The sequence below is a fragment of the Streptomyces albidoflavus genome (assembly GCF_000719955.1).
Taxonomy (GTDB): Bacteria; Actinomycetota; Actinomycetes; order Streptomycetales; family Streptomycetaceae; genus Streptomyces; species Streptomyces albidoflavus.
Window position 1 is genome coordinate 112,625 of sequence record NZ_JOII01000005.1, and the last position, 57,671, is coordinate 170,295.

Annotated in this window: 45 protein-coding genes and 1 tRNA gene (2 of these 46 running past the window's edge); 27 read left to right on the top strand and 19 right to left on the bottom strand. The window is 72.2% G+C overall.

From position 1 onward, the window contains the following. Positions 1-959, top strand: partial view of an endopeptidase La gene (lon, locus tag IF45_RS0107125; RefSeq protein ID WP_008416008.1) — the end only. It extends 1,453 nt beyond the left edge of the window; 959 of the gene's 2,412 nt are visible here — the last part of the coding sequence; its start codon lies beyond the left edge, outside the window; the stop codon is at positions 957-959. Positions 960-1,047: 88 nt separating this feature from the next. On the opposite strand, the gene IF45_RS0107130 is transcribed toward lon, so the two are convergent. Beyond that, positions 1,048-1,866, bottom strand: coding sequence for a polysaccharide deacetylase family protein (locus IF45_RS0107130; protein ID WP_030306291.1), 819 nt, complete (start codon positions 1,864-1,866; stop codon positions 1,048-1,050). Positions 1,867-2,013: 147 nt separating this feature from the next. Next, positions 2,014-2,838, bottom strand: a complete 825-nt coding sequence (locus IF45_RS0107135) for a lysozyme (protein WP_003950832.1) — start codon at positions 2,836-2,838, stop codon at positions 2,014-2,016. A gap of 196 nt (positions 2,839-3,034) precedes the next feature. Between IF45_RS0107135 and IF45_RS0107140 the strand changes: the two genes are divergently transcribed. Beyond that, positions 3,035-3,490 (top strand): MarR family winged helix-turn-helix transcriptional regulator, encoded by a 456-nt coding sequence (locus tag IF45_RS0107140; RefSeq protein ID WP_003950833.1) that lies wholly within the window; start codon positions 3,035-3,037, stop codon positions 3,488-3,490. 399 nt (positions 3,491-3,889) lie between these two features. Here IF45_RS0107140 and IF45_RS0107145 read toward each other — a convergent pair whose 3' ends face one another. Continuing rightward, positions 3,890-4,741: a protein phosphatase 2C domain-containing protein gene (locus IF45_RS0107145; RefSeq protein WP_078842846.1), complete on the bottom strand. Its 852-nt coding sequence runs from the start codon at positions 4,739-4,741 to the stop codon at positions 3,890-3,892. A 332-nt stretch (positions 4,742-5,073) separates the two neighbouring features. Between IF45_RS0107145 and IF45_RS0107150 the strand changes: the two genes are divergently transcribed. The 6 genes from IF45_RS0107150 (at position 5,074) to IF45_RS0107175 (ending at position 11,252) form a co-directional block, all read left to right on the top strand. Further along, positions 5,074-8,046, top strand: a complete 2,973-nt coding sequence (locus IF45_RS0107150) for a sensor histidine kinase (protein WP_030306295.1) — start codon at positions 5,074-5,076, stop codon at positions 8,044-8,046. Next, positions 8,043-8,543: a roadblock/LC7 domain-containing protein gene (locus tag IF45_RS0107155; protein ID WP_015507103.1), complete on the top strand. Its 501-nt coding sequence runs from the start codon at positions 8,043-8,045 to the stop codon at positions 8,541-8,543. Before IF45_RS0107150 ends, IF45_RS0107155 begins: the two co-directional genes overlap by 4 nt. Next, the gene (locus IF45_RS0107160) at positions 8,540-8,941 is read left to right on the top strand and encodes a DUF742 domain-containing protein (protein WP_003950837.1); all 402 of its coding nucleotides are present in this window, start codon (positions 8,540-8,542) and stop codon (positions 8,939-8,941) included. The genes IF45_RS0107155 and IF45_RS0107160 overlap by 4 nt, the downstream gene beginning before the upstream one ends. After that, the gene (locus IF45_RS0107165) at positions 8,922-9,548 is read left to right on the top strand and encodes a GTP-binding protein (protein WP_003950838.1); all 627 of its coding nucleotides are present in this window, start codon (positions 8,922-8,924) and stop codon (positions 9,546-9,548) included. The genes IF45_RS0107160 and IF45_RS0107165 overlap by 20 nt, the downstream gene beginning before the upstream one ends. Positions 9,549-9,605: 57 nt before the next feature. Next, positions 9,606-10,850 (top strand): styrene monooxygenase/indole monooxygenase family protein, encoded by a 1,245-nt coding sequence (locus IF45_RS0107170; protein ID WP_008415269.1) that lies wholly within the window; start codon positions 9,606-9,608, stop codon positions 10,848-10,850. A 186-nt stretch (positions 10,851-11,036) separates the two neighbouring features. Then, entirely contained in the window at positions 11,037-11,252 is a 216-nt protein-coding gene (locus IF45_RS0107175) for a hypothetical protein (RefSeq protein ID WP_030306297.1), read from the top strand. A gap of 160 nt (positions 11,253-11,412) precedes the next feature. Here IF45_RS0107175 and IF45_RS0107180 read toward each other — a convergent pair whose 3' ends face one another. Then, positions 11,413-12,543: a C40 family peptidase gene (locus IF45_RS0107180; protein ID WP_030306299.1), complete on the bottom strand. Its 1,131-nt coding sequence runs from the start codon at positions 12,541-12,543 to the stop codon at positions 11,413-11,415. A 302-nt stretch (positions 12,544-12,845) separates the two neighbouring features. Then, positions 12,846-13,109 (bottom strand): DUF8847 domain-containing protein, encoded by a 264-nt coding sequence (locus tag IF45_RS0107185; protein ID WP_030306301.1) that lies wholly within the window; start codon positions 13,107-13,109, stop codon positions 12,846-12,848. 159 nt (positions 13,110-13,268) lie between these two features. Between IF45_RS0107185 and IF45_RS0107190 the strand changes: the two genes are divergently transcribed. Together IF45_RS0107190 and IF45_RS0107195 are read left to right on the top strand one after the other, a co-directional pair. Further along, complete coding sequence (locus IF45_RS0107190) at positions 13,269-14,423, top strand: baeRF3 domain-containing protein (RefSeq protein ID WP_030306303.1); 1,155 nt, start codon at positions 13,269-13,271, stop codon at positions 14,421-14,423. A 431-nt stretch (positions 14,424-14,854) separates the two neighbouring features. Beyond that, positions 14,855-15,961 carry a ferritin-like domain-containing protein gene (locus IF45_RS0107195; RefSeq protein ID WP_003950845.1) on the top strand — a complete coding sequence of 369 codons (1,107 nt, stop codon included), beginning with the start codon at positions 14,855-14,857 and terminating at the stop codon, positions 15,959-15,961. A 52-nt stretch (positions 15,962-16,013) separates the two neighbouring features. Here the strand turns inward: IF45_RS0107195 and IF45_RS0107200 are convergent, their stop codons facing one another. The 4 genes from IF45_RS0107200 to ligD all read right to left on the bottom strand — a co-directional run bounded on the left by IF45_RS0107200 (position 16,014) and on the right by ligD (position 20,469). Beyond that, on the bottom strand, positions 16,014-17,471 hold the full coding sequence (locus IF45_RS0107200; protein WP_003950846.1) for a penicillin-binding transpeptidase domain-containing protein: 1,458 nt from the start codon (positions 17,469-17,471) through the stop codon (positions 16,014-16,016). After that, on the bottom strand, positions 17,468-18,865 hold the full coding sequence (locus IF45_RS0107205; protein ID WP_030306304.1) for an FtsW/RodA/SpoVE family cell cycle protein: 1,398 nt from the start codon (positions 18,863-18,865) through the stop codon (positions 17,468-17,470). Before IF45_RS0107205 ends, IF45_RS0107200 begins: the two co-directional genes overlap by 4 nt. A gap of 156 nt (positions 18,866-19,021) precedes the next feature. Then, on the bottom strand, positions 19,022-19,399 hold the full coding sequence (locus IF45_RS0107210) for an SH3 domain-containing protein (RefSeq protein WP_003950848.1): 378 nt from the start codon (positions 19,397-19,399) through the stop codon (positions 19,022-19,024). Between the two features lie 164 nt (positions 19,400-19,563). Then, positions 19,564-20,469: a non-homologous end-joining DNA ligase gene (gene ligD / locus IF45_RS0107215; protein WP_003950849.1), complete on the bottom strand. Its 906-nt coding sequence runs from the start codon at positions 20,467-20,469 to the stop codon at positions 19,564-19,566. A 73-nt stretch (positions 20,470-20,542) separates the two neighbouring features. Here ligD and ku point away from each other — a divergent pair, with 73 nt between their 5' ends. Further along, entirely contained in the window at positions 20,543-21,679 is a 1,137-nt protein-coding gene (ku, locus tag IF45_RS0107220; RefSeq protein ID WP_030306306.1) for a non-homologous end joining protein Ku, read from the top strand. A gap of 20 nt (positions 21,680-21,699) precedes the next feature. On the opposite strand, the gene IF45_RS0107225 is transcribed toward ku, so the two are convergent. From IF45_RS0107225 to IF45_RS0107235, 3 genes are all read right to left on the bottom strand, one after another. Then, positions 21,700-22,494 carry a class I SAM-dependent methyltransferase family protein gene (locus tag IF45_RS0107225; protein WP_030306308.1) on the bottom strand — a complete coding sequence of 265 codons (795 nt, stop codon included), beginning with the start codon at positions 22,492-22,494 and terminating at the stop codon, positions 21,700-21,702. Between the two features lie 69 nt (positions 22,495-22,563). After that, positions 22,564-23,451 carry a cytochrome c biogenesis CcdA family protein gene (locus tag IF45_RS0107230; protein WP_030306310.1) on the bottom strand — a complete coding sequence of 296 codons (888 nt, stop codon included), beginning with the start codon at positions 23,449-23,451 and terminating at the stop codon, positions 22,564-22,566. After that, positions 23,448-24,251 (bottom strand): DsbA family protein, encoded by an 804-nt coding sequence (locus tag IF45_RS0107235; protein WP_030306311.1) that lies wholly within the window; start codon positions 24,249-24,251, stop codon positions 23,448-23,450. Before IF45_RS0107235 ends, IF45_RS0107230 begins: the two co-directional genes overlap by 4 nt. A 507-nt stretch (positions 24,252-24,758) precedes the next feature. Between IF45_RS0107235 and IF45_RS0107240 the strand changes: the two genes are divergently transcribed. From IF45_RS0107240 to IF45_RS0107250, 3 genes are all read left to right on the top strand, one after another. After that, a complete protein-coding gene (locus IF45_RS0107240) occupies positions 24,759-25,664 on the top strand; it encodes an RNA polymerase sigma factor SigF (protein ID WP_008415243.1) in 906 nt (301 codons plus the stop codon). A gap of 75 nt (positions 25,665-25,739) precedes the next feature. Then, on the top strand, positions 25,740-26,225 hold the full coding sequence (locus IF45_RS32145) for a hypothetical protein (RefSeq protein WP_015507096.1): 486 nt from the start codon (positions 25,740-25,742) through the stop codon (positions 26,223-26,225). A 282-nt stretch (positions 26,226-26,507) separates the two neighbouring features. Continuing rightward, a complete protein-coding gene (locus tag IF45_RS0107250) occupies positions 26,508-27,923 on the top strand; it encodes an NAD-dependent succinate-semialdehyde dehydrogenase (RefSeq protein WP_030306315.1) in 1,416 nt (471 codons plus the stop codon). Positions 27,924-28,027: 104 nt separating this feature from the next. Here IF45_RS0107250 and IF45_RS0107255 read toward each other — a convergent pair whose 3' ends face one another. From IF45_RS0107255 to IF45_RS0107265, 3 genes are all read right to left on the bottom strand, one after another. Then, positions 28,028-28,537: a peptidoglycan-binding domain-containing protein gene (locus IF45_RS0107255; protein WP_129805465.1), complete on the bottom strand. Its 510-nt coding sequence runs from the start codon at positions 28,535-28,537 to the stop codon at positions 28,028-28,030. Between the two features lie 41 nt (positions 28,538-28,578). Continuing rightward, positions 28,579-28,974 (bottom strand): peptidoglycan-binding domain-containing protein, encoded by a 396-nt coding sequence (locus tag IF45_RS0107260; RefSeq protein ID WP_030306318.1) that lies wholly within the window; start codon positions 28,972-28,974, stop codon positions 28,579-28,581. 75 nt (positions 28,975-29,049) lie between these two features. Further along, positions 29,050-29,448, bottom strand: coding sequence for a peptidoglycan-binding domain-containing protein (locus IF45_RS0107265; protein ID WP_030306320.1), 399 nt, complete (start codon positions 29,446-29,448; stop codon positions 29,050-29,052). 203 nt (positions 29,449-29,651) lie between these two features. On the opposite strand from IF45_RS0107265, the gene IF45_RS0107270 reads away from it, so the two are divergent. The 6 genes from IF45_RS0107270 to IF45_RS0107290 all read left to right on the top strand — a co-directional run bounded on the left by IF45_RS0107270 (position 29,652) and on the right by IF45_RS0107290 (position 41,545). Then, entirely contained in the window at positions 29,652-30,464 is an 813-nt protein-coding gene (locus tag IF45_RS0107270) for an SAM-dependent methyltransferase (RefSeq protein WP_037637739.1), read from the top strand. Between the two features lie 235 nt (positions 30,465-30,699). After that, positions 30,700-31,098 carry a hypothetical protein gene (locus IF45_RS0107275; protein WP_030306324.1) on the top strand — a complete coding sequence of 133 codons (399 nt, stop codon included), beginning with the start codon at positions 30,700-30,702 and terminating at the stop codon, positions 31,096-31,098. Between the two features lie 11 nt (positions 31,099-31,109). Then, entirely contained in the window at positions 31,110-31,496 is a 387-nt protein-coding gene (locus IF45_RS33105; RefSeq protein ID WP_129805464.1) for a hypothetical protein, read from the top strand. 235 nt (positions 31,497-31,731) lie between these two features. Further along, entirely contained in the window at positions 31,732-32,874 is a 1,143-nt protein-coding gene (locus IF45_RS0107280; RefSeq protein WP_008409438.1) for a serine/threonine-protein kinase, read from the top strand. A 96-nt stretch (positions 32,875-32,970) separates the two neighbouring features. Next, positions 32,971-35,946 (top strand): SNF2-related protein, encoded by a 2,976-nt coding sequence (locus IF45_RS0107285; RefSeq protein WP_037637742.1) that lies wholly within the window; start codon positions 32,971-32,973, stop codon positions 35,944-35,946. A gap of 1 nt (position 35,947) precedes the next feature. Continuing rightward, positions 35,948-41,545, top strand: a complete 5,598-nt coding sequence (locus tag IF45_RS0107290; protein WP_030306328.1) for a DNA methyltransferase family protein — start codon at positions 35,948-35,950, stop codon at positions 41,543-41,545. 78 nt (positions 41,546-41,623) lie between these two features. On the opposite strand, the gene IF45_RS0107295 is transcribed toward IF45_RS0107290, so the two are convergent. Both IF45_RS0107295 and IF45_RS0107300 read right to left on the bottom strand, forming a co-directional pair. After that, positions 41,624-41,809 carry a DUF397 domain-containing protein gene (locus tag IF45_RS0107295; RefSeq protein ID WP_030306330.1) on the bottom strand — a complete coding sequence of 62 codons (186 nt, stop codon included), beginning with the start codon at positions 41,807-41,809 and terminating at the stop codon, positions 41,624-41,626. Then, on the bottom strand, positions 41,806-42,675 hold the full coding sequence (locus tag IF45_RS0107300; RefSeq protein WP_030306332.1) for a helix-turn-helix domain-containing protein: 870 nt from the start codon (positions 42,673-42,675) through the stop codon (positions 41,806-41,808). The genes IF45_RS0107295 and IF45_RS0107300 overlap by 4 nt, the downstream gene beginning before the upstream one ends. A 158-nt stretch (positions 42,676-42,833) precedes the next feature. Here IF45_RS0107300 and IF45_RS0107305 point away from each other — a divergent pair, with 158 nt between their 5' ends. The 6 genes from IF45_RS0107305 (at position 42,834) to IF45_RS0107330 (ending at position 55,987) form a co-directional block, all read left to right on the top strand. Beyond that, positions 42,834-43,289: an ATP-binding protein gene (locus IF45_RS0107305; RefSeq protein ID WP_008409443.1), complete on the top strand. Its 456-nt coding sequence runs from the start codon at positions 42,834-42,836 to the stop codon at positions 43,287-43,289. A 76-nt stretch (positions 43,290-43,365) separates the two neighbouring features. Then, positions 43,366-44,652, top strand: coding sequence for a DUF262 domain-containing protein (locus tag IF45_RS0107310; RefSeq protein ID WP_030306335.1), 1,287 nt, complete (start codon positions 43,366-43,368; stop codon positions 44,650-44,652). Then, positions 44,649-45,836 carry an AAA family ATPase gene (locus tag IF45_RS0107315; RefSeq protein WP_030306338.1) on the top strand — a complete coding sequence of 396 codons (1,188 nt, stop codon included), beginning with the start codon at positions 44,649-44,651 and terminating at the stop codon, positions 45,834-45,836. The genes IF45_RS0107310 and IF45_RS0107315 overlap by 4 nt, the downstream gene beginning before the upstream one ends. A gap of 43 nt (positions 45,837-45,879) precedes the next feature. Further along, positions 45,880-46,857: a hypothetical protein gene (locus IF45_RS0107320; RefSeq protein ID WP_030306339.1), complete on the top strand. Its 978-nt coding sequence runs from the start codon at positions 45,880-45,882 to the stop codon at positions 46,855-46,857. Positions 46,858-46,976: 119 nt separating this feature from the next. Continuing rightward, the gene (locus IF45_RS34250; protein ID WP_051720675.1) at positions 46,977-53,720 is read left to right on the top strand and encodes a DEAD/DEAH box helicase; all 6,744 of its coding nucleotides are present in this window, start codon (positions 46,977-46,979) and stop codon (positions 53,718-53,720) included. Continuing rightward, positions 53,717-55,987 carry a UvrD-helicase domain-containing protein gene (locus tag IF45_RS0107330; protein WP_008409315.1) on the top strand — a complete coding sequence of 757 codons (2,271 nt, stop codon included), beginning with the start codon at positions 53,717-53,719 and terminating at the stop codon, positions 55,985-55,987. Before IF45_RS34250 ends, IF45_RS0107330 begins: the two co-directional genes overlap by 4 nt. Before the next feature lie 267 nt (positions 55,988-56,254). Here the strand turns inward: IF45_RS0107330 and IF45_RS0107335 are convergent, their stop codons facing one another. Further along, positions 56,255-56,860 (bottom strand): hypothetical protein, encoded by a 606-nt coding sequence (locus IF45_RS0107335; RefSeq protein ID WP_100750266.1) that lies wholly within the window; start codon positions 56,858-56,860, stop codon positions 56,255-56,257. A gap of 500 nt (positions 56,861-57,360) precedes the next feature. Next, a tRNA-Arg gene (locus IF45_RS0107340) sits at positions 57,361-57,432 on the bottom strand. A gap of 164 nt (positions 57,433-57,596) precedes the next feature. Between IF45_RS0107340 and IF45_RS0107345 the strand changes: the two genes are divergently transcribed. After that, on the top strand, positions 57,597-57,671 hold the 5' end (the start) of the coding sequence (locus IF45_RS0107345) for a response regulator (protein WP_008409317.1). The gene runs 381 nt beyond the window's last position; the window shows 75 of its 456 coding nt (coding positions 1-75); the start codon lies at positions 57,597-57,599; its stop codon lies beyond the right edge, outside the window.

Genomic DNA, 57,671 nt, shown 5'->3' on the forward strand with positions numbered 1-57,671 from the left:
ACGTCCTCGAATCCATCCCCGAGGCCCTGCTCGACCGGATGGAACTGGTCCGCCTCGACGGCTACACCGAGGACGAGAAGGTCGTCATCGCCCGCGACCACCTGCTCCCGCGCCAGCTGGAGCGGGCCGGTCTGGAGCCCGGCGAGGTCGAACTGGCCGACTCGGCGCTGCGCAAGCTCGCCGGGGAGTACACCCGCGAGGCCGGCGTGCGGAACCTGGAGCGTTCCGTGGCCCGGCTGCTGCGCAAGGTCGCGGCCCAGCACGAACTGGGCGAGCGGGAGCTGCCGTTCACGGTGACCGACGCCGACCTGCGCGGCCTGATCGGCCGGCCGCACCACGTGCCCGAGTCCGCCCAGGACCCGGCCGAGCGGCGCACCTCGGTGCCCGGCGTGGCCACCGGACTGGCGGTCACCGGCGCGGGCGGCGACGTGCTCTACGTCGAGGCGTCGCTGGCCGACCCGGAGACGGGCGCGTCCGGCCTGACCCTGACCGGCCAGCTCGGCGACGTCATGAAGGAGTCGGCGCAGATCGCGCTGAGCTTCCTCCGCTCGCACGGCGCCGAACTGGAGCTGCCCGTAGCCGACCTGAAGGACCGGGGTGCGCACATCCACTTCCCGGCCGGAGCGGTCCCGAAGGACGGGCCGAGCGCGGGTGTCACCATGACCACCGCCCTCGCCTCGCTCCTCTCCGGGCGGCTGGTCCGCACCGATGTGGCGATGACCGGCGAGGTCTCGCTGACCGGGCGGGTGCTGCCGATCGGCGGCGTCAAGCAGAAGCTGCTGGCGGCGCACCGCGCGGGGATCACCACCGTGGTCATCCCCAAGCGGAACGAGGCCGACCTGGACGACGTCCCCGCCGAGATCCTGGAAGGGCTCGACGTCCACCCGGTGAGCGATGTCCGCCAGGTGCTGGAGATCGCCCTCTCCCCGGCGAGCGTGGCGGTCCCGGCCGCCGCCTGAGCCGGCGGCGCGCGGCCACCTTGCTGAGTCCGAAGAGCCGGGCCCCCTCCGAGGGGGCCCGGCCTTTCGGCGTACCCGGGGCCGCGGGTCAGGGGCGGTAGATGGCGCCCGGAACCGGCTTGGCCGGGGCCATCAGCTGCGGGACGGTGACGAAGGTGTACCCGTCCTTCTTCAGCGCGTGGATGATGCCCGGCACCGCCGGGACCGTCCCCTGGTAGATGTCGTGCAGCAGAATCACGCCGTCCCGGCCCGCCTGGTCCAGGGTGCGTTCGGTGATCAGCTCGGAGTCGTTGGTCGCGTAGTCCTTAGCCGTCGTCGACCAGAGCACCTGGGAGAGTCCCAGCTCCTTGCTGATCTCCGAGACGGTGTCGTCGGTGCGGCCCTGCGGCGGGCGCATCAGGGTCGGCTCGGAACCGGTCAGCCTCGCCAGCTCCTTCTGGGTGCGGGTGAGTTCCTCGCGTATCTCGTCCGGCTCGATCTCGGTCAGGCGCGGGTGGTTCCAGGTGTGGTTGGCCACCTCGTGGCCCTCCTTCGCGATCCTGCGGACCGTCTCCGGGTACTTCTCGATGTGCTTCCTGCCGAGCAGGAAGAAGGTGGCGGGCACCTCCTCGCGCTTCAGCAGGTCGAGGAGGGCGGGGGTGTCCTTGCCCGGCCCGCCGTCGAAGGTCAGCGCGATGCACTTGGCGACCGCGCAGTCCACCTCACCCCCCGCGAGCTTCACCCGCGCCCCCGGTTTCCCGTCACCGCCCGCCTCGTGGGCCCGGGCCCGCTCGTCGGCGGGCGCCACGGTCCCCGGCGTGCAGGAGGTGAGCGCGGTGAGGGCGGCCAGCGCCAGGGCGGCGACGGCGGTACGGCGGATGCGGTGCGGGCGGCGGGTGCGGGGCTCGGCGTGCGTCAGAGTGTTCACGCCGTGTATAGATGGAGTGCATAGTCGAACGGTTGCCCCGCACCCGGAAGGATTTCCGCACCCCGCGCCCGACCCGGAAAAGGCCCGGCGACCAGGTCACCGGGCCTCTTCGGGCTGCGCGGACGCGGGGCGTCCGACCGCTCGGGCTCAGCCGTTGGCGAGCGCCTGGAGCCGGTCGTACGCGCCGTTGAAGCGGTTGTGGTCGCCGACGATCGGGCCGGTGGAGGTGTACTGCCACATCGTGTAGAAGCCCCAGCCGGCCGGGAGTTCGCCCACCGAGGCGGCATACCGGGCGACCCAGAGCGGGTTGGTGGCGCCGAAGCCCGCGTAGTTGCCGGTGCAGGAGGTCCACCAGCTGGTCGCGGTGTAGATGACCGCGTCACGGCCGGTGCGGGCCTTGTAGGTGTTGGTGAAGTCGCGGATCCAGTTGACCATCGCGGACTGGCTCAGGCCGTAGCACTGGTCGCCGTACGGGTTCCACTCGATGTCCAGGACGCCGGGGAGGGTCTTGCCGTCGCGGGACCAGCCGCCGCCGTTGTCCACGAAGTAGTTGGCCTGGGCGGCGCCGCTCGTCGTGTTGGGCGTCGCGAAGTGGTAGGCCCCGCGGATCATGCCCACGTTGTAGCTGCCGTTGTACTGCTGCGCGAAGTACGGGTTCTTGTAGTACGTGCCTTCGGTGGCCTTCACGTACGACCACTTGACGCCGCTGTTCCACAGCCCGGCCCAGTCGACGTTCCCCTGGTGGCTGGAGACGTCCACGCCCTCCGTCTGCTCGGCGAGCGGCGAGACGCCGGGCGCCCCGCTGCGGCCGTCGTGCTCCAGCACGCCCATGCCCATGTGGGCCTCGCCCCGCTCGGGGCGGTCGGCGGCCTGCGCCGCGGAGGGCAGGGTGAACAGCAGGGAGAGGGCGGCGAGGAGAACCCCGGCCGCGGTGGTGCGGGAGGGGCGGGCTCCGGATCTGGGTACGCGCATGGGGGGCCTCCGAGGGCGGTGGGCGAGCGTGACGGGAGATGTGTGACGTGTGCATGCCGTATTGACGCTACGCGCGTGGACCGGCGGTGCGGAAGAGGGCCCAGGACCCGCCGGTGGTCTACTCCTGCGGCAGACTGCGCCAAGCTGGGGGGACCGGCCCCGGCGCGGGGAATCTTTCAGGGACGGAAATCGGTACATGGGTGTTGACGGCGAGGCGGACGCGGAGTTCCTGGCCCTGGAGCGCGAACTCTCGCTCCTCTTCCGGCGGGCCAGGGCCGGTCAGGGCGAACTGGCCAGGGCGGTCCACCCGCAACTCGAACCGGCCGCCTACGGACTCCTCGTCCGGCTCATCGAGGGCGGACCCCAGCGGGCCACCGACCTCGCCGCCTACATGGGCGTCGGCAAGGCCACCATCAGCAGGCAGCTCGGCGGGCTGGAGGAACTGGGCCTCATCGACCGCGCGGTGGACCCCGCGGACCGCAGGGCGTCCCTCTTGCGGGTGACACCGCTCGGCTCCGAACGCGTGGCCGCGGTGGCCGCGGCTCGGCGCAGTGCCTACGTGCGGCGCCTCGCCGGCTGGGACCGCCGCGACGTGGGCGAACTGGCCCGGCTCCTCGGCCGCCTCAACGGGGTGCTGACGGAACCCAACTAGGGGTGGGGTGGCCTCAGGCGCCGGCCGGGCTGGGCTGTGGCCTCAGGCGTCGATTGGGCTGCGGCCCCAAGTCCTCGGGTCGGGAGGGCTGCTGGTGGGGCCGGAGCTGATTCGCTCTCCGGCGTCGTCGTGGAGCTTGGGCGGCCGCGTGCCCCGGCTGTGGCTGGGCCGGGCTCGTGTTCCGCTCCGCTGCGACGGGTGATCTGAGACTGGCCGGCGTTCGAGGCCGCACTCAACAGCCCGGCCGGCGTTTGAGGCCATCGGTGACCGGCACGGTCCGAGGGGAGCTCAGCCCGGAGATCAGCCTGGCCGGCGCTTGAGGCCACACACTCCAGCCCGGCCGGCGTTTGAGGCCACATCGCCAAGTCGCGCCCCACGCCGGGGCGCCGGCCCAGCTGGTCAGAAGGCGACGTGCACGGCTGTGGCGTCGTCGTGCCGCTTGCCCCGGGGGGAGGGGACCGCGTGTTCCAGGTCGCGGACGGCCTGGACGAGGTGGGCCGTGCCCTGGGTGCGGACGAGGTCGAGGGTGCCGGCCCAGGTGCCGCCGAAGCGGTCGACCCAGCGGGTGGCCCCGTCGGTCATCGCGGTCAGGGACCGGAGTTCGGCGCGCGGCGTGCGCCCGGTCACGGCGAGCCGGGCGACGGCGGGGTCGGCGGCGGCCGTGTGGAAGCCGCCCTCGGCGTTGCGGAGTGCCTCGACGGCCTCGACGTACTCCTGGACGGCGGCCTCGCGGCGGGCCGCCGGGGTGTGGCCGGGCAGCGCCCGCACGGCCGCCCGCAGTTCGGGCACCGGGGAGGGGAGGGTGTCGAGGCGCGGGTCCTGGACCGGGACGAGGGTGCCGTCCGCGCGCTCCAGCAGGAGCGTGGAGTCGGAGAGGACGAGGTGTTCGACGGCCTCCTCGTCCCAACGCGCCAGCACCACCGTCGCCTGAGGCGTCCGGGAGTGAGAAAGGTCACAGGTTGAACGATGCGTTCCGGCGGTACGCGCGACGGCCTCCGCCAGGATCTCCTCCAGCGTCATGTCCCGTTGTGAAACGGACAGTTCTCCCAGTGCCCCGCCGAGCCGCGCGGTGAACCAGTCGACCGAGTGCACGCACCCGTCGTCCCCCTCCGGTGGCGTCACCCCGTCCAACAGCACGAGGCAACCCCCGTGCCCGTGTGCGGGAAGCGCGACCGAGCAGTAGTCCTCGTTCGGGTGATCCGGGGCCCCGGGTTCCGTTGTCAGGTCGATGTGCACCGGCTCAGTCTGCATGATGGGCTCTGGCCGCGGCGGCAGGTGACGGCCGCTCGGCCACGCCGCCGGGTTTTACCTGGAATGATCAACTCCGGCTCTACGGGGGCGGGGCATCCTGCCAAAGCGGACCGGTAACGTCCAACCGGCGCCCCGTGTGCGTCGTCAGCGGGGGAGGGGGAGACTTGCCCGCCAACTCCCGGTCGATGTTCACTCCTTCGGGTGGCCCGGCAGACGATGCGCGACCACTGCTCACACGCACTGGGAGGGTCGAGAGCCGTTCCGGAAGGGAGCTCGTGCTGACAGGACGTCACCCGGGCCCTTGGGTAGACGAGTCAAGAATGCGAGCACCGGTGCAGAAGAAGAGGCCTCGGGGCAAGGACGTCCGGACGGGCGACCAGGCGGAAGCCGCCACCCCGACCCCCGAAACCACCGCCCGTCCCGCACGCAAGGCCCGCGTGCGCAACCGCCTGATCATCGCCGTCGCGGTGGTCGCGGCCGCCGTCGCGGGCGCGGGCGTCCCGTCGGTCGTCGCCGCCTCCGGGCAGGCCACGGACGCCCAGGAACTGGTGGAGTTCTCCGAACTGACCCAGCAGGCGGTGACGCTCTCCCACTCGCTGGCCGACGAACGCGACGAGGTCACCGCCTACATCGCGGCCGGACGGCCCGAGGGCAGCGGCCTCTCCGAGAAGCGCAGCTCCCGGGTGGACCGGCAGGTCGAGGAGATCCGCGAGGGCGCCCCGGACACCCTGCGGGAGACCCTGGACACCATCGGCGCCGTCCGCCGCCAGGCGCTGACCGGCAAGGGCGACGCCCTAGACGCGCACAACGCCTACGCGACCGCGATCAACGAACTCCACAGCACCGCCCAGGAACTGGTCGCGAAGCTCCCCACGCGCAGCGGCCCCGGCCGGCTCGCCCTCAACGACCTCGACCGCGCCGTCGAGCAGGCCACCGCCACCCGGGGCCTGCTGCTCGCCGCCCTCGCCGTGCCGAGCAGCACCTCGCAGACCGGCGTCGACCCCGTCACCGGCCTGCCCGTGCAGACCCAGGCTGGGACCGCCGAGGAGACGAGGACCCGCAACGCCCTCAGTGCCGCCGCCCAGCAGGCGCAGGTCGCCGAGCGGGCCGCGCTGGCGGCGTTCGAGCGGGGCGCCTCCCCGGAGAACAAGGCGTCGTACCGGAACACGGTCAGCGGACCCGAGGTGACCACCGCCGAGAAGTACCTGGCGCGGCTCACCAGCGCGCCGACCCTCTCCGACGAGGACGCCGCGCTCAAGCCCGACAAGGTCGACGCCGCCCTCACCGCCCGCATCGAGCAGATGCGCGGCGTGGAGAACGCGCTGGCGGCGGCCCGCACCGGGCAGCTCGCCGAGCAGCGCGACGAGGACGTGCTCGCCCTGGAGATCCAGATCGGGCTGGTCGGGCTCTGCCTGCTCCTCGCGGTCGGCATGAGCATGGGCATGGCCCGCTCGCTGACCCGGCCGCTGGCCGTGCTGCGCCTGGGCACCGCCCGTCTCGCCGCCGACCCGGCGGGCGAGGAGCCGGTCAAGTTCACCGGCCGCAACGACGAGTTCGCCGAGGTCGTCCGCTCGGTCAACGCCCTCCACGCCCACCTCACCGGCCTGCACGAGCGGCTCACCGGCCTGGAGACCGACCGTAAGCACCTGGTCGGCGAGCGGGTCTCGATGGCCGAGGAGCGCGACGCCCTCCGCAAGGAGCTGGCCGCCTCCACCGCCCACCTGGAGCGGGCCCGCCAGTCCATCCACGGCACCTTCGTCAACCTGGCGCTGCGCTCGCTCGGCCTGGTCGAGCGGCAGCTGACGGTGATCGAGAACCTGGAGGAGAGCGAGCAGGACCCCGACCGCCTCGCCACCCTCTTCAAGCTCGACCACTTCGCCACCGTGATGCGCCGCCACAGCGAGAACCTGCTGGTCCTCGCGGGCGCCGAGCACGGCCACAGCCACGCGGGCCCGGTCCCGCTGGTCGACGTCGCCCGCGCCGCCGTCAGCGAGACCGAGCGGTACGAGCGCATCCGCATCTCCACGCTGCCCCCGCACTCGCACCTCGCGGGCTTCGCCGCCGACGACCTCAGCCATCTGCTCGCCGAGCTGATGGAGAACGCCACCTCGTTCTCCCCGCCCGACGCCCAGGTCGAGGTCTCCGGCTGGCTGCTGGAGAGCGGCGAGGTCATGCTCTCCGTCCAGGACGAGGGCATCGGCATGGCCGAGGAGCGCCTCGCCGAACTCAACAAGCGCCTCGCCCACGTCGGCACCGACGGCCTCTACGAGCCGGACGGCGACGGCGGCCTCGGGCTCGGCCTGTACGTGGTGGCCCGCATCGCGGCCCGGCACGGCATCCGCGTCCAGCTCCGCACCCAGCAGCAGGGCGGCGTCACCAGCGTCGTGGTGCTGCCCAAGTCGATCCTGGCCGCCGCCCCCTCGGGCACCCTGCCCGCCTCCGCCGACACCGCGGGCGGCTCCGCCCCGGTCCAGCTGCCGGGCGTCGACGCCGAGGCCAACTCCAACGTCCTGCCCGCCCCGCGCCGCGACGCCCCCGACGACGACTCGCTGGCCCGCGGCTCCACCGACCGGGTCATCGCCGCCGCCGAGAAGGCCGTACGGGAACGCGGCGAGCCCGCGGACCGGTCCGGCACCGCCAAGGCGGCCGAGGCGACCGAGCCGGCCGAGGCCACCGCAGAGGTGCCCGACGCCGAGGCGCCGGCCGAGCCCGCCACCCCGGCCGGCGAGCAGTCCGCGGCCCTCGCCGAGGAGTCCGCACCGGCCGCCGCCGAGGCCGTGCCCGAGGCCGAGGCGCCCGCCGCCGGGACCCCGGCAGCCTCCCCCGAGACGACGATGGAGCTGTACCTCCCCTCCCCGCGCCGCGAGCAGCCCGCCGCCGAGGAGCCGGGGGCCGCCGAGAAGGCCGCCGCCGAGGATGGGCGCGAGGCCGACGAGCCCGCCGCCCCGGGTCCGTACGCGATAGGGCCCGACGCGCACGAGCGCACCCGCGACGAGGCAGCCGCCCCGTCCGACTCCGTGCCGGCCCCCAGGCCGGCCCTCGACCAGCAGCCCGCCGAACCCGCCGATCGGGTCACGGACAAGGGACTGCCCAAGCGCACCCCCAAGCTGACCGCCCCGACCGCCGCGCCGAAGAAGCGCGCCGGCGGTGTCGACGCCGAGAAACTGCGGCAGCGGCTGGGCGGATTCCACTCGGGGGCCCAGGCCGGCCGCCGCGATGTCGAAGCCGAGATCGCGGAGCAGCCCGGCCTGTCAGGACCAACCGGTGAAGCTCAGGGGGACTCAGCCGAGGAGGCTCGCAGTTGACTGCGTCCAGTCCGACATCCGCTACTTCCCGTCAGAACGGTCTCAGCTCAGAAGCACGGAACCTGCACTGGCTGCTGACCAACCTCGTGGAGGAGGTGCCGGGCCTCAATTCGGTCGCGGTGGTCTCCTCCGACGGGCTGATGCTGCTCTCCTCCGACCCGGGGAGAAACGAGCCCGCCACGAGAGAGGCCCCGCAGGGGCCCAAGGGGTCCAGCGCCGACCTCGCCACCATCGTCTCCGGCGTCGGCAGCCTCACCATCGGGGCGTCCAAGCTCATGGAGGCCGGCAACGTCAAGCAGACGATGGTCGCCATGGAGGAGGGCAGCCTCTTCGTCATGTCCATCAGTGACGGCTCGCTGCTCGGTGTCCACGCCACCCCCGACTGCGACATGAGCATCGTCGCGTACCACATGGCGCTGTTCGTGGGCCGGGCCGGGCACGTGCTCACCCCCGAACTCCGCAGTGAACTTCGCCAGTCGATGGAGAGCGCCAAGTGAGCACCGCCAAGCTGCCCCGCCGGGGCGGGGAGCGTAAACCCGCCCGCGTCCGCCCGTACTCGCTGACCGGCGGCCGGACCCGGTTCGGGCACGTCCTGCTCGTGGAGACCTTCGTCGCCGCCCTGGAGGCACCCGAGGAGCGCAAGGAACTGCCCAACGGCACGTTCGGCGCGGCCCGGATCATGCCCGAGATGCAGGCGATCGTGGAACTCTGCCGGCGCATGCGCACCGTCGCCGAGATCGCGGCGATGCTGAAGATGCCGCTCGGCGTGGTGAGAGTGCTCCTCAGCGACCTCGCCGACCAGGGAAAGATCCGCGTGTACGGCAACGGGCACGGCCCGGGCCAGCCCGATCGCGCACTGCTCGAAAGGGTGCTGAATGGACTCCGCCGTCTCTGACCTCCTCCCCGCCGACGAGTCGGAGGAGACCCTCCAGCCCTGGCAGCGGGACAAGACCCGGGCCCCCATAGCCACCAAGATCGTGGTGGCGGGCGGCTTCGGTGTCGGCAAGACGACGCTCGTCACCACGGTCTCGGAGATCACTCCGCTGCAGACCGAGGCGCTGATGACGCAGGCCAGCGAGGAGACCGACGACCTCAGCGAGACGCCGGACAAGACGACGACCACCGTCGCCATGGACTTCGGCCGCATCACCCTCGACGACGACCTGGTCCTGTACCTGTTCGGCACGCCGGGGCAGCAGCGGTTCTGGTTCATGTGGGACGACCTGGTCCGCGGTGCCATCGGCGCCGTCGTCCTCGCCGACACCCGGCGGCTCTCCGACTGCTTCCCCGCCCTCGACTACTTCGAGAGCTGTGGGCTGCCCTACGTCGTCGCCGTCAACCACTTCGACGGGAGTACCAAGTTCGAGCCCGAGGACGTGCGGGAGGCCTTGACAGTGCCGCCCCACATCCCTGTGATCGTCATGGACGCCCGCATGCGGGTCTCGGCCATCGAGACGCTGCTCGCGCTGGTCGGCCACGCGCTCGACGTCACCCCCGAATAGCAGCAGGCGCGCCGCGGCGGACCGGCCGCGGCGCGCGCAACGCAAGGAGAACCCGCCATGCGGAGAATACTGATCGTCGGAGCCGGCCAGTCCGGGCTCCAGCTCGCCCTCGGACTCCAGGCCAACGGCTATGAGGTCACCCTCATGTCGAACCGCACCGCCGACGAGATCCGGACCGGGCGGGTCATGTCGACCCAGTGCATGTTCCACACCGCCCTCCAGCACGAGCGGGACATACAGGCCAACTTCTGGGAGTCGCAGGCCCCGAAGATCAAGGGGCTCGGCGTCTCCGTCGCCGGCCCCGACTCCTCGCGCGCCGTCGACTGGGTCGGCATGCTCGACGGCCACGCCCAGTCCGTCGACCAGCGGGTGAAGATGGCCGGCTGGATGGAGACCTTCGCCGAGCGCGGCGGCCAGGTCGTCATCCACGGCGCCGCCGTCTCCGACCTCGACTACTTCGCCCGCACGTACGACCTGGTCATGGTCTCGGCGGGCAAGGGCGAACTGGTCTCGATGTTCGAACGGGACGCCTCGCGCTCCCCGTTCACCACCCCGCAGCGCGCCCTCTCCGTCGCCTACGTGCACGGCATGGGCCCGCGCCCCGAGCACCCCGACTTCGACGCGGTCCGCTGCAACCTCGTCCCCGGCGTCGGCGAGCTCTTCGTGATGCCGACCTACACCACCTCCGGACGGGCCGACATCCTCTTCTGGGAGGGCATACCCGGCGGACCCCTCGACGCCTTCAAGGGCATCAAGGACCCCTCCGAGCACCTGGCGCTCACCCTGGAGCTGATGGAGAAGTTCACGCCCTGGGAGTACGCGCGCTCCACCCAGGTCGAGCTGACCGACGCGGGCGGCACCCTCGCCGGCCGGTACGCGCCCACCGTGCGCAAGCCGATCGGCCGGCTCCCCTCGGGCGGCCTGGTCCTCGGCGTCGCGGACGTGGTCGTCGCCAACGACCCGATCACCGGGCAGGGCTCCAACTCGGCCTCCAAGTGCGCGGCCTCGTACCTCTCCTCGATCCTCGGACACGGCGACCGCCCGTTCGACGAGGAGTGGATGCAGGCCACCTTCGACGGCTACTGGAACACCGCCCAGCACGTCGTCAAGTGGACCAACGCCATGCTCGGCGTCCCGCCGGAGCACGTGCTGAAGCTGATCGGCTCCGGCATGCGGTACCAGCAGGTCGCCGACCGCTTCGCCAACGGCTTCGACAACCCGGCCGACTTCGACAACTTCTTCTTCGACCCGGAGAAGACGGAGGCGTACCTGGCCGAGGTCGCCCAGGCGGACGCCGCCTGACCGAAGCCCCCGAGCACGACGCGAAGAGCCGCCCACCGGAACGCCTCCGGGGGCGGCTCTCGGCGTAAAGACGATCATTTCGCGCCACGCGTCTTTACGTTCTCTTTACGCGCCCGGTCTCCTCTGTGACGCTGGTGCCCGGACCCGGCCGGTGCCTGCGGGCCGGGGTGTGTGACGGGGGTTCACATGGTCAGTGTCGTCGTCTTTCTCGTGCTCATGTTCGGCGCGGCCCTGCTCTCCGCCGTCACCGTGCTGCGCCGTCGCAACCGCACCACGTACAACGCCGACGGGCTCCTCATCGAGCAGGCCCACCGCGACCAGGCCCACGTCGCCCGGTACGCCTACCGACACCCCTTCGTGGACGGTTCGTTCCCCGGTGGGTCGTCGGGGAGCCGACGCTGAGCCGGGGGCCGCACCTCCAGTACGACCGCGGTGCCCGCCACCGTGCTGTCCTCGTGCATCGTGATCCGTGTGCCGGGACGTGTCTCCCAGGCGGGCCGGAGGTGGAGCCGCACCCGGATCATGCCGCCGTGCGCGGTCCATGGGGCCGTCCTGCAGCGCCTCAGCTCTCCGGCGGCGCCTTCTGCGCGTACCCCGTGTCCGAGCCCTCGCGTGCGCCTTCCGGCAAGGTCGGCGGCTCGTACTCCGGGACCGGGGGCCCGTCCGGGTCGGGGCGGACCGCGCCGAGGACCGGGTTGGCGGCGACGGGGGAGACCTTGACGGCGGCGCCGGGGCGGGGGGCGTGGACGACCAGGCCGTCGCCGAGGTAGAGGGCGACGTGGGTGGCCTCGGGGAAGTAGACGACCAGGTCGCCGGGGCGGAGCTCGCGGAGCGGGACCCGGTCCAGTTCGGCCCACTGCTCCTGGCTGGTGCGCGGTACCCCGGTGCCCGCCGACGCCCAGGCCCGCTGGGTCAGCCCCGAGCAGTCGTAGGAGTCCGGGCCCTCGGCGCCCCACACGTACGGCTTGCCGATCTGGTCCACCGCGAACCGCACCGCCCGCTCCCCGCGCCGGGTCGGCACCGCCGAGGCCGAGCTGAGGCCGCCCGCGGCGACCAGGTTCCGCCCGGCCTCCTCGCCGCGTTCCGCCTCCAGCCCGTCCACCTCGGCGAGCTGGTCCGGGGAGAGGGAGGAGACCAGCGCCGTCACCTCGTCCAGCTTCTCCCGCGCCGCCTGGTGCTGGGCGCGCTGCCGGGCCGCCAGGACCTGCTCCTCGTCGAGGGCCGCCCGCGCCTGACGGGCCAGCCCCGAGGCGCGACGCTCGGCGGCGGTCAGCCGCTCCACCGTCGCCACCCGGTCGCGGGCGGCGCGGCGCAGCACGTGCTCCTGGTCGAGGGCGCCCTGCGCGTCGGCGGCCAGCAGCAGCCGGAGCGTGGGGGAGACCTCCACGACCCCCTGGTACTGCCGCCGCGCCAGCTGCCCCGCCGCGTCCCGCCCCTCGGCCAGCGCGACCCTGGCCTTGGCCAGACCGGTGCCGAGGCGCTTGTTGCGGGCCCGCCGCTCGGCGAGGGTACGGGCGGTCGCCTGGTACGTCTCGGTGGCCTCGCCCAGTTCCCGGTGGAGCCGCTGAAGCTCCGTCAGCAGCTGGGCGGGGCTGCCGCCCGCCGGATCGGGGGCCGCCGGAGCTCCCGGTGCCGCCCCCAGCGCCAGCGCCGCCAGCGCCGCGGTCGTGGCCGCCCTCCATCTGCCCGACACCCGCGCACCTCCCGGTGCGGGGCAGGCCCTCCGCCCCGCACCTGTGAGCCTGCGCGTCCGAGGGCGGCCCCGCGCCCGGCGCTGGGCCACCTCGGGGGCGCTGTCACCCGTTCCGCCGCACGGGCACGGGTCAGTCGCGGGGCTCCCGCCTCGACCAGGGCCAGCGCACCCTGCGCCCGCCGGGCGGGGTGTCGGGCGCGTACTGCCCCGCACCTGTGAGCCTGCGCGTCCGGGGGCGGGCCCGCGCCCGGCGCTGGGCCACCTCGGGGGCGCTGTCACCCGTTCCGCCGCACGGGCGCGGGTCAGTCGCGGCCCTCCCGCCTCGACCAGGGCCAGCGCACCCCGCGCCCGCCGGGCGGGGTGTCGGGCGCGTACACGTACAGCCAGCCGCGCACGATGCCGGTGCGGCGGCCGCGGGCGGCCGGTTCGCGGAGGTAGACCAGGGTGCCGCCCTCGGGGACGGCCACCTCGTAACGGGCCGGGACCTGGCCGGTCAGCCCGGTCACCACGGGCAGTACGCGGCCGTCCAGCGGCCCTCCGACGAAGGCGGTGTCCTCGGTTCTCACCCGCCCAGTGTCGCCCACCCGCCCGGCACCGGCACCGGCGGGAGGAGACCGGCGCGGGCCACGTTTTCCGTCCTGGGCCTCGGGCACGCGAGTCGCGGGATCACCCCGCCGGTGTTCCCCTGGAGTGGACCTTTCGCCGAAGCGCACTGGGAGCCGTCGATGCACACCAGCGAACTGACCCCGGCCGTGCTGAAGGAGTTGCGCAGGCCCCGGCCCTACCCGGCGGTCTCGCTGCTCATGCCGACGCACCGGGCCCGGCCCGAGCGCGACCAGGACTTCATCCGGCTGCGCAACCTCCTCTCCGAGGCCCGCAAGCGGCTGCGCGAGGACCCCGGGGTCGAGCGGGACGCCCGGCTGGAGCTGGAGGAGGTCCTCAAGGAGGAGACTTTCCAGGAGTTCGAGGACATCATCTACGCCGGGGACGGGCTGCTCCTGCTGGTGGCCCCCGGTGAGGAGCTGCAGACCTGGCAGCTGACCACCCCGGTGGAGGTGCCCACCCGGATCGTCTTCTCGGACACCTACCTGACCAGCCCGATGGTCAACGCCCGCCTGCACGCCCGCCCGTACTACGTCCTCGTCCTCGACCAGGAGATGAGCCGCCTCTGGGTCGGCGAGGGGGAGCGGCTGACCGAGGTCGAGGACCACGGGTTCCCGGCCCCGCCGGAGATCCCGGACCCGGAGGACGCCATCCCCGGTCCGCTCTACGGCCGCAGCCCCAGCGCCATCCGCGAGGAGCGCGTCCGCCAGTACATGACGGACGTGGACGAGCGGCTGACCCGGGCGCTCGACGCCCAGCCGCTGCCGCTCTTCGTGGTCGGCGGGTCCGAGGTGCTGCCCCGCTTCGAAGCGGTCTCGCGGCACGCCGCCGAACTGGCCGGGCGGCTGGAGCTGGCCGGGCAGGACACAGAGACCGGGCCCCGGCTGGCGGAGCGGCTGGCACCCGCCCGTGAGGAGTGGTTCAAGGAGCTGGTCCGCCGGGACATGGCCGCCCTCGACGACGCCCGCAGCGCCAAGCGGTTCACCTCGGGGCTGCCCGAGGTGTGGACGATGGTGGCGGAACGCAGGGTGTCCCTGCTGCTCGTCGAGGAGAGCTTTGTGGCCGTGGGCCACGTGGACGAGGAGGGGCGGCTGCATCTCGGGGAGGTGCCCGAGGAGACCGAGCCGCCGATCGACATCGAGGTCGGGCTGTCGGCCGAGACCGACATCATCGACACCCTCGTCGAAACCGCCCTCGACGGCGACGCCCAGGTCCGCTTCGTCCCCGACGGCACCCTCACGGGGGATGGCCGCGTGGCGGCCGTCGCCCGGTACTGAGGGGGGGCCTCACACGCCGGCCGGGCTCGGTGGCCTCAAACGCCGGCCGGGCTCGAGTGGCCTCAATCGCCGGCCGGGCTTGAGTGGCCTCAATCGCCGGCCGGGCTATCAATAGCCCGGCCGGCGATTGAGGCCATCGGTGACCGGTGGCAGAGGTGCCACCTCAGCCCCGTCACAGCCGGGCCGGCGTCTGAGGCCAACCAAGCCCGGCCGGCGCTTGAGGCCACCGAGCCAGGCCGGCGCTTGAGGACACCCCACCCCGACCTGGGGGTAACCCAGGGTTACAGCGCACCCCCGGCGCCCGGCCGAGCGCCGCAAATCCCCCTCGCACGCCTGGTTGACCACGCCCCCCGGGCGTGTGAGCCTGCGAGCGGGCGCTGCCGCCCGGCCCGGCGGCACGCCTCCCCCGGACCGAGTGGAGGAGTGCCGCCGTGTCGACTCGCGATCTCTACACCGAACCCCCCTCCGACCCCCTGTGGCAGGTCCCGGCGACGGGTGCCGCCCGCTTCAGCTGGGAGTACGACGAAGGCCGCGACCGCCTGCTCTCCCTGTACCAGAAGGGCAAGGACAAGCAGTGGGACGGCGCCCGCCGCATCGACTGGGAGCTGGAGGTCGACCCGTACGACCCCCTCGGCACCCCGGACGAGGCGCTGACCCTGCACGGCACGCGCCACTGGGCGCGGATGACCGAGCGTGACAAGGCCGAGCTGCGGCGGCACTACGCCTCCTGGCAGTTCAGCCAGTTCCTCCACGGGGAGCAGGGCGCGATGATCTGCGCCGCCCGCATCGTGGAGTCCGTACCGGACATGGACGCCAAGTTCTACTCCGCCACCCAGACCATGGACGAGGCCCGCCACGCCGAGATCTACGGGCGGTTCCTCCACGAGAAGATCGGGATGCTCTACCCGGTCAACGACAACCTCCAGTCGCTCCTCGGCGACACCCTGCGCGACTCCCGCTGGGACATGCCCTACCTCGGTATGCAGGTCCTCATCGAGGGGCTGGCGCTGGCCGCCTTCGGGATGATCCGCGACACCACCGACAAGCCGCTGCCCAAGCAGATCCTCGCCTACGTCATGCAGGACGAGGCCCGGCACGTCGCCTTCGGCCGGATGGCGCTGCGCGACTACTACCGCCAGCTCACCGACGCCGAACTCCGCGAGCGCGAGGAGTTCGTCATCGAGGGCTGCTACCTGATGCGCGACCGGCTGCGCGGCGTCGAGGTGCTGGAGAACTTCGGCATCTCCAAGGCCGAGGCCCACGAGTTCAGCGAGCAGTCGGAGTTCCTGCACCTCTTCCGCAAGCTGCTGTTCAGCCGGATCGTCCCCTGCGTCAAGGACATCGGCCTGTGGGGCGAACGCCTCCAGCGGGCCTACGTCGACATGGGTGTCTTCGACCTCGGCGACCACAACCTCGACCTGCTGATGGCCCAGGACGAGGAGATCGCCGAGAAGCTGGACGCCGAGCGGTTCGCCGCCGAGGAGCAGGAGCGGGTCAGCGAGGTCACCGACGCCATCCGCGCCGGCGCCGAGAGCTGACGGCCCGAAGGGACAGGGAACACCACGGGGAACACCGGGAGGCGGCGCCGGCTCAGCGGCCGAGCGCCGCCTCCATCACGGCGCGGGCGATCGGCGCGGCCGTCCCCCCGCCGCTGATCGCCTCCCGCCGCGCCTCCTCGTCCTCGACCACCACCGCCACGGCGACCGCCGGTTCGATCGCCTCCTCGTCCCGCGCCCAGGAGATGAACCAGGCGTACGGGACGCCCGCGTTGCCCACGCCGTGCTGGGCCGTGCCGGTCTTCCCGCCGACCTCCGCGCCCTCGATCGCGGCGTTGGTGCCCGTACCGTCCTCGACGACGTCGCGCATCAGCTGCCGCAGGACGGAGGCGGTCCCGGGGTTCATCACCTGGCGGTAGCCGGGCGGCCCGCCGGTCCACACCGGGGAGCCGGACCCGGTGGTGGTCCCCTCGACCAGCCGGGGCGGGCGGACCGAACCCCCCGCCGCCACGGCCGCCGCCACCGAGGCCATCTGGAGCGGCGTGGCCCGGGTGTCGTACTGCCCGATCGAGGAGAGGGCCAGCTGCGCCTCGTCCATCCCGGTGGCGAAGGTGCTCGGCGCGACCCGGGAGGGGATGCGCAGCCCCCGGTCGTTGAAGCCGAACCGTTCGGCGGCGGCGACCATGCCGTCCAGCCCGACCCGCACCCCGAGCCCCGCGAAGACCGTGTTGCACGACCACTGGAAGGCGTACCGCAGCGAGGCGTCCGCACACCCCTCCACCTCGTTGCTGAGCTGCTTCTCGCTGCCGGGCAGGGTGTACGGGTCGGGGGAGCGGGTCGGCGCGTCCGGGTCGGTGACCGTGCCCGCGTCGAGGGCGGCGGCGGCCGTCACCACCTTGAAGGCCGACCCGGGCGGATAGGTCTGCCGGATCGCCCGGTTCAGCATCGGCTCGTCGGCGGCCCGGGTCAGCTGCTGCCACGCCCCGGCCGCCGCCGGACCGGTGCCGGAGAGGCGGCCCGGGTCGTAGGAGGGCGAGGAGACCAGGGCGAGGACCCGGCCGCTGACCGGTTCCAGCGCCGCCACCGCGCCCTTGCGCCCGGCCAGCCCCTCGTACGCCGCCTTCTGCACGGCCGCCTTGATGGTGGTGGCCACCTTGCCGCCGGGGCTGCGGCCGCCCGTCAGGTCGTTCCAGAGCGGCAGCGGGGCGAGGCCCGGGTCGGTGCCGGACAGCACGCCGTCCTCGGCCGCCTCCAGCAGGGTGGTGCCGTACTGCTGGGAGGCGTAGCCGGTGACCGGGGCGTAGAGCGGGCCGTCGGTGTAGGTCCGTTCGTAGCGCAGGAGTTCGCCGGTGTCGCGGGAGCCGGTGACGGGGCGTCCGTCGACCAGGATCTCGCCGCGCGGCTGGGCGTAGCGGGTGATGGCGGTGCGCCGGTTGGCGGAGCTGTCGGTGAGTTCGGCGCCGGTGAAGAGCTGGAGGCGGGCGGTGTGGACCAGCAGTGCCAGCAGCAGGAGGAGGCAGAGCACGCCCGCGCGGCGGATGCAGCGGGTCACCGGTCCGCCTCCGCGAGGGCGGGCGCCTGGCGGCGGGCGGAGTCGCTGAGCCGGATCAGCAGCGCCACGATCACCCAGTTGGTCACCACCGAGGAGCCGCCCTGGGCGAGGAAGGGCATGGCCATGCCGGTCAGCGGGATGAGCCCGGTCACCCCGCCCGCGATGACGAAGACCTGGAGCGCCACGATCGAGGCGAGCCCGGTCGCCAGCAGCCGCCCGAACGGGTCCTCCAGCGCCAGCCCGCACCGGAAACCCCGTTCGACCAGCAGCCCGTAGAGCACGAAGAGCGCGGCCAGGCCCGCCCAGCCCAGTTCCTCGCCGGCGGTGGCGAGGATGAAGTCGGATTTGGCGGCGAAGCCGATGAGGACGGAGTGGCCGGCGCCCAGGCCGGTGCCGAAGAGGCCGCCGGAGGCGAAGGCGAAGAGGGACTGGGCGAGCTGGCTGGAGCCCTCGCCGGCCTCGATGGAGGCGAGCGGGTGGAGCCAGTCGGTGACGCGGGCGTGCACGTGCGGCTCCAGACGCCCCACCGCCCACGCCCCGGCCCCCGCCAGCAGCAGCCCGACGGTGATCCACCCCGTCCAGCCGGTCGCCACGTAGAGCATCACCACGAAGAGGCCGAAGAAGAGCAGCGAGGTGCCGAGGTCCCGTTCCAGGACGAGGACGCCGACGCTCAGCAACCACACCGCCGCCACCGGCCCCAGCGCCCGTCCGGTCGGCAGCCGTACCCCCCACACCTTGCGCCCGCTGTCGCGCAGCACGGCGAGCCCCGCCGCCAGGTGCCCGGCGAAGAAGACGGCGAGCAGCACCTTGGCGAACTCGGCGGGCTGGAAGGAGAACCCGCCGAACCTGATCCAGATGCGGGCGCCGTTGACCGGCGGGAAGAAGACCGGCAGCACCATCAGCGTGAGCGCGGCCGCCACCGAGAGGAAGGTGTAGCGCCGCAGCACCCGGTGGTCGCGGACGAGCAGCACCACCAGGATGAACAGGGCCGCTCCCGCCGTCGACCAGACGAGCTGCGAGCCGGCCGCCTGGTCGTGGGGCGTCTCCTGGTCCAGACGGTGGATCAGCACCAGCCCCATGCCGTTGAGGAGCACCGCGATGGGCAGCAGCAGCGGATCGGCGTACGGGGCGGTGAGCCGGACGGCGCCGTGGGCCAGCAGGGCCAGCGCGCCGAGCCCGGCGGCGTACCGCAGGGTGTCCGGCGGCGGCGTGCCGTGCAGGGTCAGGCCCACTGTCAGGTAGCCGGAGACCGAGAGCAGGACGGCCACCAGGAGGAGGAAGAACTCGGTCCCGCGCCGGCTCGGCCCGTCGGCCGCCGGTCCTCGGAGGCCGGGGCCCGGGGTGACCGGGCGCGGCGGGGGACCGGTGGTCGGGCCGGTCGTCGTTCCGGTCATGGCGGGAACGTAGCAAGTATCGGGCGGGATGTCCGTCGCGCGCCGATATGTCCGGGCGGCCGTGTTCCCTGCCGGGCGGCCGCCGGGCGGGGACGTGCCGGAGCCCGGCCGGTGCCTCGTGGGCTCCGGCCGGGCTCCTGGTCGCGTGGGGCTACGTCAGCACCAGCGCGGGGCCTCGCCGATGTTCTCGATGTAGCGCGCCGAACCCCAGGCCCAGCGGCCGTTGGTCAGCAGGTACCAGCGCGGGTTGCCGTCCACCACGTCGCGGGACTCGACCTTGCAGCGGATGTCGACGACCTTGCCGTAGGGCACGGTGCCGACGACCGCGCCGCCGCGGGTCGGGGCGTCGCGCAGGATCAGGCCCGTCTTGGCGATGACCCGGCCCTTGTAGACCTTGGGGGCGGCGACGGCCGCCTGGTTCGACGCCTGGGCGTCCTCGGGGGTCGGGGCGAGGGCGCCGGCCGGGGCGGCGAGGGCGAGGGTGCCGGCGGCGACGAGCGTGCCGACCTTGATGACCTGGGACCGCAGGGACATGAACTCTCCTTGAGAGAACGAAGGTGGTGTTCCGACAGATCTGACGCTATGAGGGGTATGTCCCTCCCGCCACCGCACGGACCGTCAGCTAGGCCGTCCGCCGGAACGGTCCGCCGGACGGGTGCCCGGGACCGTACGGCGCGCCTTGGAGGCGGAGTTGGCCGTCAGCTCCCCGGCAGCGGCGCCGCCGCCTCCCCGGTGGCCAGCGGTGCCAGCAGGTCCCCGTACCGCTCCACCCGGGCCGCCGCCTCGTCCGCCTCGATCCGCAGGCCGGGCAGCCGGTCGTCCTCGCCCCGGGTGGCGACCTCCTCCCAGGTCAGGGGGGCCGAGACGGTGGGGTGCGGGCGGGCGCGCAGGGTGTAGGGGGTGGCGGTGGTCTTCGAGGCGGAGTTCTGGCTGAAGTCGACGAAGACCTTGCCGCCGCGCAGCCGCTTCGCCATCCGGTGGACCACCAGCTCCGGCGCCGCCTGCCCGGCGGCGACCGCCAGCTCCTTCGCGTACGCCGTCACCTCGCGCGAGGGGGCGCCGGTCAGCGGGGCCAGCAGGTGGAGCCCCTTCGAGCCGGAGGTCTTGGCGAAGGCGGTCAGCCCGTCGGCGGCCAGCCGCTCCCGCAGCATCAGCGCCACCTCGCAGCACTCGGCGATCCCGGCCGGCTCGCCGGGGTCGAGGTCCAGGACGAGCCGGTCGGCGACGGCCGGGGCCTCGGCCCGCCACTGCGGCGTGTGGAACTCGGTCACCAGGTTGGCCGCCCACATCAGGGACGGCAGGTCGTCCACGACCACCTGCCGGGCGCTCGTGGTGTCCCGGGCGGAGCGGGGCACCGTCGCCACCCGCACCCAGTCGGGTGTACCGGGCGGCACGTTCTTGGCGAAGAAGGTCTCGCCCCCGGCGCCGTCCGGATAGCGCAGGAAGGAGAGCGGCCGGTCCCGCAGGTGCGGCAGGAGGACCGGGGCCACGGAGGCGTAGTAGTGCAGCACCTCACCCTTGGTGAAGCCGGTGGCCGGATAGAGGATCTTGTCGAGGTTGCTGAGCGCGAGCCGCCGCCCCTCCACATGGGTGATGGGCGTCATACGATGAGAATCGCACGAAAACACCGCACAATGCCGATACCTCACCAAACCGACCGCCGGGAAGGTGCTCAGCGTGCAGTCGATATGGAACGGCGCGATCTCGTTCGGGCTGGTCAGCATCCCCGTGAAGCTGGCCAACGCCACCGTCAGCCACGCGGTCTCCTTCCGCCAGATCCACACGGAGGACGGCGGCCGCATCCGCTACCGCAAGGTCTGCGAGCTGGAGGAGAAGGAGGTGCCCTCCTCCGAGATCGGCAAGGGGTTCGAGGACGCGGACGGCTCCATCATCCCGATCACCGAGGAGGACCTGGCGAGCCTGCCCCTGCCCACCACCCGCACCATCGACATCGTCGCCTTCGTCGAGTCCGAGCGGATCGACCCGCTCCAGATGGGCAACGCCTACTACCTCATGGTCAACGGCGCCCCCGCCGCCAAGCCCTACGCCCTCCTGCGCGAGGCCCTGCGGCGCAGCGAGCGGGTGGCCATCGCCAAGTTCGCGCTGCGCGGGCGGGAGCGGCTGGGCATGCTCCGGGTCGTCGACGACGTGATCGCCATGCACACCCTGCACTGGCCCGACGAGATCCGGTCGCCCGAGGAGGCCGCCCCCGAGACGGACGTGACCGTGCGCGACGCCGAGCTGGACCTGGCCGACGCCCTGATGGACACCCTCGGCGACGTCGACCTCGACTCGCTCCACGACGACTACCGCGAGGCGGTCGAGGAGATGGTCACCGCCAAGGTGGAGGGGCGCGAACCGGCACCCGAGAAGGAGCCCGCGCAGGGCGAGGGGACCGTCATCGACCTCATGTCCGCCCTGGAGAGCAGCGTCCGCGAGGCGAAGCGCTCGCGGGGCGAGGGGGAGGGCGAGGACGCCGGGAAGAAGGGCGGGGAGAACGGCGGAGAGGGCGGAGAGAAGGGCAAGGACGCCGAGGTGACCTCGCTCAGCTCACGCCGCAGGACGGGCACCCGGGCCAAATCCTCCACCGGCTCCGGCTCCGGGGCGAAGAAGAAGTCCGCCCCGGCCAGGAAGAAGGCGGCCGGCGGCTCCGGCTCCGGGAAGTCCGCCGCCTCGTCCTCGCGCGGCAAGAGCGGCTCCGGGCGCTCCTCCACCGCCAAGAAGACCGCCTCCTCCGGCTCCGGCACCAAGAAGACCGCCTCCTCCCCGACCACCAAGAAGAAGACGGCCTCCGCACGCAAGCGCTCCGCCTGAGCCCGCGCCGGGACGAGGGCTCACGCCCGGCAGAGCGTCACGGTGAACAGCCCGACCCGCTCCCGCCTGCTGCTGACCTCCTTGAACCCGGCCAGCGCCGCCCAGTCCTCCGCCTGGCCCATGTCCCGGCACTTCATCACCCAGGGCTCGCCGTCCCGGTTGGTCAGCACGCCCGCGATCAGCTCCAGCTGCGGATGGCGGGTCTGCGTGGTGAAGACCAGCACCCCGTCCTCGGCCAGCAGCCCCCGCAGCCGCTCGATCGACTCCCGCACCTCGGCGTCGTCGAGCAGCAGCTCGTACAGGCCCGACACCACGATGACGTCCGGCGCCCGCCCCTCGGGCGCCACGGGCGCCAGCGCGTCCCCGGCCTCGTACGTGATGCCGGTCAGTCCGCGCTCGGCCGCCATCGCCTGGCCCTTGCGCAGCCCGGCCGGGGCCAGGTCGCGGCAGAGGACCCGGAGGCGGCCGGGCGGGGTCTGCTCCACCAGGTCCTGGAGGTAGCGGCCGGGGCCCGCGGCCACGTCCAGGACGAAGACCTCGCCCTCGCGGCGGCCGATCTCCTCGCGCAGCACCCGGCTCAGCAGCTCACGACGGGCCCGGATCGCCCGCCAGCCGACGGCGTCCAGGAAGACCCGGTCGATGAGCCGGCCGACGCCGAGGACGCCCCGGGCGCGGTTCTCGTACACGTGGTCCAGCATCACGCCGCTGTCGAAACCGAAGCGGTAGCCGATCCGGATGCCACGGCTGGCCCGGCCGACGGTCCGCAGCACGGTCCGCGCCGCCGTCCACTTGAGGGTCGTCCACACTCTCTTCATGCGCCCCAGCCTCGCCGGGGGCGTGCGGCCGGGGCATCCGCGTAAGTACCTGAGTACCCCGGTGCCGGCTCAGCCCCCGCCGCCGGACCCCGCGGGCTCCGGCGCCCGCTCCGGCTCCTCGGCCGCCGGCTCCGCCGTACGCCGCCCGGGCCGCAGCAGCACCGCCAGCGCCCCCGCGGCGGCCACCGCGCAGAGCGCCAGCAGCACGGTGCGGTCGGAGACCAGCGCGCCCACCTCGGCGAGCCGCTCCTCCCAGGCGTACTCGGTCTCCAGGTCCACCACGGAACCGAGCGAGGCCATGCCGTCGAAGACCAGGAAGGCCACCCCGGTCAGGACGAAGAGCAGCCCGCCCGCCGCCGAGGTGGAGTGCACGGTCAGCGGTCCCAGCCGCACCGCCCGGCCGCGCAGCCACCGCCGGCGGCCCAGCTCGAAGCGGTCCCAGGCCAGCGCCAGCAGGAAGAGCGGCACCGCCATCCCCAGCGCGTACACCGCCAGCAGCAGGGCGCCGCGGACCGGGTCGCCGCCCACCGCCGAGACGGTCAGCACCGAGCCGAGGATCGGCCCGGCGCAGAACCCGGCGAGCCCGTAGACCGCGCCGAGCGCCGCCACCGACAGGGCCGAGCCGTCACGGCGTGCCCCGGCCGCCCGCTGCATCCGGCGTGAGCCGAAGCCCAGCCCCAGGATCTGGGCCAGCCCCAGCGCCACCAGCGTCCACCCGCCGACGGCCACCAGCACCTCGCGGTGGCCGGTCAGCAGCCGCCCCGCCAGCGCCCCGGCCGCGCCGAGCGGCACCAGGGTGGCGCAGAGCCCCGCGTAGAAGAACAGGGTGCGCAGGAGCAGCCGGGTCGGGCCGGCGAAGGAGTAGGCGAAGAAGGCGGGCAGCAGCAGGGCGCCGCACGGGCTGAGCAGGGCCAGCAGTCCGCCGAGGAAGGCCATCAGCAGCCCGGCCTCGGTCACTTGGCGCCGTCCTCGGCGTCGGGCCCGGCGGCCTCGCTGTTGCTCCGGGCGTCCGCCTCGGCCGCCTCGACGGCCTCGGTGAAGGTGGAGCCGGGCTGGGCGCCGAGGATGGGTTCGCCGTTGACGAGGAAGGCGGGCGTGCTGCTGACGCCGAGCCCCGAGCCCTCCTGCTGGTCCCGTTCGAGGGCGGCCCGCCCCTCGGCCCCGCCGAGGTCCTTGCGGAACTGCTCCAGGTCGCCGACGCCGGCCTTCTCCGCCATGTCCACCACGGCCTTCTCGGAGAAGGCGCCGGAGTTCCGCTTGCGCGGCTCGGCGTAGGCCAGGTCGTGGAACTCCCAGAACTTGCCCTGCTGCCCGGCGGCCCAGGCGGCCAGCGCGGCCCGCTCCGACTCCTCCCCGAAGAGCGGGAAGTTGCGCCACTCGATGCGCAGCACGCCCTCCTCGACCTGCTCGCGCAGGAGCGCCGGCTTGGTCTCGCGTGCGAACCGGCCGCAGTACGGGCACTGGAAGTCGGAGTACTCGATCATCACCACCGGCGCGTCCACGTCCCCCACCGCCATCGGGTCGCCCTTCTCCCGCCGGGCCAGCCGCAGCAGCGCCTCGTCCCGCTCCTCGGGGCCCGCGCTCGCCTCGGTCGCGGTCTGCTCCGCGCGTGCCCGCTCCCGGTCGCGGCTGCCGTCGAGGGTGAGCGCGAAGGTCCCGCCGACCAGCGCGGCGACCAGCACCAGCGCGGCGACGACCTTGCGGCGGCGGTGCCGGGAACCGGACGGGGGACGGGCGGCGGGCGGCGCGGAGGTCATGGCGCGGGGCTCCTGGCTCGGTCGGCTCGGTGGTGCGGGGCGCCGGAGCCGACCCGGGCCGGGCCCGGAGGCGTGCGGCCCGGCCTGCCCGCGCCCACGATAGGACACCCCCGCCGCGCGGCCCGGGGCGACACCGGCGCGCCGCCGCACGAGGCAGGGGGAGGTGGGCCGGAGGGGTGACGTATCGCACAGCGCGGGGTGAGGGGGCGTCAGGGGCGCGTCAAGAAAGAGAGGGAGGGATGTCACGCCCACCGGGTGGCGGAGCGGCGGGGCCGGTGTGCGAAGGTGGCCCGGAAGCGGTGCTTCCCGGCCGGAATGAGCAGTTCCCGGTGGCGGAGTCGCGTATCGCACAGAGAAGTTCCGTGCAGACGCGCATGCATGGGTCCGCCGGGGGAAGGCGCCGTTATCGAACAGTGATGCAAGGTTGCTGGTTTGGGGGCATGTTGACCGGGCACACGGGTCGCAGACTCACCGGCGACCAGCCGCGCACGATATTGGAGGGGACTGATGACGGCGATGTCCGCACAGACTGAAGCGGGACGACAGGTCAAGGGGACCCAGGCCGCCCCGGCCGGCGGTCCCGCCGCGGCCGCGGACCTGCCCTGGGTGGAGGACGGCGGCAAGATCGCCCCCCAGGACGCCCGGGACCTGTCGAAGATCTTCTTCGACCGTCTCCAGACGCTGGAGGAGGGTACGCCCGAGCACCAGTACGCTCGTAACACCCTCATCGAGATGAACCTCTCCCTGGTCCGCTACGCCGCCGGGCGCTTCCGGCACCGCGGCCCGGGCGAGATGGAGGACATCGTCCAGGTCGGCACGATCGGTCTGATCAAGGCGATCGACCGGTTCGACCTCTCCCGCGAGGTGGAGTTCACCACCTTCGCCGTGCCGTACATCGTCGGCGAGATCAAGCGGTTCTTCCGCGACACCAGCTGGGCCGTGCACGTCCCGCGCCGGCTCCAGGAGCTGCGCGTCGACATGGCCAAGGCCAAGGAGTCGCTCGCCGCCGAGCTGGACCGCGAGCCCACCGTCAAGGAGCTCGCCGCCAAGCTGGAGCGGACCGAGGAGGAGGTCGTCGAGGGCCTCGTGGCCGCCAACGGCTACACCGCCGGTTCGCTCGACGTCCCCACCGAGTCCGGCGACGACAACCGCGCCGGCGGCAGCCCCCGCTCGCTCGCCGACACCCTCGGCGCCCCCGACCCCGCCCAGGAACTGGTCGAGGACCTGCACGCCCTCGCCCCGCTCCTGGAGACCCTCGACGAGCGTGAACGGCGCATCGTGGAAATGCGGTTCGGCCAGGAGCTGACCCAGTCGCAGATCGGCGCCGAGCTCGGAATCTCCCAGATGCACGTCTCCCGGCTGCTGTCGCGCATCCTCACCCGGCTGCGTTCGGGGATGCTCGCCGAGGAGTGAGCGGGCCCCACCCAGTACGGTGGGCGACTGCACAGCCGCTCGTCGGCACGACCGCACAAGGGAAGATCCACCGAAGTGTCACCGAATCCTCCGATCTACGACCAGCTGGTACGCGAGCACGGCGACGTCCTCACCGAGACGCGTCGAGTTGCCGACCAGGCCCGTCTGGAGGCTCAGAGCGCCCTCGACTGGAGCAGCATCCTCCCGCCGCGGCGCCCCGAGCAGCAGCGTCCCCCGCAGGGGCCCGGGCCGCAGGGCCCCGGCGCCTCCGGCCCCGGCCGGCCGGCCGCCGGAATGCCCGCCCCCCGGCGTGCGCCCGGCGCCCCCGAGGGGCAGCAGCAGGGCCCCGGCCCGCAGCAGCGTCCCGCAGGCCCCGCCTCCGCGCAGGGGCTCGCCGCCGTACAGAACGGCGGCCCGCAGGCCCCGGCCGGCCCGCGCCCCGCGCAGGGTCCTCCGGCGCCGCAGGGCTTCGCGCCCCGGCAGGGCGGCCCGGCCGCCCCGCAGAACGGCGCGCCCCGCGAGGAGGGGCAGCCCGAGCCGGGCGAGGAGGCCCGCGCCTGAGCGGACCTCCACGGGTCGGCCCGTGACACTCCGAGCGCCCCGGCTCCCCCTGTTCCGCCAGGTGGGGGCCGGGGCGCTCGGCCGTGCGGAGTGTCCGGCAGCCCCGCGGATTGGTCCGGTTTACCGCTCATATGTACGGGTACACCGTGGGGCAGGTGTGGAGTGAGAGGCACCGGTCACGCAGCGAACGCGACCGGTCGCCCACAGCCGTACAGCCGTACAGCTGCCGTACAGCTCTACGGCGGGAACCGCGCCCGACCCTTCAGCCGACGCGAGGTCACCATGACGGAGCAGAGCAAGAGCACGTTCGCCACCATCAACCCGGCCACCGGGAGGACGGTCGCGGAGTTCCCGCAGATCGAGGGCAAGGAGGTGGACGTCCGTGTGCAAGCGGCCCACCTGGCCTTCGGCGAGTGGCGTGCGCGCACCGTCGAGGACCGCGCGGCGGCCGTCGGACGCGCCGGCGAGCTGCTGCTGGAGCGCAAGGAGGCGCTCGCCCAGATCGTCACCGAGGAGATGGGCAAGCTGATCTCCGAGGCCCGCGGCGAGGTCGACCTGGCCGCCTCGATCCTCACGTACTACGCGAAGCACGGACCCGAGTTCGCCGCCCCCGAGCCGCTGGACGTCGAGGAGGGTGAGGCGTACCTGGTCAGCGAGCCGCTGGGGGTGCTGCTCGGGGTGATGCCGTGGAACTTCCCGCTCTACCAGGTGGTCCGCTTCGCCGGGCCCAACCTCGTCCTCGGCAACACCGTCCTGGTCAAGCACGCCGGGATCTGCGCCCAGTCCGCGCTGGCCCTGGAGAAGATCTTCCAGGACGCCGGACTGCCGCCCGGCGCGTACACCAACCTTTTCGTCGGCCACGACGAGGTCTCGCGCATCATCGACAGCCGCCTCGTGCGCGGCTCCTCGCTCACCGGCAGCGAGGGCGCGGGCGCCAAGGTCGCCGAGCGCGCCGGGAGCAACCTCAAGCCCAGCCTCCTGGAACTGGGCGGCAGCGACGTCTTCCTCGTCCTCGACGGGGAGAACCTGGAGCACACGGTCAAGGCCGCCGCCGCGGGCCGCCTCGCCAACACCGGCCAGAGCTGCGTCGCCGCCAAGCGCTTCATCGTCCTCGACGCCCACTACGACGCCTTCCTCGACGGCCTGAAGTCCGCCTTCGGCCGCCTCGTCCCCGGCGACCCGGCCGACGAGTCGACCACGCTCGGCCCGCTCTCCTCCGAGGGCGCCGCCGAGACCCTGGTCGAGCAGATCGAGGAGACCGTCCGCCAGGGCGCCGAACTGGTCATGGGCGGCAAGCGTGTCGACCGCCCCGGCGCCTACGTCGAGCCGACCATCCTCACCGGCGTCGAGCCCGGCATGCGCGCCTACGCCGAGGAACTCTTCGGCCCCGCCGCCGTCGTGTACCGCGTCGCCGACGAGGACGAGGCCGTCGCCCTGGCCAACGACAGCGAGTACGGCCTGGGCGGCACCGTCTTCTGCGCCGACACCGACCGGGCCCGCCGCGTCGCCGAACGCATCGAGACCGGCATGGTCTGGATCAACCATCCGACCTCCACCCAGGCCGACCTCCCCTTCGGCGGCATCAAGCGCTCCGGCTACGGCCGCGAACTCGGCCACCTCGGCATGCGCGAGTTCGTCAACAAGAAGCTCGTCCGCGTCCTCCCTCCGGGGACGGAACTGCACGGCATCGCGGGCTGACCGCCCGCTCCGCCCATGCGCGGACGACGCCGCCCCTCCCGTACGGAGGGAGCGGCGCCGCCCGCATGTGCGGTCCGGCCTCACGGGGTCACGGGGTCACGGGGTCACGGGGTCACGTAGATGTTCCCGCAGAACCGCTGGCCGCCGCCCTGGAAATCCCAGTTCATCGACCGCTGGGTCTGGAGCCCGTAGACCCCGTCCTGGGCGATCCCCGCCGCCCGCTGCACCGCGAGGACACCGGCCCGGGTGCGCTCGCCGTAGATGCCGTCGACGCCGCCCGCACCCAGGTTCACCTTGTGGCAGCGGGCCAGCGCGTGCTGGAGCGCCTTGACGGCGCTGCCCGACGAACCGGGGCCGAGCAGGCAGTTGACCGAACCGCCGGAGCTGACCGGCAGCGAGGCGGCCGGCGTGCCCCAGTACACCTTCTTGGTCTTGGTGCAGCTCGCCGCCGCCACCCCGAGCCCTTCCTGTTCCTGCTCCCCGGCGGCCGCGACCGCCGGTCCGGCGGCCGTCGCCGCCCCCGCCAGCAGCAGCGCCGACACCCCCGCCACCGCCCAACCCCGTACGCGCCTGGTCATCGTCGTCCGCTCCCCGTCCTGTCGCCCTCGTGTCATGTGGTCTCCCCTCTTCGTGCGCCCGGTGGAACCCGCCGGGCTCAGACCTTCCGGAGCCGGTTCCAGGTGTTGGGCCCGACGACGCCGTCGACATGGCCCGAGCCCATGTAGTGCCTCTGGAACCAGCGCACCGCCGCCCGCGTGGCCGGCCCGTAGTCGCCGTCCACGTGCAGCGGCGTGCTGTGGTACGCGTAGTACGCCGTGGTGTTGGCGATCAGCGCCTGCACCTCGCGCACCGCCGCCCCCTTGCTGCCCTGCGCCAGGACGACGGTCCGCCCCGCGTGGTGGCCGCAGTACCAGCCCACCGTCTGCGTCCTGCGGCAGTTCTCCGCCGCCGCGGCCGCCGCCGCCGAGGCCGTGCCGGCCACCGCCACCGACCCGCCGAACAGCGCCACCGTCGCCGTCAGCACCACCAGAGACTTCCGTACGTTCTTCATACGCTTCCGCCCTTCCGCCCTTCCGCCCTTCCGCTGTCTGCCGGACTTCCGTCACTCGCGTCCCTCGCCCCGGGCCTACCGCTTGCCGTAGCGGAGCAGCTCCCAGGTCTTCGGCCCGACGATGCCGTCCGACAGCGCCTCGCTGCCGTAGTACCACTGGAACCACGTCACGGCGGTCCGCGTGTCGGCGCCGTAGATCCCGTCCACGGCGAGCGTCGTGCCGTACCGCGTCGTGCGGTTGACGAGCGCCTGGATCTCCTTCACGTGGCTGCCCCGGCTGCCGTACTCGGCCCAGGAGGTGCCCGCGTGGTAGCCGCAGTACCGGCCCACCGTGCTGACCGGCGCGCAGTCGGCCGCCGCGCGCACCTGGGCCCGCTCCGGCGCCGCCGCGCCCGCCACCCCCGCCGGGAGCAGCGTCAGCACGGCACCACCCGCGAGCGCCGCCGTCCACCACGTCCAGTGCTTTCCTCGCACACCGTCCCCCGTCTCGTCGGTTCCGCCCGGTGGCACCACCCTCACCGCGCCCCGGCCCCGCGCACCACCCTGCTCCGGCACTCTGGGACGCATCCGGTCCGTCCCAGCCCCTCACCTGCGAGGACGCCGGAGCACGCGGGACGTCCCACCAACCGGAACCCCAACTACCGCCAGTCCTCACCCCGTTGTGTGATGATCGGCCCATGACGACGCCCGCCCCCAGGGACGACCTGGCCGCCCGCCTCCGGACCGACCGTCCGCACTCCGCCCGGGTCTGGAACTACCTCCTCGGCGGCAAGGACCACTACCCGCCGGACGCCGCCGTCGGCGAGCAGATCCTCACGGCCTTCCCGGACTTCGCCGCCGTCGCCCGCCTCCAGCGCCACTTCCTCGCCCGCGCCGTACGCCACCTCGCCGGCGAGGTCGGCATCCGCCAGTTCCTCGACATCGGCACCGGCCTGCCCACCGCCGACAACACCCACGAACTGGCCCAGCGCGTCGCCCCCGAGAGTCGCGTCGTCTACGTCGACAACGACCCCCTGGTCCTCGTCCACGCCCGCGCCCTGCTCACCAGCACCCCCGAGGGCGCCTGCGCCTACGTCGACTCCGACGTCCGCGACCCCGCCCGCATCCTCGCCGAGGCCCGCCGCACCCTCGACTTCGACCAGCCCGTGGCCCTCACCCTCCTCGGCATCCTGGGCCAGCTCCCCGACGACGAGAACCCCGTCGCCCTCGTCACCGAACTCCTCGCCGCCCTCCCCTCAGGCAGCTACCTCGCCCTCAGCGACGGCACCGACACCAGCGAGGCCCTCAACACCGCCGTCGCCGCCTACAACTCCCAGTCGGCCCACACGTACCACCTCCGCGCCCCGGCCGACATCGCCGCGTTCTTCGAGGGGCTGGAGTTGGTGGAGCCGGGGGTGGTACCGACACCGGACTGGCGGCCGGAGCTGTCGACATACCCGGGGCCTGTGATCCGGGGGCATGCGGTGTGTGGGGTGGGGCGGAAGGGGTGAGGGGGCGATGCCCTACCGCTGTCCTCGGCTGGTTGGAGTGACTGCGGCCCCAACGTGGGCAGGCCGACCAGGGTCCGGCGCCGTCAGGGGCGACCACCTCTCCACGGATTCCTCGGCCCGCCTGCATCAGCTGCGGTAGCCGGGCTGGGCACCAGAGAGGGTGGGGCGCCGCCGCTGCAACCTTGAGTGACGTTGCCGGTACTCTGGGTGTATCGGCTGGGGTGTGGGAGGGCGTATGGATGCTGAGTTTGCCGACCTGCTGGACGGTGGAGTGGCGGCTTTGGGTGGGCTGCTGACGACGGACGCGTATGAACACGTGCGTCCGAGGCTGCTCGGATTGCTTCGGCGTGGCCGGAAGGGCGGGTCGGTGCCGACTATCGAGCACTTCGACCGGGTTCGCGAAGAACTTGCGGATGCGGTTGCCGATGGGGACGCACGGAGGCAGCGCGCGCTTTCTCGCGAACTGAGGGGGTATGTACGCGACTTGATCGATGTTGGTCCCTTGGCTGTGGCGGACTTGTTGGCTTCTGCCGCCGAGGAGGTGGAGCCGGGTGGGCGTGCGGCCGTCTCGCTCGTCAACAACACGATCATTGGCCCTGTGCAAGGGTCGGGCGTGCAGATCAACTCGTTCTAGGGGTGGGAGCATTGAAGAACGAGGACGAGTCCAACGTTGTCCGTGGCAGTTTCATCAACGGGCCCGTTCAGCTTGCGGGTCAGCAGGTCAACAACTACATCGGAGGACCTCCGCAGCATTCGGTGCATGATCTGCTGCGCGACCGGAAACACCTCTCACGGGCAACGTATTGGCAGCTCAGGCGGGATTTCCTCCTCTGTGTCTGGAACGCCTTCTTCTGCCTGGAGGTTTTCGGCATTCTGGTCGTTGTCTGGGTTCTGCGGGGCGGTGGACTCATCGGCTACCTGTTTCGCGAACACCTGCACTGGCTGGTTGCGGTTTCGGCAGTCGGCTGGCTGGGGATGCCTTGTTCTTCTGGGCGCGGTACAGGTTGGAGGCTCGGCGGAATCCTCTGCTGACACGCGGTGGGCCCATTTTCCTGCGTGACGTTCTGCCGAGGCTTCTGGTGGTGGTCTTCGGGGTGGCTCTGTTCGCCGGGCTTCCCCATCTCGGGTCGTAGCCTGTGCCGTCCGCCGGTGCGTGTGCGACGGCTGTGCGGGAGAGGGGGACCAGCCCTCTAGACTTGCTTCGGCCTCCTCTTGAGTAAGCCTGGACGGGGCCGTGCCGACGGCAGCAAGGGGAGGGCGCGAACCCGTGGAGCCACTGAGGGACGACGATCCGCGGACCATCGGCGGATACACTCTGGTCTGCCGCATCGGCTCGGGGGGGATGGGGCAGGTCTTCCTCGGTGAGTCGGCGGCGGGCCAGCAGGTGGCGGTGAAGGTCATCAAGTCCTCGGTTCTCGACGAGGACGCCCGGGCCAGGTTCCTGCTGGAAGTGGATAGTCTCAAGACGGTGTACGGCCCGTTCGTCGCCGCGTTCGTTGCTGCCGACGCCCAGGCGGATGCCCCGTGGCTCGCCGTCGAATACGTACCCGGCCCTGACCTGCGCGTTCTCGTCACCGAGCGTGGTGTGCTGCCGCTGCCGGAGACCGCCAGTCTCGGGGCGCTGCTCGCCGAGGGCCTGGCCACCGTCCACGACGCCGGTCTGCTGCACCGGGACCTCAAGCCCCAGAACATCCTCCTCGCCCCCTACGGACCCAAAGTCATCGACTTCGGGCTGGCCGTCCTCGCCGAGCGCCGTTCGGTGCTGACGGCCTCGGGGTACGTGGTTGGTTCCATCTTCTGCATGCCGCCGGAGCAGGCGCGCGGTGAGCACCAGCTCGACCGCGCGGCCGACGTCTACGCTCTCGGCGCCGTCCTGCTGTACGCCGCCACCGGGCACTACCCCTACTCCGGCTCCACCTGGCAGGCCGTGGCGCTCAACATCGAGGACCCCGCGACCGCCCCGGACCTCACCGGGCTGCCTGCGGAGCTGCACCCCCTGATCACAGCCATGCTCAGCCGGCACCCGGGTGAGCGCCCCACGCTGGAGGAGGTGACCGTGGAACTGGTGCGGGTCGTCCAGGGCTGTGGCCTCACCGCCCGGCAGGCCAAGCGGCGGCTCACGGACCGCATCCCGGCCGTCCCGGTGCCGCACGGGCCGGTGGACGAGCTGCTGTACACCCCGACCCTCGTGGACGTGGCGGCCGACGAGGACGACGAGGCGCCCGCCGGACCGGCCGCGGAAGCGGAACCTGCCGGGCCGGCCGGACCCGCCCACAGGCCGGCAGTGCCGTCCGGAGGCCAGACCCGCGACCACGAGCGCTCTGCGACCGGAGTCGGTACCCGGCTGTCGGCGCCCCTGCGCATCGCCGAGCAGATCCGTGCCGCCTACGCCCGGGACGCCCGCTTCTGAGCCGCATACGCACCTGCGCCCTTTCGGTCCGGCGGCTCGCCCCTGCGTGACAGACTTACGGCCGTACGGCCGTATGAGAGACCACGGAGGATCGCGGTGGCTGAGCTGGGGGAGAACCGGTATCCGCCGGGCTCGCAGATCCTGGTACGGGACGAGCAGTGGCTGGTGCGCAACTCCACGCTCACCGAGTACGACGGCGAGAAGATCGAGGCTCTGGGCGTCTCCGAGTTCGTCCGGGACGAGGAGGCGGTCTTCTTCGGCGGGATCGACAAGGTGGAACTCCTCGATCCGGAGAAGACCCGTCTGGTCCCCGACACCTCCTCCTACTTCCGGCGGTCGCGCCTCTTCCTCGAAGCCGTCCTGCGGAAGACTCCGTTGCCGCAATCGGAGCGCGGTCTCGCCCTCGCCGACAACTTCCTTCTCGACCCGCTCGCCTACCAGCAGCGTCCCGCAGAGCTGGCACTGTCCATGCGCAACCTGCGTCCCCGTCTGCTGATCGCGGACGTGGTCGGCCTGGGGAAGACCCTGGAGATCGGGCTCACGCTCGCCGAGCTGATCCGCCGGGGCCGGGGCGAGCGCATCCTGGTCGTCACCCCGCAGAGCGTCCTGGAGCAGTTCCAGCACGAGTTGTGGACCCGCTTCGCCATCCCCCTGGTACGGCTGGACTCCCTGGGCATTCAGCGCATCCAGCGGGAGATCCCGGCCGGCCGGAACCCGTTCACCCACTACAAGCGGGTGATCATCTCCGTGGACACGCTCAAGAACATCGGCCAGTACCGCCACCACCTGGAGCGCATCCGCTGGGACGCTGTCGTCATCGACGAGTCTCACAACCTGATCAACGCAGGCAGCCAGCGCCGGGCGCTCGCGGAGATCCTGGCCCCGCGCACCGACGCGCTGCTGCTGGCCAGCGCCACCCCGCACAACGGCGACAAGCGTTCCTTCGCCGACCTCATCTCCCTGCTCGACCCGGCCGCCATCGCCAACCGCGACCGGTACGACCCGGCCGACGACCTCGGGCACCTCTACATCCGCCGTACCAAGGTCAGCCCCGAGGTCAGGGAGGAGATGGGGGAGGAGTGGCCTGACCGTGGCCCCACCCTCTCGCTGCACTGTCCGGCGACCGAGGCGGAGGAGCGGATCTTCGCCGAGCTGACCGGGAACTGGCTGCCCGCCCCGGCCACGAGTACCGAGTTCGGTACCGCCGGCCAGGAGCAGACGTCGGTGACGGCGGAGCCGCTCTTCGCCTTCGGCCTGCTGAAGACCTTCCTCTCCTCCCACGTCGCCCTCAAGGCCACGGTCGACGCCCGCCTGGGCACCCTGCAGGGGCGCCTGGACACGGCGGTCCGCGAAGGCCTCGCCCCGGACCCCGCCATCGCGCCCGAACAACAGGCCTTGCACCGGCTCCGGGAACTGGCCGACGGCATGGGCGACGGGACCGCTCCCGGCGACTCGGCAAAGCTCGACGCGCTGGTCGAGCAGCTCAAGGAGATCGGAGTGGGGCCGCGTTCCTCGACCCGGGCCGTGATCTTCTCCGAGCGCATTGCCACCCTCACCTGGCTTGCCCGGGTCGTGCCGGCCCGGCTCGGTTTCCGGGCGGGCACAGAGGGCGCGTACAAGGCCGTCCGTGTCCTCCACGGCGGTCTCGGTGACCAGGAGCAGCTCAGGATCCTGGAGGAGTTCGGCCTCGCCGACAACGAGGTGCGGCTCCTGTTCACCGGCGACGTCGCCTCCGAGGGCGTCAACCTGCACCGCCAGTGCCACCACCTGGTCCACTACGACATTCCGTGGTCCCTCATCCGCATCGAGCAGCGCAACGGACGGATCGACCGCTACGGGCAGACGAACCAGCCGGAGTTCCGTGCCCTGGTCCTGACCTCCGGGCACCCCGGCGCGAGGGACGACCGCACGGTCGCCGAGAAGCTGATCCTCCGAGAGGAGGAGGCGCACAAGCTCAACGGCACCGCCGAGGCGGAAACCGGATACTTCCGCGCCGACGAGGAGGAACGCCGTCTTATTCGGGAACTGGTTCATGGCGGCACCGTGGAGACGTTCCTGGACGACGCCGGTACCTCAGGGGACTCCGACCTTGCCGACCTCTTCGGCCAGGTGGACACGGTCACCGCACACGAACTGCCGGCCCGCGCCGAGCTCGTCTCCCTCTTCGACGGCTCCACCGCCGAGTTCGTCGCCACCGCACTCGCCGAGATCTTCGGCGACCGGGCAGAACAGCAGTTGGAACTCTCCGAGGCGATTGACCGCGACGGAGGGGCCTACCTCTCCCTCTCCCCGGCCCTCGTCCCCGACCTCCTCCACCGTCTCAAGGCCCTGCCCCCCTCCTACCTCAAGGAGCGGGGCGTGGCCAAGCGGATGATGGTCACCTTCGACCGGAGCCTGGCCAACCGGAAACTCGACGAGGCCCGCAAGAGCAGCGACACCATGTGGCCGGAGGTCTCCTTCCTCACCGACCTGCATCCGATGGTGGAATGGCTCACGGACAAGGTGCTGGTCGAGTTCGGCCACCAGGAGGCGCCGGTCATCACCTCACCCCACGTGGACGGTCCGGTCTTCCTCGTCCAGGGCATCTACTCCAACGCCCTGGGCCGTCCGACCGTGGTGAGCTGGATGGCGGTGACGGGCCTCGACGGCTCAGCCCCAGTCGGGGTCCGGCCCATGGCCGAGGCGCTGCGCGAGGCCAAGGTCGACCCGCGGCTCGCCCGGACCGGCGGCCCCCGCGACCTCGGCCACCTCCAGACCCTGGTCCCCGCCGCCGTCGCCGCCGCCCGCAAGCACCTGGAGGCGGGCAAGGAGGAGTGGGCCGCCCGGATCAGCCAGCCCCTGGACTCCTACCGCGAGCACGTGGCCTCGTGGAAGCAGGAGACGCTCGACGCGGGCGCCACCGGCCGCCGCGAGCGCCAAGTGGAGGCCACCGTCGACGAACTGGCCCGGCTCCTGGAGCAGTTGCAGACCACTGGCCGGCCGCTCCTACGGGTCCTCGCCGTCCTGGACCGGCCCGCCGGAACCACCCCCCTCCCCGACACCCCGTCCGACGCGCAGGCGGAGAACAACTGACGTGACGTACGACTCACTGGTCAACCACGGCGACTACCTCTCGGCCCACTACCTTGCCGAGGTCCTACCCAAGGACCTCAAGGCCAAGGACGGACTGCTGGCCCGCTGGGCCGCGGCCGAGGAGACGGAACACCGTCGCCACACCGCCGCCCTCGCCGAGGCGAAGCGGCAGGGCGCCGACCCGGGGACCGTCCCCCCCCGGGCGCGTACGCCCCGCGAGGGGCTGCGCGCCCTGCACGGCCCGTACTTCGCCGGGCGGGCCGAGTTCGTGCAGGACGCGGAGGCGCTCGCCCAGCCCGACGCCCCGGCCCCCGCCGGATGGGACAAGCGCCTCTCCGGGCTCCACCTGGAGACCCTCCGCGCCCTCGGGTACACCGGAGCCCACGAGCAGACCGTCACCGTGCACCGCTCGGACCACGCCTACTCCGTGGAGGTGACCCACGCCGAACCAGGCCTGCTTGCCCTCTCCTGCGGCTGGACCACCCAGCCGGACGCCGCCCTCGACCCGGACGGCGCCGGGCGTCTGCTGCACCCCGTCGCCCTGGAGGGCGCCGCGCGGCTGACCGATGGCAAGGCGCTCACCGACTTCCTTTTCGCCTGTGACGAACCCCCGCGGTACGTGCTGCTCCTCGTCGGCGGCGTGATTGTCCTCGCCGACCGGCTCGCCTGGCACGAGGGCCGCTACCTCGCCGCCGACCTCGACTCGGCCCTCAACCGACGCGACGGCCGCAACGGCGGCGAACTCGACACCGTCGCCGCCCTCTTCGGAGCCGACTCGCTCCGGGTCCCCGCCGAGGGCGGCACCGCGCCCCTGGCCGACTTCCTCGACAAGTCCGGCAAGCACGCCGTGGGCGTCTCCACCGAACTCCGCGAGGGGCTGCGGCTGAGCGTCGAGTGGATCGCCGACGAGGTCCTGAACCGCCTGCGTGAACCGTGCAACGGCGTCGCTCCCGCCGACCTGGACGATCCGGCCCGCCTCGCCAAGGAACTCAGCCGCGAGGCGCTGCGCTACCTCTACCGGATTCTCTTCCTGCTCTACGCCGAGGCCAGCCCCGCCCTGGGCATCCTCCCCTCCGACCACCCCGAGTACGAGCGGGGGTACGGCCTCCAGCGCCTCGGGGACCTCGTCCTGCGCGACCTCGTCGGCGAGCGTTCCCGTCGCGGCTTCCACCTCTACGAGTCGTTGGAACTCCTCTTCGAGAAGGTCGAGGAGGGGCACCGCCGGTACGGGAGCGAGGCGGAGGACCTGGTCGCCGAGGCCGCCGACCGCGAGGCCACCCGGGCCGAACAGGAAGCCGACGCGCTGCTGGCCGCTGGGGCGCTGACCCAGGCCGAGCACACCGAGCGCGTCCGCGAGGCCGACCGGGCCCGTCGGGCCGCCGCCCGATCCACCGGCGCCGGACTGCGTTTCGAGGCGCTCCGCTCCGACCTGTTCAAGAAAGACGCCGTCCGCCTGATCGGCGAGGGCCGCATCGGGAACCCTGCCTACGACCCGGACGACCCGGACTCTCCCCGCCGCCCTCAACTGGACACCCGGCTGCGCAACGAGACCCTCCACAAGGTGCTGCGGCGCCTGATGCTCACCAAGGGCAAGGGCCGGGAACGCGGCGGCTTCATCTCCTACGCCCAGCTCGGCATCAACCAGCTCGGAGCGGTCTACGAGGGCCTGATGTCGTACACCGGGTTCATCGCCGACGAGGAGCTGTGGGAGGTCGCCAAGGGCGGGGACCCCTCCGGCGGCAGCTGGATGATCAAGGCGGCGCAGGTCAAGGAGTACCCGGACGAGGTCTTCGTCCGCCGTGAGAACCAGGAGACCGGTGCCGCCGAACGCGTCGTCCACCCCCGGGGCAAGTTCGTCTACCGCCTCGCCGGCCGGGACCGCCAGACCTCCGCGTCGTACTACACGCCGAAGTCCCTCACCGAGGTCACCGTCGAACTGGCCCTCCGCCACCGCCTGGACCAGGACGGCACCACCACCGAGGCCCGCGAACTGCTCGGCTGGAAGATCTGCGAGCCCGCGCTCGGTTCCGGGGCCTTCCTCAACGAGGCCGTGGACCAGGTGGCCGCCGAGTACCTGAGGCGGCGCGAACGCGAACTGGGCCGCCGGGTCGACGCCGACCAGCGCCAGCTCGAACTCCAGAAGGTCAAGGCGTACATCGCCCTGCACAACGCCTATGGCGTCGACCTCAACGCCACCGCCGTGGAGCTGGCCGAGGTCTCCCTCTGGCTCAACTCCATGCACCCCGGGATGCGCGCCCCCTGGTTCGGCCTCCACCTGCGCCGGGGCAACTCCCTGGTCGGGGCCGGCCGCCGGATCTACCACTCCGAGGCCCTGACCGGAGGCGGGTGGCTGGCGAAGAAGGACCCGCTGCCCCCGGCCGAACTGCCCTTCCGGGACGGCCCGCTGCCCGAGGGCGCCGTCCACCACTTCCTGCTCCCGGCCCCCGGCTGGGGCGCGGTGGCGGGCGAACCGGAGGCGAAGAAGCTCGCCGGCCCCGAGGCCCAGGCGCTGGCCCAGTGGCGCAGGGGCATCCAGCGCTCGCCGAAGGGGCCGAAGCCGTTCGCCGAGACCGCCACCAAGACGTACAAGGACCCGCAGACGGGGGAGCGCAAGCAGCGCCCGGAGACCGCGGAGGAGAAGCGCCGCCGGTACGAACGGTGGCGTGCCTCGGCCGCCGGGACCGAACTGGGCCGGCTCCAGGGCGTCGCCCGCCGGGCGGAGTTCCTGTGGACCCTGGTCGCCAAGCGCCTGGAGCTCTCCGAGCGGAAGATCTCCCGGCGGATCGACGTCTGGGGCGCCGACTGGCTGGACCAGCCCTCGGAGGCGGCCGACCGGAAGGCCGTCCTGGACGACCTCACCCGGCGCGGCACCCCGTACTGGCGGCTCAAGACCGTCATGGACGCCTGGTGCGCCCTGTGGTTCTGGCCCCTGGACCGGGTGGGGGAGCTGGACGGCACGGACACCGTCTACGAGACGGGCGGAGCTCTGGTGGACGAGGCCGCCGTCGCCGCCCTGCTGTCCGGGGAGGAGAACCCGGCCCCGGACCGGCAGGCGCCTCCGGAGCCCCCGCCTCTTCCCGAGGGGCCCGCGCCTGGCGACCAGCAGTGGCAGGCCGCCGGGCTCTTCGACGACCCGGACGGCGAGCAGGAGGAGCTGGCCACCGCGGAGGACGCAGGGCTGAGGACGCGCTCCAAGCGTGGCACGCACGGACGCGAGTCCCAGATCAAGGACACCCGCCGGTCGTGCATCCCGTTGAAGAACCTCGCCGACTGGCTGGACTTCCTGGAAGCCCTGCTCGGCACCGAGGACGTCCCCGAGGACTCCCTGCTCGCCGGCATCGAGAACCTGTCCGTCGACGAGGCCCTGCGCCACCTCGCCGACATCGAGGGCCGCCTCGACGGCACCCTCGGCATGGACACCCCCGGCCGCCTCACCTTCCGCTTCCCCTGGCTCCCCACGGCCGAAGCGATCGCGGGCACCACGGAACGCGACATCAGGGCCGAGGACGGACACGGCTTCTTCCACTGGGAGCTGCACTTCGCCCACGTGTTCCGGGGGGAGCGCGGGGGGTTCGACCTTCAGGTGGGGAATCCGCCGTGGGTGCGGCCGAGGTGGGAGGAGAACCCCCTCCTCGCCGAGTACGAGCCCTGGTTCATGCTCACCGAGAAGCCGACCCAGGCGGAGCGGTCACGCCGGCGGGACGCCCTGCTGAGCTCCGACGAGGTGCGCCGGTACCTGCTGGCGGAGCTGGCCGCACACAGCGGCACGGGCGCCATGCTCGGCTCCGGACACCTCTACCCGCTGCTGGCGGGGACCCAGCCGGACCTGTACCGGGCCTTCATGTGCCGGACCTGGGAACACACCGCGGGCGGCGGCACGGTCGGCCTGGTCCACCCCGACTCCCACTTCAGCGGGGACAAGGAGGGGCGGCTCCGTGAGGCCGCCTACACCCGGCTGCGCGTCCACGGCGACTTCGTCAACTCCGGCAACCGGTTCTTCCCTCCGCCGGTCGGCCGGTCGAGCCACTTCGGGGTGCACGTCTACGGGGAGGCGGGGGAGATCGGCTTCGACCACCTGTCGTGGCTGTTCTCCGTCGAGGCCCTGCGCGATTCGGCCTTCGCCGACAAGAATCAGCCGGACCCCGGGGTCCGCTTCGGCGAGAGCTGGGACGAACGCCCCCACCCCAAGCGCATCGTGCGGGTCGACGAGAGGATGCTGGCACGCTGGCAGCGCCTGACCGGCGACGAGAACCAGCCCGTACGCCAGGCGCGTCTTCTCTCACCGGTGAGCACCGCCGAGGCCGACGCCATCGACGCCCTGGCGCGGTACCCGCTGCGGCTCGGCCGGTACGAGCCGCAGATCAGCAGCGGCTACCACGAGAGCGGAGCCAAGGCGGCAGGCCTCATCGACTACAACGTCCCCGGGCCTGACGGCACCCGCCGCCGGCCCGCCGACTGGTCGGAAGTGATCCTGAAGGGACCCCAGCTCGGTCTGGCCAACCCCATGTTCAAGCAGCCCAGCCAGGGCGCGGGCGAAGTCCTCGGCCTCAACCCGATGACCCTGGCCGACGACGCCGTGCCCGAGTCGGAGTACGTGTACGAGGCCGAACCGATCACCTACCGCGCAGCCCAGGACGTGTGGACCGACGGGCGGAGCCTCGCGGAACTGCGTGCCTCCGAGCGGGAGGTGGCGCGGGCGCGTTCGTCGGCGGCCAGGGCTCACGGCGTCGAGCCGGGGGAGGCCACCGAGGAACAGGTGGAGGTGGAACTGCTACGGCGGCTGGAGCGGCCGTATACGGAGTTCTATCGGGTGGCTTGGCGGCGGCAGATCGCGCCTGACACTGAGCGGGCGCTGTACGTAGCCCTGGTGCCTCCGGGAGCAGCGCATGTCGATCAGGTGCACAGCATGGTTCTGGCCGATGCTCCATCAACGGCCCTGGTTGCCGGGTTCTGGTCGTCGCTGCCGATGGACTACTTCCTGCGTACGACAGGCCGTGGTGACCTGCGTGTCGCGGGCGCGAAGCTGATGCCGGCCCCAGGGGTGGGCCATCCCCTGGCATCCGCCCTGCTCCTCCGCACCCTTCGCCTCAACTGCCTCACCGACGCCTACGCGGACCTGTGGGAGGAGCTCTACGATCCGACCTGGCCCGCCTACGAGCCCTGGGCCTGTGAGTGGCCCGGGCTGGAGCCGCTGCACCAGGTGACCCCGGACTGGAACCGTGGCACCCCGCTCCGTACCGAGCGTGCTCGCCGGGCCGCGCTCGTGGAGATCGACGCGCTCGTCGCCGTCTGGCTGGGGGTGAGCGCGGACGCCCTCGCCGCCATGTACAAGTCCCGCTTCCCGATCATGCAGGACTTCGACGCGGTGACCTGGTTCGACGCCAAGGGACGCAAGATCGCCGGGAACCGCTACACCTACGGCTTCGGCCAGACCAAGCAGCACTACGAGCAGCTGCTCGCCTACGAGGCCAAGGAACGGCCCGGCCCGCCGGAGGACTACACCGCCCCGTTCTACAAGGCCGACCGGGAGGAGGAGATGAGGGCCGCTCACGCCTACTTCTCCCGCCGGCTTCAGGAGGCGGTGGACGCGGGGGAGTAGCCCCCGCCCGCCAGCTGAAACACGGATGCTCCGCCCCCCATCGTGACGGGGCGGAGCACCTGCGAAGTACGCCCGGTGTCAGGCCTCGGGGGCGTAGGTGGCGAAGTAGGCCCAGGCCGTGAGAGAAAGCGTGAGCTGGGGGCCCTTCCGGAACTTGGAGTCGCGTACGTGGACGGCTTCGGAGCCCTTCGCCACCTCCACGCAGTCGCCATCACCACCACTGCTGTGACTGCTCTTGAACCAGACCAGCTCTTCCGTGCTCATAGCGCTCCTCGTATCTCCCGCAACAGGCCCACGGAATCGTCCAGGGAGAGGGCCTGTGCCCGCATCCTGGCATACCGCCGCTGGAGCACGCTTATCTCCTTGGCGTCGCTGATCAGCACGCCACTCCGGTGCCCCTCCGAGTAGGCATACCAACGCGGATCACTTGTCTCCAGTAGCTGCATGGAGCCGTCCAGCCCCGCATGCGAAGCCCTCTCCAGCGGCATCACCTGGATCTCCACGTTCCGCAGTGTGGCGGCCTCCAGTACGTGGTCGATGAGCACCCGGGTCACCTCCACCCCGCCCGTCCGCCTCCGGAACAAGTGCTCCTCCAGGATGAACCCGAACGTGGTGTTGGGTCGCTCCCGCAGCAGCCGTTGCCGTGCCGCCCGCGCCGCCCACTGGGCCTCGATCTGGTCGTCGCTGAGCGGGGGCAACTGGTCCACGAACAGCGTGCGCGCGTACGGCTCCGGCTGCAAGAGGCCGGGGACCATGCGGCATTCGTAGGTGTAGAGCGTCACCGCCTCCTCCTCCAGCCGCGCCCACCGCCGGAACCAGCTCGCCAGTCCCGGGCGCCGGGTCAGGTGGGGTGCCGCCCGGCGCAGCGCCCCGGTATCGCCCAGGGCCGACTCGGCCCGTTCGACGAAGTCCAGGTCGGGCATCCGGCGGCCCTGCTCGATCGAGGCCACGGTGTGCCGGGAGTAGCCCACCCGGGCGGCGAACTCCTCCCGGGCCAGCCCCGCGTGTTCACGCAGGGCCTGGACGACCGCGCCGAAGGTGCGCAGACTGTCCGAGGGCTCGGGCTCGCCGCCCGCCGGAGTGCAGGGCTCCGCGCTCGTACCGCCGCCGTCCGTGTTGCCGTAGCCCATCAGCGGCCACCTTTCGCCCACGTGCCCTCGTAACGCCCTCAGCTCCGCCATGGTTGCGGACGGCCACGCGTACTGTCCACGTTTCGTGCGCGTACGCTGACTCTGCGTACGCGGCGTCCGGCTGGTGAAAGCCTGGATTGCGGCCGCACATTGGGGCCATGACCACCTCCCCGGCCGGACCGGCCGACCAGCTCACCGCCCCCGCGCGGACCTTCACGCAGCGGTTCAGCTCCACTCCGCGCGGGGCCCGCCTCGCCCGGCACCTGACCGCCCACCAGCTCGACGCGTGGGGCATCCCGTACGGCACCGTGGACTCCGACACCGCAGCCCTGCTCGTGGCCGAACTCGCCGCAAACGCGGTGACGCACGGCCGCGTACCCGGCCGCGACTTCGAACTCGCGCTCTTTCTCGGCGGGGGTCTGCTGCGGATCGCGGTCAGCGACGCCCGGGGTGAGCGGCGCCCGCCCTGGCCAGGGGCGCGCCCCGCGCCCGGGCCCCTCGCCGACACCGGCCGCGGCCTGCTCCTCGTGGACGCGCTGGCCGCCCGGTGGGAGGTGCGCGACCGGGTGCCGGTCGGCAAGACCGTCGTCGCCGAGCTGGACCTGCCGCACTGACGGCGGGCGGGGCCCGCCGCTAGGGTGATCCACCAGCGGAGCGCACGTGGCGGCGGTGGAGAGGTGAGTGGCTCGGATGGCGGGACCGGAGGAGACGGCGGGCGGCCGGAGCTCGGGGCGTGAGCGCGCCGTGGGCTATCAGCGGTACGTCGTACCGGACGACCTCGCAGAGCAGGTCTCCCTCTTCCTGCCGCTGGAGAGCCCGATCGAGATCGGCGCGGACGGACGGCCCACCGGTGTCGAGCTGGAGGACCTGGCCGGAGCCGACGACCACGTCGCCGAGCCCGACCCGGACGGCATCTCCGCGCCGTTCCGCCCCGAGTCCATCAAGATCGAGACCCAGTCGACCACCGTGGACCTGCTGCTCTCCCGCCTCCGGGAGGGCATGATCGACCTGGCCCCCGACTTCCAGCGCCGGGCCGGCATCTGGAGCGACACCCTCCAGAGCAGGCTCATCGAGTCCCTGCTGCTGCGCATCCCCATCTCCAACTTCCACATGGCCCAGGACGACGAGGACAACTGGTCGGTGGTCGACGGCATCCAGCGGCTGACGGCGATCGCCCGGTTCATCGCGCCGGACGCGGTGAACATGCCGCCGCTGACCCTGCGTGGGCTGGACTACCTCACCGATTTCCACGGCAAGCGGTACGAGGACCTCTCAGGGCGCCTGAAGATCCGGCTCAGGGAGACCCAGCTGGTCGTGCACATCATCCAGCAAGGCACCCCGGAAGTGGTGAAGTACAACGTCTTCTCCCGCATCAACACCGGCGGGATGGTGCTGAAGGCGCAGGAACTGCGGCACGCGCTGGTCCAGGGCGAGGTCCGCGCCTTCCTGGCCGATCTCGCCGAGGACCCCGCTTTCGGTGAGGCCACCGGCTGGAGTATCTCCAGCGAGCGCATGGCCGACCGGGAGATGGTCCTGCGGTTCCTGGCCTTCCGCCTCTCGGACCCGGCCGAGCACACCCAGCGGGACTTCGACCAGTTCCTCGTCACCGCCATGCACCGGGTCAACAAGGCGGGGGAGCGGCAGCGGAGGGACCTGGCTCTGGAGTTTCGGGCGGCGATGCGCTGTGCCGAGCAGGTTTTCGGGGAACACGCCTTCCGCAAGTGGCACGGCGGAAAGGCGCGTTCCCCCATCAACAAGGCGCTCTTCGAGACTGTCGCGGTCAATCTCGCCGTCCTGGACGATCACGGCAGGAAACGGCTGGTAGCGTCACGCGAAGCCGTTCTCCGCGGCTTCTTCGCGCTGATGAAGGACCTCGACTTCGACCGGTCCATCTCCATCGCCACCGGCGACCCGAAGAAGGTCCGCACCAGGTTCGGCATGATCGCGAAGCTTTTCCGGGGGGTGGCGGCAGAATGATCGACAGTCTCGCCTTGCGCAATTTCAAGACGTTCCAGGAGACAGAACTGCCGCTCGGCCCCCTCACCCTCCTCACCGGCCTCAACTCCTCCGGCAAGAGCACGGTGCTCCAGGCGCTGGCCATGGTCCGGCAGTCGTACGAGGCGGGTGACCTCGATGCGGCGGCGCTGCCGGCTTCCGCGCGGGAAGCAGGGCTCCGGCCCGGCGGCGTGGGCGGGGGCTTCCTGCTCAACGGTGAGCTCGTCCGCCTCGGCACCGGCGAGGACGTGCTGCACGAGGACTTCGCCGGGGACGAGCCCCGGATCGGGCTCGGCGTGGACGAAGGGCTGAACCGCTACGCCTGGACCGTCGGCTACGAGGCCGAGCAGAACCTGCTGCCGCTGCTCGACGTCGAACTGCCCTACACCTCGGAGGGCCCGGACCGGCCGTCCGGCGCGGAGGCGCTCGTCCCGGCCTTCTGCCTGGGCCCCTTCCAGTACCTGCACGCCGACCGCATCTCGCCCGCCGAGTTCTACCCCCGCGACCACCACGCGGCCGTGGCCCGCGGCTTCCTCGGCGTGCGCGGCGAACACGCCGTCAACTTCCTGCGCCATCATGCCCGCGACGAGGTCCCCCAGGGGCCACTGCGCCACCCCGGCGCCGACTCGGCCCTCCTCCTAGACCAGGTGGCCGCCTGGATGGGCGACCTCTGCCCCGGCGTGGACATCCAGGCCGAGGCCATCGAGGGGGCGGACGCCGTACGGCTCTCCTACGGCTTCGAAGGTTCCCTCGGCCCCACCCGGCGCCGCCGCCCGGGCAACGTCGGCTTCGGGCTCACCTACGTCCTGCCGATCGTGGCCGCCTGCCTCACCGCCGGCCCAGGCTCCCTGGTCCTGCTGGAGAACCCCGAGGCCCACCTCCACCCGCAGGGACAGACCGGGATGGCGCTGCTGGCCTCGGCGGCCGTGGCCCAGGGGGCGCAGCTGATCATGGAGACCCACAGCGACCATGTGATCAACGGCGTCCGGCTCGCCGTCAAACGCGGACAGCTCACCCCGGAGCAGGTGGTCCTGCACTACTTCCGGGGCGACGGCACCGGCGTGGACGTGGTCAGCCCCAAGGTCGACCGGGACGGGCTGCTCGACCAGTGGCCGGAGGGCTTCTTCGACGAGCTGGAGAACACGCTCGACCAGCTCATCAGCTGATCACCGCCGGGGGGCGGTCACACACCGTGGCTAAGGGGGAGTCGTGCCGCAGCTGTTCCTGAACGAGAAGTCGTGTGAGTCCGAAGCGGGGCCCGACGCGGTCAACCGGGCGATGACCGAACTCGTCCGGGCCGTCCTGGCCATCGCCGGAGTGGACCGGCCGCGCACCGTGCTCGTCGCCCGGGAACCCGTCAACGGCCTCCAGATCGCCCCGGGCCACCCCATCGGCAAATGGTCCGGTCTGTCCCACAACCGCGACCTGTGGCGGCGCCTGCTCCAGATGCAGTCCAAATCGCCGTACCGGTCCGTCTTCCCGGACGGGCGGGACCGCCACGAGATCGAGCACCGCCACGAGGGCGTCCCGGTCGAAGGCCTCGGCGCCGCCGCCCTCATGGCGGGCATGGGGGTCTCCCTGCCGGTGGCCGCGTGCTGGGCCGGCGCACGGCTGACCCTCGTACAGGAGGAACTCGTCGAGTCCGCGGACGGCGACGGCGATGACGGGGCATTCCACTCGGAAGTGACCGAGGTGACCATCCCGCACGTGGCGACCCGCGAGCACGTCGAGGAACACCTGCCCTGGATCCGCGAAGGGGCCGAGGCCGCCCGGCGCGGGGAGCTGGGCGCCGTGCGGACCGGCGCCGAGCTGCTGAAGTTCGCCGCCACCGGCTTCCCCCACCTGCGGTTCCTGCCGGGAGCCGAGGACCAGCTGCGCCGGCTGAACCCCCTGTGGGTGCACGCCGTCTGCAAACGCCTCACCGAACTTGAGCGGGGCGTGGCCGCCTGGGACCCCGACGCCTCGCCCGAGGGCCCCGCCTGGGGCTTCAAGGTCACCCCGGAACACCAGACGCGTAAGCGGGAGTTCTGCCTCTTCGAGGACCTGGACGGCACGCACCGGTACTTCGACACCCACGTGCGGTTCACCCCCGGCGCCGGGCGCATCCACTTCCGGCTGCTGAGCGAGGAGAAACGCGTCCACGTCGCCCATGTCGGCGGCAAGCTCGGCGGTCGGCTCGGCGGCTGAGCGGGGCCCACCGCCCGGCCGGACACCCACGGCGCCCCGGATACCGTAGGCCTGGTGAGCGGCCCACCGCCCCACCGTCACCAAGGGCCTCACCCGCCACCCCAGCAAGGAGACGACCCGTGCGCCCCACCCTCGCCGCTGACCAGGTACGGGCCAGCCTCAGCCAGTACCTCGCGACGACGTACGCGCTCGCGGACGAGGGGACGCGCGGCGCTCTCGAAAGCTTCCTCTCCGACCCCCGGGAGGGCATCTTCCGCGGCCCGTACCTGCGCATCCGCACGCCCTTCAAACAAGCCGAGGGCGACGGCTGGCAGGAGCACCTCGGCTGGTACCCGCGCGACGACTTCACCCCCTACCGGCACCAGGAACGGGCCTGGCGGAGGCTGTCCACCCTGCATGGACCCGCCCAGCCCACCCTCGTCACCACCGGCACTGGCTCGGGCAAGACGGAGTCCTTCCTCATCCCGGTCCTCGACCACTGCCTGCGACAGCGGCAGGCGGGACGGGAAGGCGTCAAGGCCGTCCTGCTCTACCCGATGAACGCCCTCGCCACCGACCAGGCCCACCGCATCAACGACCGGCTCGCCGACGCGCTCGACCCCCGGCTGCGTGACGCCGGCGTCCGGGCCGCGCTGTACATCGGCGACAAGCCCTCCCAGGAGTTCAAGCAGAGCAACCCGAGGATCGCCGTCGACCGCGACGAGATCCGCCGGACCCGCCCGGACATCCTCATCACCAACTACAAGATGCTCGACCTGCTGCTCCAGCGCCCCGAGGACCAGGTTCTCTGGCAGGACGGCACGCTGACCTACATCGTCCTCGACGAGTTCCACACCTACGACGGCGCCCAGGGTACGGATGTGGCGATGCTGCTCCGGCGGCTCGGCACCGTCAGCGGCCTCGCAAGTCCCGGACGGCCCTTGGGACCGGTCTGCCCCATCGCCACCTCTGCCACCCTCGGCGCGATCAGCGCGAACGGCTCCCGGGCAGGAGAAGCGCAGGGGCCCACCATGCGCGAAGTCGCCGAGCAGGTCTTCGGCGTGCCCTTCCCGCCGGAGGCCGTCGTCGGCGAAGACCGCCACACCACGGGGGAGTTCACCCGGGAGAGCGACTTCTCCCTACCCTTCCCCGATCCCCACGAGGTCACCACGCTCGGCGACCCGGCCCGGGACGCGGAAGCGCTGGACGAACTTGTCGCGCTCTTCACCGGCACCCGGAGCCTGACTCCCGAGGAGCTCGGGAAGACGCTGCGCCGCCACCGCCTCACCGCCGCACTCCTGGAGATCCTCGACGGCAGGCCGCGCCCGCTCGCCGAGGTACTGGAGGCCCTGCCGCGCTACGCCTACCACTGGGGCGTCACCGTCCAGCAACGTCCCGCCCTGGCCGCCACCGCCCTGGCCCGCTACATCGCGCTGCTGTCGCACGCCAGGGCGGAGAACGGCCGGCCCCTGCTCTCCATCGAGATCCACCACTGGGTCCGCTCCGTCTCCCGCCTCCTGCGGGGCATCACCGCCTCCCGGGCCGAGTTCCGGTGGGACGACGAGAAGATGGGCCCGCGCGGCCGTCTGGCCCGCAAGCCGGCGTCCGGCGAGCGGGCGCCCGGCCCGGTGCCCGACGAGGAGGCGGCCACCCCCGGGGACGACAGCGCCCCGCCGCCCGCCGAGGTCTTCCTGCCCGCCGTGTTCTGCCGCGAGTGCGGGCGCTCCGGCTGGGCGGCCTACTCGCCGGAGGCTGACCCCGCCGACCTCGACCTCACGGCACAGCGCATCCGCAGAGCCTCCATGAGCCGGGAGAAGCGACGCGTCCGCAACATGATCGCCGCGACCGGGCAGGAGGTGCACGAGGCTGCTTTCTCCAGCGGCGAGCGTCCTCGCGGCGGACCCACCGTCATGGTGCTCGACGGCGTCAACGGCCGTCTGCGGCCACTCTCACCGGAAACCGACTTTTTCCCCGCCCCGGACGGCGGAGGCCCGCGCCGGGCCAGGCCGCTGCACCACGGCGCCTTCGTGCGGGTCGACCTGGCCGGGGACCGCGCGGCCGAGCAGGACCAGTGCCCCGCCTGCCGCACCTTCAACGCCATCCGCTACCTCGGCACCGGCCTGGCGGCCCTGGCCTCCGCGGCCATCACGCAGCTGTTCACCGGCGGTGAGCTGGACCCGGCCCGCAAAGAGAACAAGACCCTCCTTTTCAACGACTCCGTACAGGACGCCGCCCACCGCGCCGGATACGTGGCCAGCCGCTCGTACACCTTCTCCTTCCGCTCCCTGCTCGCCAGCCGCATCGCCGAGGAGGAGCCGGTCACCGTCGGCGACCTGGCGGCCGACATCATCGCCGACGTGGTCGACAGCAAGGCGGTCCAGGCCGCCGTCATCCCGCCGGACCTGCATGTCCTCCGGGGCGTGGACACCCTGCTCGCGGGCCGCAGCCGCGGCTCCCGCCCGACCTGGGAGCTGATCGCCCAGCGCCTGGCGTTCGCCGCCGTCATGGAGTTCGGCCTCAAGTCCCGGCAGGGACGCACCCTGGAGCTCACCCGCACCGTCGCCGCCGGCATCCCCCTCGCCGACCCGGACGCCATCGCCAGCCTGGTCGCCGACCTCCTGCGCACCACCCCCGGCGAGATCGCCCTGCCCGACGGCTCCCAGCCCGGCCCCGACCGCCACCTCGGCTACGTACGCGGCCTCCTGGAGCGGCTGCGGACCCGCGGAGCCGTCCGGCACGCCTGGCTGGACGAGTGGCTCGCCCAGGGCGGCGTACGCCGCTGGGCCGTGTGGGGCGGCCGGACGCCGGGCATGCCCGCCTTCCCCGCCGGGGTCTCCGCCCCCTCCTTCCTGCTGGGCGGGCCCAAGCAGGGCAGCGAGGACTTCGACGTGCTCACCGCCCGGCTCGGCTGGTACCAGGACTGGACCATGCGCTGCCTCGGCCTGCGCCGCCCGGAAGCCGCCACCGACCTGCTGTCCCGCCTGCTCCCGGCGCTCGCCGACACGGGCGTCCTCTCGGCCCGTACCGCCCAGGACGGCACCACCCGCGTTTACGGCCTCCAGCCCGGCCACATCGAGGTCCGTAAGCTCGCCGACGACCTCGTCGGCGAAGCCACCGCCCACTGCCCGATGTGCTTCTGGGAACAGACCGTCCACCCCGACCACGCCGACCAGTGGCACGGCCAGCCCTGCCCGCGCTACCGCTGCGGCGGAACCCTCAGCACCGGAGCGGACCTGGCCGGCGGGGTACGGCGGCGCGACTACACCGAGGACTTCTACCGCCGCATGTACCGCGAGGCGGGCGTCTTCACCATCAACACCGCCGAGCACACCAGCACGCTCAGCCGCGCCAAGCGCGAAGCGGTCGAGAAGGCCTTCCGCGACGGCACCGACGTGCACTACGCCAACCCGCAGGTGCTCTCCTGCACGCCCACCCTGGAACTAGGCATCGACATCGGCGACCTCTCCACCGTCATCCTCGGCTCCCTCCCCAAGGGGCCCGCCAACTACATCCAGCGGGTCGGCCGGGCGGGCCGCTCCTCCGGCAACGCCTACCTGCTCACCATGGTCGACCGGGGCCCCCGGGACCGGTACTACCTCGAAGACCCCCGCATGATGATCGACGGGGAGATCCAGCCCCCCGGCTGCTACCTCTCCGCCTCCGAGATCCTGCGCCGCCAGTACCTCGCCCACCTCCTCGACCTCGCGGCAGCGGGGCGGCTGCCCGCCGCCGCCCCCGGCGACCAGCCCGTCGGCCCCCTGCCCCGGATGGCCGTCGAACTCTTCGGCGACGAGGCATGGCGGACCGAGTTCACCGAGGCCGCCCTCGCCCACGGCGAGCGGCTGGCCCGTGCCTTCCTGGAACTCTTTCCTCCTTACGACGAGGAGCAGGGCACCGGCATCAGCCCCCAGGCCGCGACCGACCTGCGCACCTACGCCACCTTCCCGGGCCCGGAGGGGTTGCGGGCGCGCGTTGAGGATGCCCAGCAGCAGTGGGAGGCCCGGCGCGCCGAGACCCAGCGCCGGATCGAGGCCATCGACCGCGCCCACGGGCTGCTCGTCGCCGGCGACCCCGAACACGAGCGGCAGGGGCGTGAACTCCGCGCCGAGCGCCGCGCCGCCGTGGGCGTAGTCAAGGTACTGGGGCGGACCACCGCCCACGGCGCCCTCGTCGAGCTCGGCCTGCTGCCCAACTACAGCCTCATCGACTCCGCCACCGAACTGGAGGCCACCCTAACCTGGAGCGAGAGGACCCCGGAAGGCCGCGAGCACCACTCCAAGACCATCACGCACACCCGCCCCGCCCGCCTCGCCCTCAAGGACTTCGCCCCCGGCAACCACTTCTACGCCCAGAGCTACAAACACAAGATCACCGGGCTGGACATCGGCAGCCCCGAACGCCCGGCCTGGCTGTGGTGGCGCGTCTGCCCCGACTGCGGCCACATCCGCACCCACCAGGCCGAACAGGACTCTTCGGCCTGCCCGCGCTGCACCTCCCCGGCCATCGGCGACGTCGGCTGCCTGCACAAGGTGCTCGTCCCCCGGCGCGTCACCTCCCGGGACGTACGCGACGACGTCCGGGTCCGCGACGAATCCGACGACCGGGAGAGGCGCCACTACACCGTCGTCCCCGCCGTGGACATCCGCCGCGACACCATCGAACAGGCTTGGAAACACCAGCACGCCACCTTCGGCTGGGAGTTCACCCGGCAGGCCCTCGTCCGCCACCTCAACGTCGGCGCTGCACGCGCCGACGGCGGGCCGGAGACCCCCTTCGCCGGCGGCGAGGTCCGCCTCAACCCCTTCTGGGTCTGCGACGCCTGCGGATTCGCCGACGCCGACGGGGGCCCGCCTGCCGCACACGACACCTTCGACTCCGACCGCGCCACGCGCTACCACCGCCCCTGGTGTCCCCGCAGGCGCGGCGGGCCCGAGCTCCAGCAGGGCACGAAGGTGCTCCTCGCCCACGAGCTCAGGACCGAGGCCCTGCGCATCCTCATCCCCGCCGTCACCGCCCACACCAACGAACGGCTGGTCTCCTTCAAGGCCCTGCTGCTCGCCGGCATCGCCCACAGCTACGGCGGGGACCCGGACCACCTGGCCGTGGTACCGGCCTCCATGCCGGACGAGGGCAGCCAGGGCAGTGGCCTGCGACGGCACTTCCTCGTCCTGTACGACACGCTGCCCGGCGGCACCGGCTACCTCCACCGCCTGGCGGGGCCCGACGGCCTCCGCAACGTGCTCCGGCGCGCCCGGGAGGCGGTCGAGAGCTGCGTATGCGTGCGCGAGGGCCGCCCGGCCTGCCACCGGTGCCTGCTGCGGCACGTCGACGACCACGAGTACGAACTTGTCTCCCGCGAGCACGCCCTCGACATGCTCGGCGAGCTCTTCGGCCGGGACGGCGGGGCCTGGTCGGCCCAGCCCGTCGCCACCACCCGGGAAATCACACTCGTCCACCAGGTGGAGAGCGAACTCGAAGCGCTGTTCCGGCGCGGCCTGCTGGACTGGGCCGCCCTTGCCGACGAGGTCAGCGTCCGCACCGCCCACACCCCCGACGGCGAACGCGACATCACCCTGCGGTTCACCGCACCCGACCAGACCGTCCGCGGCTGGCAGATGGAGACGCAGACGTCACTCGGCTTCACCCGGCCCGACGTGGTCTTCCGCAGCCTCGACGACGACCGGCGCGTAGCCGTCTACCTCGACGGCTACCGCTACCACGCCGCCCCCGGCTGCAACCGGCTCGCCGACGACGCCGCCAAGCGCACCCGGCTACGGGCCGAGCATGGCTGGCAGGTCTTCCAGCTCACCTGGGAGGACGTCCAGGCCTGGGCGGGCCGCAGCCGGCCGCAGTCCGACCCGGTGTGGCAGCCGTACCAGCACACCGCGCAGCGGACGGCGAGGGACATTCACCGGCGACTTCACGCCGGTGACGCCCGGGACCTGCCCAAGTACGTCTGGGCCAACCCCGTCGAGACGCTGATCGGCTACCTCACCGACCCTGACCCCGCGCTCTGGCGCAGGCGCACCCAGAGCGCTCTCGCCGGGTTCGCCGCTGTCTCGGCCACGAGCCGGGCACTGGCCGACGGCACGCAGGTCCGCGAGCGGCTGACGGAGGCCCTCCGCGGCGAGCGGCTCGCCGGCGGGAACGGCGCGGTGCAGGTCATGGCCACGACAGACGCCTCCGGCTGCCCGCTGGTGATCGCGCTGGACCTGCGGAACGGGCAGGCGCGCGCCGCCTGGACCGCTGTCACCGTGCTCGACGATGCCGACGCCACCCTGGAGACCGACGAGGCGGCACACCACCGCCGCTGGTCCGCCTGGCTCTACTGGACCAACCTGCTCCAGTTCCTCAACGAGGGCCAGGGAGACGGGGTCCAACTGACCACTTCCCTGCTGGAAGGGTTCGACCCGGTCGAACTCGCCGTCACCGGAGGCGGAGGCTGGCTGGCCTCGCAGCGCCGGGCGGACGTGGTGCGAACCCCCGACGCCCCCGCCCGGAACGCCTCCGAGGAGCCGGCCGCCACCCTGCGCGACCCGGCCTGGGACGAGGTGATCGCCTATCTCGTCGACGAGCCAGGGCTGCCCGAACTCGCTTCACGACTGGCCGATTTGGGCGTCACCGCCCCCGAAGCAGGCTTCGAACTCGGCGAAGGGGCCTGGCCGGCCGAGCTGGCCTGGCCGGACCGGCGCGTCGCTGTGGTCCTCGCCCATCGTCCTGGGGCAGGCGAGGACAAGGATCAGGACGCCGAGGACCGCGACCGGGCCTACGCCGCGGCCGGCTGGCAGGCCCGGCCCGCCCCTGAGTGGGACGCACGCGAGCTCGCAGCCCTGCTGAACGAGGAGCCCGGCAAGCAGACGGAAGCAGAGGAGAACGACGCATGACGGTCAACGGTGCCCCCAGGAAGGGGGTCATCCTCCGCCTGCTGGACAAGGCGGACAAGGAAATCGCTGCACTCGACCAGAACGTGGTCGACGCCGTCTACAAGTTCCAGCACGACTTCCGGCGCAACCCCAACGCCGGCGTGTTCCATCTCGCCCCCCTCCAGGGACACCAGCGCCTCTGGTCGGCACACGTCGGCCACGAGCACCGAGCCCTGCTGCTGCGCCTGGCCGAGAACGACTGGCTGCTCGTCTCAGTCAAGCACCAGCGCCGCGTCCACGAGAACCTGGACAGCCTCGCCTACGGCATCAACCAGATCACCGGTGCCATCGAATACGTCGACCTCTCGGTCGTCACCGAGAGCGTACGGCGCCGCGAAGCCGCCCAGCGGCCCGCCCCGGCAGCGCCCGAGTCGGCGCCCGTCCCCTCTGCGCCCCCGGCCGGACAGCCGCTCTTCGCCGAGTACGGCGCCGCCGGCCTCGCCGAGCTGGGTGTGGCCGAACCGCTCATCCCGATCATCCTCAAACTCACCGACGACGACGAACTCCTCGGACTGGTCGAGTACGCCCCCCGGCACACTGGTGAAGTCCTGCTGCGGCTGCGCGACGGCGTCCCCTTCGAGCAGGTCAGACAGGATGTCACGGAACCGGTCGCCGTCCCCGCCGCGGAGCAGCTTGACCCCGAGGACTGGCAGGCGGCCGTCGACCGCTCCCAGGCCGTCGTCATCACCGACGACGAATCGCTCCGCAGCATCCTCGAAGAAGGCGACTTCGGGCGTTGGAAGATCTTCCTCCATCCCACCCAGGAGAAGCTGGTCCGCCGCGAGTACTCCGGCCCTGCCCGGGTCGGCGGAGGCCCAGGCACCGGCAAGACCATCGTCGCCCTGCATCGGGTGTGCCACCTCGTCTCCCAGCTCCCGCCCGGCCACACCCGGCCCGTACTGCTCACCACTTTCAACAAGAACCTGGCCGCCGACCTGCGGGCCCGGCTGCTCTCCCTCGGCGGTCAGGAGACCCTCTCTCGGGTCGACATCACCCACGTGGACCAGCTTGCCACGCGCGTGGTCGGCGAGGCCGACCCCGGCAACCCCAAGCGCCGGATCAGCGACACCCAGGCACTGCGCGAATGGCGGGACCTGCTGGTGGAGTCCGGTGAGAACCGGTGGGGGGCGGAGTTCCTCAGCGACGAGTGGAACCAGGTGATCCTGGGCCAGGCCGTCGCCTCCCGCAGCGACTACTTCAAGGCCAGGCGCGCCGGGCGGGGCCGCAGCGTCTCCCGGGCCGACCGCGCCGACATCTGGCAGCTCGCGGAGCGGTACACCCAGCGTCTGGACTCCAAGGGAGTGGAAACCCACCGGCAGGTGGCCGAGCGGGCCGCCCGCCTGGAGATGACGAGGAAAGCCAAGATCGACCAGCGGGCCACGGAACGCGACGAGCGCGGCGGCCAGTACAACATCCACGTCGAAGACGGCTCCGGCGCATGGCTGCGATACCGCTACCGGCACATCGTGGTCGACGAGGCACAGGACCTCAGCGCCGCCCACTGGAAAATGCTCCGCGCCATGGTCCCGAGCGGGCCCAACGACCTCTTCCTGGTCGGCGACACCCACCAGCGCATCTACGACCACCAGGTCACCCTCGGCAGCCTTGGCGTCAACATCCGTGGCAGGTCCTCCCGGCTCACCCTCAGCTACCGGACGACCCGCGAGATCCTGTACTCCGCCCTCGGAGTGCTCGCGGGCACCGCCTACGACGATCTCGACGGCGGAGAGGACGGCTTGGCCGGCTACCGCTCCGTCCTGCACGGGCCCCGTCCTCAGCTGCGGTCCGCACCCAGCTGGGAAGAGGAGCTGGAGCTGGTGGTGGAACAACTCAACGCCTGGCACGACGTGCCTCGCGAAGCCACGGCCGTCTGCGTCCCCACCAACGACATGGTCACCGAGGTCGCCTACCGGCTGCGGCAGCGCGGCATCACCTCCACCGAGATCACCTCGGACGGGCCCCGTCACGAGGAAGGCGTGCACATTGGCACCATGTACCGGTTCAAGGGGTTGGAGTACCGCCGCATGATCATCGCGGGCGTCTCCCAGGGCCTGGTGCCGCGCGCCTCGGTGGAGGCCTGGGAGCGCACCGATCCGCAGCGGCATCGACGCGAACTCCAGCGAGCCCGCTCACTCCTCTTCGTCGCGGCCACCCGCGCCCGCGACGCCCTGACGATCACCTGGAACGGCCGACCCAGCAGGTTCCTGGAGCCACTGGCGGGGAGCTGACGGCTACGGGGTCACGCCGGGCGCCCGCGTGTCGACGTGACCCCGCCCGAGCACGCCGGCACGCCGCGCGGCCTCGCCCGAAAGGGGCATTGAGACATCGCAGCGGCTTGGGCTGCACCGCTGGGCCCCCGAACGCACGATGGCTCGGTCCGTCAGCCGCCGCCGACACCATCGCTTCCACGAAGGCAGGGCCGAGCACTTCCTCGCTTCCACGAGCATCGACCGCACCTCCTTCGCTACCGACGACCCGTCAGGTGAGGTGACCTCTCAGGGGTGGGTGTCATGCCAGCGCTGAAGCTCGTCGTAGTAGGGGTAGCAGCCTCTGACGTACGCCTCCTCGCCCTCGTCGCAGATGGAGTACTTGTAGGTGCCGTCGAGATTGCGCTCGTCCGGAGCGGGCAGCCCCGTCTCGCAGGCGAAGTTGCCCCAAGTGGAGCTGTAGCACGAGGCGCCGTCGTCTTCCTCGCCGTCAGCGGGCACTTCCTCGCCGTCAGCGGGGTCTTCTTCTTCGCCAGCGTTCTTGACCAACTCGTCGTAGACCTCACGCTTCTCGAAGTCGAGCCGCCCGTTCTTGCAGTCCGCTCTCTCGGCCACGAGGTATAGGTCGATCGACCAGAACGGGACGTCACCAACATCCACATAGAGCGTGTCGTTCCAGCACACGGTCCAGCTCTCGTACTGCGCCGGCAGGTTGTCCGGGGCGCTTGCGAGGTCGTTGTCGTTCCCGACGGACGTGCTGGTAGGCATCCTGGCGTGGATCAGCTCGTATCCGGCCTCGTCGGCGGCCTTGTAGGCACTGGCGAAGTTCTCGCCTCTCAGGTCCGGCAGTTTCGGCTCCGGCGGCTCGCAGGCGGTCAGCGCCAGGCTGCTCACGACGAGAGCGGCGGCCGTAAACGTTCTACGCTTCAAGACACTCCTATGGGGATTAGGGGATCGTTGCGGCGTCAGTCCAAGACGGTGAGGTCTGCGGAGACACCGCACGGAGTGAGGACGGTTAGGGCACCCGTCGGCCCTCCACCTTCGACGGAAGCGACCCGGCGATCGTCCGCGACCGCCCACACTGTTCCTGTGGATACCGCGCCGTCGTCCAAGGCTTAACGACCCGAAGCGCTCAGGGGCATCCAACCGGCCCCTTTGAATCGTGTATGGCGGCGAGCGGGATGCCAGCAGTGACGGTGCCGAAGGCCCACCAGCACGCCCGTGCCGGAAGGGCCGCCCGTTCGATCGGACGGTTCGGAGCGGGGAACGGAGTTGCTGCGCCACGGAAGTGCCGGAAGCACAACGAAAGAGGGCAGGAATCAGAGAAACTGATTCCCGCCCTCTTCTGTCGGCATCCGCCTTGCTCAGCTTGGTGTCCGCTGATCTCTGGCGAGTGCCCCCGGCAGGATTCGAACCTGCGCACACGGCTCCGGAGGCCGTTGCTCTATCCCCTGAGCTACGGGGGCGTTCGCCGGTGTTGGTCGGCGACGGGTTGAACACTACCAGCTCGTGGGGGGTGGGTCGGAACGGGTTTCGCGGGGAGGTGGGGCGGGTCACCCGGAGGGGGCGGAAGTGGGGAAAACGGGGGCGGCGGGGGAGGGGGCGTCCTACTCTCTGGGGTGTGCCAGGCATGTGCGGCCGAGTGCTTGTCGTCGACGACAACAAGGTGATTCGGCAACTGATCAGGGTCAACCTTGAGCTGGAG

Bases quoted from the DNA above. Each gene is read 5' to 3' on its own strand.
- IF45_RS0107135 (WP_003950832.1), bottom strand. From the start codon at position 2,838: ATGCGCGTACCCAGATCCGGAGCCCGCCCCTCCCGCACCACCGCGGCC.
- IF45_RS0107140 (WP_003950833.1), top strand. From the start codon at position 3,035: ATGGGTGTTGACGGCGAGGCGGACGCGGAGTTCCTGGCCCTGGAGCGC.
- IF45_RS0107145 (WP_078842846.1), bottom strand. From the start codon at position 4,741: ATGCAGACTGAGCCGGTGCACATCGACCTGACAACGGAACCCGGGGCC.
- IF45_RS0107165 (WP_003950838.1), top strand. From the start codon at position 8,922: ATGGACTCCGCCGTCTCTGACCTCCTCCCCGCCGACGAGTCGGAGGAG.
- IF45_RS0107170 (WP_008415269.1), top strand. From the start codon at position 9,606: ATGCGGAGAATACTGATCGTCGGAGCCGGCCAGTCCGGGCTCCAGCTC.
- IF45_RS0107175 (WP_030306297.1), top strand. From the start codon at position 11,037: ATGGTCAGTGTCGTCGTCTTTCTCGTGCTCATGTTCGGCGCGGCCCTG.
- IF45_RS0107190 (WP_030306303.1), top strand. From the start codon at position 13,269: ATGCACACCAGCGAACTGACCCCGGCCGTGCTGAAGGAGTTGCGCAGG.
- IF45_RS0107205 (WP_030306304.1), bottom strand. From the start codon at position 18,865: ATGACCGGAACGACGACCGGCCCGACCACCGGTCCCCCGCCGCGCCCG.
- IF45_RS0107210 (WP_003950848.1), bottom strand. From the start codon at position 19,399: ATGTCCCTGCGGTCCCAGGTCATCAAGGTCGGCACGCTCGTCGCCGCC.
- ligD (WP_003950849.1), bottom strand. From the start codon at position 20,469: ATGACGCCCATCACCCATGTGGAGGGGCGGCGGCTCGCGCTCAGCAAC.
- IF45_RS0107225 (WP_030306308.1), bottom strand. From the start codon at position 22,494: ATGAAGAGAGTGTGGACGACCCTCAAGTGGACGGCGGCGCGGACCGTG.
- IF45_RS0107235 (WP_030306311.1), bottom strand. From the start codon at position 24,251: ATGACCTCCGCGCCGCCCGCCGCCCGTCCCCCGTCCGGTTCCCGGCAC.
- IF45_RS0107240 (WP_008415243.1), top strand. From the start codon at position 24,759: ATGACGGCGATGTCCGCACAGACTGAAGCGGGACGACAGGTCAAGGGG.
- IF45_RS0107250 (WP_030306315.1), top strand. From the start codon at position 26,508: ATGACGGAGCAGAGCAAGAGCACGTTCGCCACCATCAACCCGGCCACC.
- IF45_RS0107255 (WP_129805465.1), bottom strand. From the start codon at position 28,537: ATGACACGAGGGCGACAGGACGGGGAGCGGACGACGATGACCAGGCGC.
- IF45_RS0107260 (WP_030306318.1), bottom strand. From the start codon at position 28,974: ATGAAGAACGTACGGAAGTCTCTGGTGGTGCTGACGGCGACGGTGGCG.
- IF45_RS0107270 (WP_037637739.1), top strand. From the start codon at position 29,652: ATGACGACGCCCGCCCCCAGGGACGACCTGGCCGCCCGCCTCCGGACC.
- IF45_RS0107275 (WP_030306324.1), top strand. From the start codon at position 30,700: ATGGATGCTGAGTTTGCCGACCTGCTGGACGGTGGAGTGGCGGCTTTG.
- IF45_RS0107295 (WP_030306330.1), bottom strand. From the start codon at position 41,809: ATGAGCACGGAAGAGCTGGTCTGGTTCAAGAGCAGTCACAGCAGTGGT.
- IF45_RS0107300 (WP_030306332.1), bottom strand. From the start codon at position 42,675: ATGGGCTACGGCAACACGGACGGCGGCGGTACGAGCGCGGAGCCCTGC.
- IF45_RS0107305 (WP_008409443.1), top strand. From the start codon at position 42,834: ATGACCACCTCCCCGGCCGGACCGGCCGACCAGCTCACCGCCCCCGCG.
- IF45_RS0107310 (WP_030306335.1), top strand. From the start codon at position 43,366: ATGGCGGGACCGGAGGAGACGGCGGGCGGCCGGAGCTCGGGGCGTGAG.
- IF45_RS0107315 (WP_030306338.1), top strand. From the start codon at position 44,649: ATGATCGACAGTCTCGCCTTGCGCAATTTCAAGACGTTCCAGGAGACA.
- IF45_RS0107330 (WP_008409315.1), top strand. From the start codon at position 53,717: ATGACGGTCAACGGTGCCCCCAGGAAGGGGGTCATCCTCCGCCTGCTG.